Raw genomic sequence first — 57671 nt, 5'->3', positions numbered from 1 at the left:
ACAAATCGCATTCCCCTCTTAAAACGAGTGATGACCCACCATGCAATGGGCCTTTTAGGCGAAAAACCACGCCTCTTACAAGGCTTACCTCTCTAATTTTGAGGATTGATTTCTTGAGACATCATAATTTGAAGAATAGCATTCCGGGCTAAAACATCCGCCCGTTCATTTTCAGGATGTCCCGCATGCCCTTTCACCCAATGCCATTCAATTTCATAGTCAGCGGCTAAGACATCAAGCTTTTGCCAAAGATCGATATTTTTAACGTCCTCTTTTCCAGCTGTTTTCCAACCATTGCTTTTCCATTTAGAAAGCCAAAGCTTCATTCCATTCTGAAGATATTGACTATCTGTATAAAGTTTAACAAAAACTGGCTTTTCTAGAGCTTCAAGGCCTTTAATGGCCGCAATCAATTCCATCCGATTATTGGTTGTATTGATCTCACCTCCGGCGAATTCTTTCTCTTCTCCACTTTCTGCACGCAAAATGACTCCCCATCCTCCAGGGCCGGGATTCCCACTGCAAGCACCATCTGTAAAAATTTCAACAATGCTCTTTTGAACGGATGTTTGTTCCATATTTACCATCTTGTGTTAAAAGTTATGCTTCAGTAAGCTATGATCATTCCTAAAGTGGCGTAAAATGATGAGAATTTCCCCTATGATACAAACAAACCTCCCTAAAATAGAGGTCGAAAGAAGAAAATCCTCCTCTCGGTGTACTTGGGGTTCAACTTCAAATCAACCCCTTTATGATAATATAAACAACTAAATTTGAGTATAGACGATCATGCAATATTTTTGGCCAATTTTATTAATTCTTCTCTTTCCATTAGGCGGCTGCCAGAATTCTCAACCGTTAGAGAATCATTCTTGTTTTGCGCCCACCACCAATATCATCCATCAACTTTCACGTCAGAGTTTTTTCGATCCGACGTCAGCTCATGAAGTAGCCCGCCTCGAGATTGAATCTCTTAAAGAAGTTGCTGAGAAAGATAAAGAAGAAGCACTTCTAAGTTTTCAAATCGTTTTTGGGGCCTTAAGAAATACAACGATCTCAAAACTTAATGGAAATTATTTCATTGCCATCACGGACCAAGAAGGCATCCCTCTTTTTAAGAAAATCTTTCCTCTTGAAATCCTCTTCGAAGGCAAGAAGAAATATCAGCGAAAAGTAAAAGAAGTCACAATCCCTGTTTCCCTCAACATCATTGATCACTGTGAAAAATATCAAATCTTTATTGGATTTGACTTAAAAACTGATGACCTTGAGCACAGCTTGCGACGTTTAGAACAGAAAACTTCTTAAGCCGCCGCTGTTTCTTTATGGGGGATACCCTGCGTCGTTGAATGCTCAAAATGCCATACTTCTCCAGGATGAACTAAAGTTCTTGCCGTATGCGCAGCTTGAGCAGCCTCGGAAAATCCCGTTAAAATGAGCTTGAGTTTATGAGGATACGTTGCAATATCACCAATGGCGAGAATCCCAGGACGATTCGTTAAACAGGTCCCTGGCTCAACCTGAATGTGATGCTTTTCAAGATTTAGCCCCCAATCATTGATCGGACCTAGATTCATTGAAAGACCAAAAAATGGTAGCAAATAGTCTGTTTCAAGACGCCGCGTTTCACCTTCAAGTGTTTTTACAAGCACCGCATCAAGTTGACCATTATGCCCTTGCAATCCATCAAGCTGGTAAGGAACAACAAGTTCTATCTTTCCTTGCGCCACAAGTTGATGCAATTGTACTTCAGATTCAGGGGCAGCGCGGAATTTTGGACGCCTGTGAACAACCATGACTTTTTTTGCAATTTCTGAAAGGGATAAAGCCCAATCCACAGCAGAATCTCCCCCGCCGGCGATCACAACGCGCTGATCTGCAAATTGTTCACGTTTTTGAATATAATAGAGAACACTTTTTCCTTCATAGGCTTCAATACCTTCCAAAGGAGGGCGATTAGGACCAAAAGCACCAACACCTGCAGCAATAATAACGACCTTTGTATTAATTTGAGTTCCCGTGGAAGTTTGCACAAACCACCGATTATCCTCAAGCGGCTGGAGAATTTCCACCTGCTGATTCACATGGTAAACAGGATTAAAAGGCTGGGCTTGCGTCTCTAAATTCTTAATAAGCTCACTTGCTTCAATCCGTGGAAATCCTGGGATATCATAAATTGGCTTCTCAGGATAAAGAGCCGCACATTGCCCTCCGACCATTTCAAGGGCATCGACCACATGGCATTTAAGACGCATCATTCCACATTCAAAAATGGCAAATAAACCAACGGGTCCGGCCCCAATAATAACAACATCTGTTTTTATCGCTGTATTCATGAAATTAAGCTCTTTATTTAACGTTTTGCTTTTTGAGAAGATTCAATAAAGGGGAGAAGAATTAAAGCAATCCCAGCAGCACCTGCACTTAACCAAAAGGCAAGAGAAGGACTTTTATGCGTGAAAACCCATCCTGTAATCGTATTTGAAAGAAAAATGGTGAGTCCCACAATCAAATAATAAATTCCAAATCCTGTTCCCCGAATTTCCGTAAAAGTTGTATCCGCAACTTTTGTCAAAAGTAAACTCTGGGTCATTCCCATCTGTAATCCCCATAAGCTGGCGCCAATCAAAACAAAAGTTGGTCCGTCAGCCAAGGCAAAGAAAGCATTAGAAATAATTGTAATGAAAAAGCCAATTCCAATTAAGATGCGCCGATCAAAACGATCTGAAAGTCGCCCCATAGGATAGGCTGACGCAAATGCAAAAAGATTTTGCAAAACCATAAGAGCCGGCACTTGACTTGGCGAAAGTCCTTGGTTTGTCCCTTGTAAAATCATATAGGCACCACTGTAGTTTGAGAGCATAAAAATACCCGCAACAAAGACAACACGCCAATATTGCTTATTGAGGTGACGTGTATGTTTAAGATGAGCCCAAAAAGAAATTTTTGCATGATGACGGTCCGCGATAGGAGAATCTTGCACAAATAATATAAGGGCTAAGACTGCAAGAACAGGAGGAATAGCCGCAGCCCAAAAGATGATCTCATAATTCTCATTCGTATGATGCATCAAAAACATGACCACACCCGCCCCCGCAAAAGAACCAATCATGGATAATGTCTGACGCAACCCAAAACAAGTACCTTTCAAACTTTTAGGCGCCAAGTCTCCTACTAAAGCCTCTCGCGGCGTTGCTTGCAATCCATTGCTAATACGATCAATTAAGCGGGCTCCTGCAATCCATCCAAGGGAAGGAGCAAGTGCAAAAATAGGACGAGATAATGCCGAGAGAGCATACGCAAAAACGAGAATTGGCTTACGTCGATAAAGAAAATCGCTCAGTACCCCTGCGAAAATTCTTGTAAACCAAGAAGTTGCTTCCACAAACCCTTCTAAAATCCCCAGATCAAAAGTGGATACCCCCAAAACTGTCGTAAGATAAATGGGAGAGAGACTAAAGATAATCACAGAAGATAAATTAACCAATAAAGTGACGATTCCTATTCCCCAAATACTTTTAGGAAGAGAAAAAACTGAATATTTTTCAATAGATTGTTCCATGAAACCCACGTATTAAATAAGATAATTAAGAATTGTTGATGATCATTTAAATTTAAGAAACCAAGCTTACATTTGTTGAGGATACTACCAAAGCCCTTGCGACTCGGCTAGGAAAAAATATACTCGAAAGAAGGTTTTTTCTAAGCTACGCTGCATCTAATTGAAATTTAACAAAAGGAAATACTCTATGTCTCTCCCAAACCTTGATAAAATTGACCTCAAAAACAAAAAAGTTATTCTACGAGCAGATCTTAACGTTCCGACTAAAGAGGGAGAGATTCTTGATAATTCTAGAATCTTAAGTCTTTTGCCAACCATTGACTATCTTATTCAAAAGGGAGCAAGCATTGTTCTTATCTCACATTTTGGTCGCCCCAAAGGAAAAGTGGCCGCTGAGTTGTCACTTAAACAGATTTTACCTACCTTAGAAAAATGTTGGAAGAAATCTATTTTTTTTGCTGAAGACTGTATTGGTCCTCACGCACAACAAGCGACTCAAAATCTCAAGAGTGGCGAGATTGTTTTGTTAGAAAATCTCCGTTTCCACCCTGAGGAAGAAGAAAATGATCTTCATTTCGCTCAAGAACTTGCGAAATTAGGAGATCTTTATGTCAATGATGGCTTTGCCGTATCGCACAGAGCTCATGCCTCAGTGCATGCTATTACGCAGTATTTGCCTTCTTTCCCAGGACTTCTTATGACAAAAGAAATTAACGCTCTGTCTCAAGCTTTACAAGCGCCACAAAGACCTCTCGCCGCCATTGTTGCTGGCTCTAAGGTATCAACAAAATTAGACCTTCTAAAAAATCTTTTAAGCAAAGTTGATATACTGATGCTCAGTGGAGGAATTGCAAACACATTTTTAAAAGCACGCCATATTGAAATTGGAACCTCTCTTTATGAACCTTCCATGCTTGAAACAACGCGAGAGATTGAAAAATTAGCCCACGAAAAACAAGTTGAAATCGTCCTCCCTGTCGATGCAACAGGCACTTTCGAAACCGACAAAATTATGACTCTTAATCTTTCTCACATTCCTCAAGAATTTAAAATTTTAGATATTGGCCCAGAAACCATTTCTCTTTTTAAGTCTAAGCTCAATCAAGTTCGTACTTTAGTCTGGAACGGCCCTCTTGGGGTGTTTGAAATACCCCCCTTTGACCAAGGAACCACTGCACTTGCTCAAGCCGTGGCAGAATTAAGTCGCCATCAAAAGCTCTTCAGTATTGCAGGGGGGGGCGAAACTTTAGCAGCTCTCGCTCAGGCCAAATCCACGCATGATTTTAGCTATTTATCAACAGCAGGAGGTGCTTTTCTTGAATGGCTTGAAGGAAAAGACCTGCCTGGAATCAAAGCGTTGATAGAAAGCAATCCAAAGGCTTGTTAATAAAACAATGGCGATGGCTTGATGTGACGCAGCTAAGAAAAGAGGAACGTGCAATAAAAGTGTGGAAATTCCCAAAATTGCCTGCAGGGTTGCAATTGCAAAGACAACACTATAAAAGCCTCGCCTTTGTAGGGCAAGATAACCTAAAAATATGAAAGTTATCATCGCTAAAAGACGATGAATAAATTGGATACTGACAGGGTTATGAATAAGATCTTTCCACCAAGGCGTTTCAAAAAATAACTCCTCAGGAATCCACGTCTCACCCATCAAAGGGAATGTGTTATAAATAAGCCCTGCCTTATGGCCAGCGACAAGCCCCCCAAATAGAATCGTTAACAAAACAAAACTTACCGCTGTGATTTCTCTATAATTCCAGGTTCCTTTTCGCGCGTACCATAGCTTCAATCCTAAATTCAAAGCCCAGCCATACGTCAGAATAGCTAACATCAAATGCATAGAAAGACGATAAGGACTTACATAAGGATCTTCAACGAGTCCACTCTTAACCATATACCATCCAACCACACCTTGAATGCCCCCCAGCACCCATAAAGCCAAAAGAGACGCCACATAAGATCTTAAACTTTTTTTCCTTAGGGCATAAAAAATCAAGAAAAGAAAATAAAGACCTATTAAGCGTCCCCACAATCTATGGATATATTCAAGCCAGAAAATCTGCTTAAATTCTATTAATCCCATTCCGAAATTAATTTTTTGATACTCAGGTGAAGCTTGGTATTGAGAGAACAGCGCCATCCAATCATGCTGCGTTAACGGAGGGAATATTCCTTGAAAGAGTTGCCATTCAACGATTGAAAGGCCCGAGCCTGACAAACGTGTCACCCCTCCCAAGAGAACCATCACAAAAATAAGAGCACTTCCAATAAATAATAAAAGTGCAAAAAGACGATTATTTTCAAGCAGTTTCATGAAATTAAGAGACCATGGAGAAAAATTCTTTCTCCTTTAAATTAACCCCTGATACCAGAGAATCAGAAACTAAGCAGCCTGCAAGATCTCTTCAACCCGTGCAATCGCTTGATTTTCATCAATGGCTTCAATAGCGGCGATTTCAGAAGCCAAACGTTGGAGAGCTGATTGATAAATTTGACGTTCACTATAAGATTGGTCTGGCTGATCTACACTTCGATAAAGTTCACGAATAACTTCTGCAATCGAAGTTAATTCTCCTGAAGAAATTTTCATTTCATATTCCTGGGCGCGACGCGACCAAATGGCCTTCTTAGATTTTATTTTCTTTTTTAATGTTCCAAGGGCTTTTTCGACTTCATTTTCTGTACTTAAGGCACGTAATCCGGCATCGTGTGCTTTCTTCATTGGCAACCGCAGAGTCATCCGGTTTTTTGAAAAAGAGATTACAAAAACTTGAAGTTCATGACCTGCAACTTCCTGTGTTTCAATTGACATTACTTTTCCAACACCATGTGCTGGATATACGACAAGATCACCACTCGAAAAAGCACGGTTTTGAATCATTTTAAATCCCCAAGATTGATTAGGTAATGCGCCCACAATATATCCAAAACCACCCTCTTTGTCAAACAAAGAATCAGAAAGACGATTTATACAATAAAAACTACAATATTTTGTTAAATATGGCTATTTAAAAATATAATATTTGTTTGAAAATAGATTTTTGATAAAAAATACTATACTTTAAGTAGAGGTAATTTTATTTATTTATTATTTAACATCCCTAATTTTAAGAGATGTATATTTACCTTCATCATATCGATATAAGTAGAAGCAGGTTGCTTTTTCTCAGAAAGGGCATCTGAATACAACATTCCACCAATAGAGGCCCCTGTTTCTTCTGCAATATGTCGGATTAAACGCTCATTCGTAATATTTTCAATAAAAACCACCTTAATTCCGTGTTTTTTTATTTCTTTAATAAGATTAACAACTTCTTGAGCAGAAGGCTCACTTTCCGTACTGAGCCCTTGGGGCGCTAAAAATTTTATGTGATAGGCTTCACTGAAATAACCAAAAGCATCATGAGCCGTAATCACAATTCTTTGCTGAAGAGGTATACTTTCAAGCTCTTTATAAATCCATGCTTCCAAATCTGTGAGCTGTTGACGGTAATGAGCCGCATTTCTTCGAATAAGGTCTGCGGATTGCGGGATTAACTCTAAAAGAGCCTTCTCAATATTATCGATATAAATCATCACATTTTGAACATCATTCCAGGCATGTGGATCTGGAGAAGATTCAACTCCCTGCATAAAAGCACGAGGTTTAATATTTTGAGATACCATAACAATTTTGGCTTTTGTCTTTGTTGACTCCACAAGGCGAGGCATCCATCCTTCAAATCCTAGGCCATTCATCAGGATTAAGTCAGCTTCTGAAATCAGTTGAGCGCTTTCAGGGGTGGGCTCAAAAACATGCGCATCACTATTAGGACCAACCAGAGAGGTAACTGTGACGGCTTCTCCTCCGACATTTTCAACAAGATCCTTGAGAATACTAAAGCTTACGACAATCTTTGGGATTGAGTGAGCCCACCCCAAAGAACTTTGAACTAACAAGATGAGAAATACAAAACTCCATTTCTTCATGTGCGTCGACACCTTAAGCTACCATAAGGACCAAAAACAACGGTCACGAGATATAAAACCCCTGACGTTAAAATAATTGCTGGTCCAGAAGGCCATCCATAATGATAAGAAAACACCAGCCCCAAAAAACCAGATACAATGGCTACAAGAATCGCAACAAGATAAAGAGACCATATTTCTCTTGCCCAAAAGCGCGCTGTAATAGCTGGAAGCATCATCATCCCCAAGGCCATTAAAGTTCCTAAGGCCTGAAAAGCTGAAACCATATTTAAAACCACAAGCCCCATAAAAATAAGATGATATAAGCTTCCACGCCCCCCTATTGATCTCATAAAAATAGGATCAAAACACTCAAGTACCAAAGGTCGAAAAATTAATGCCATCACAAATAAACTGATCGTTGTAATCCCCGCAATCAAAAGAAGAGAGGCCTTATCAACAGCTAAAATAGATCCAAAAAGGATATGCATGAGGTCAATATTTTTTCCCTTAGTTGAGACGAGAATAGCACCTAGCGCTAAAGCAATTAAATAAAACCCCACAAAACTAGCATCTTCTTTCAGAACAGTTTTCCGAGAAATAAAACTTGCGAGAAGAGCAACTATAAGCCCAGAAAACATCCCTCCAATTCCCATGGCTGGGAGAGAAAGCCCCATAAATAAATAGCCTAGAGCAACTCCGGGTAAAACAGAATGAGAAAGGGCATCTCCCATCAAGCTCATTCGCCTTAAAACGAGAAGAACGCCTACAGGGGCGCACCCCATTGAAAGGGCAATACACGCAATCAATGCACGCCTTAAAAAGGGATATGTTCCAAAAGGTTCTATAAAAAACTCATACATCGTCTTTAAAAAACTGCATTGTTTTATCATTTTCTAAATTTGAAACTTCCCACTCGCCCGAACTTCTCTTCGCTTGACGCAAGTTCTCAAGAGTAAGAACCTGTTTTGTAGCACCATAAGCAATAACACTCCGCGCCAATAAAAGCGATTGGGGAAAATAACTTTGCACAATCTCTAAATCATGAGAGACAATAATGACAGTCCGCCCCTCTGTTGTCCAACCTTGAACAATCTTAATAAGGTCTTCCATTGTGTATCTATCCACAGCTGCAAATGGCTCATCAAGAAGAATAATCTTTGCATCCTGTAGCATAGTCCGAGCAAAAAGGATGCGCTGGAACTGCCCTCCCGAAAGCATGTGTAAAGATCGATGAGCAATGTCTTTTAGACCGACTTTTTCTAGCGCTTTTTGAATGGTTGCATCTGTTTTTTGATCTATTTCTTGGAAAAAACCTTTGGCTTGAGATAAACCAAGTGCAACAACATCATACACCGTTAGAGGAAATGTGCGATCGACCTCAGTTTGTTGCGCAAGGTAAGCGATATCAGTAAGTTTTGGATAAAAACGCTGAATTTCACCCTTTTGCAAGGGAACGAGGCCCAAAATAGCCTTCAAGAGAGTACTTTTTCCCCCTCCATTAGGTCCCAATACTGCCGTTAAAGATCCCTCAAAAAAGTCGATCGAAATATTATCCAGGGCAAGATGATTTTTATAAGAAACAGAAACATTTTTAAAACTTAGAACAGACTTTAGATCTTTCGTCATAAAGCCCACCATACGCCTATCCACAGAAGAATCACAGCAAAGAAAACTATTTTTATTCTTTTCTGGGCACTCCAAAGGAGAGGAGAGAACATAAGCCACCTTTTTTCATATTAATTTCTATTTTTCTACTATGTGAATTCGAAATCATATTGTCAATGTTAGTTCTCTTACTTTTTCGAACTTTCTCCTTGAGATTTAAACAACTTTCATCAAGTATAAGAAGATTAATGAGGGGAAAAAAGGTGCATAGCATTGTTCAATTTGAGAGAGTAAGCTTAAAATATGATCAAGGCCCCTCTGTTCTTGAAGATGTTTCTTTCAAACTTTCTCCGGGAACTTTTCATTACCTAACAGGCGCAAGCGGTGCCGGAAAATCCTCACTTCTGAAACTTATTTATAAGGGATTCAAGGAGTATCGCGGAACTATTCAAGTTTTCGGAAATGACTTAAGGTACATGAAAAATCAAGCCGTCTCCCTTTACAGACAGAAAATTGGCATTATTTTCCAAGATTTTCTCCTGCTTGAACACTTAACCACTCTAGATAATATTGCTCTTCCGTTGAGACTCCGAGGAGACGGATGGCTTCATAGTCAGAAGAAAGCACGCCAAATGATGGAATGGATTGGGTTGGGTGGCTTTGAAGAAGCAATGCCTTCAACCCTCTCTGGAGGACAAAAACAACGTGCGGTTATCGCCCGTTCCGTTATGAATAAACCTAAGCTCCTGCTGGCGGATGAGCCTACAGGTAATCTTGATGATGAAAATGCGGCCAAGCTTCTTTATTTGTTTGAAGAGCTTAATCGCGGAGGTATTACAATTATTATGGCCACTCATAATAAAGACCTCACAACAGAATTTCCGCATCCAATTATTCGGTTAGCTGAAGGCCAGATTTCAATTCATCCCTCTTTCAGATGTGAAAGCAGTGTTAATAATGTTTAAGAGAACCCGCCCTACTATTCATTCCGAAATTCCTTTCGACCGCCTCAAAGGATCCAAAATGGTTTTTGGCACTTTGGGGTTGATGGTCTTTTTAATTACTCTTTGCTTAAGTGGCACTATTCTTCTTGAACGCTTCCTCAAAACCTGGCGCCATGAAACAATACAGGGTTTTACAGCAACCCTTCCTTCAACTTCAGATCCTCAAGAGCAATTTCTTCAACAAATGGAATTTATGAAATTTCTTAAAAAAATTCCGGGCGTGCTTCATATAGAAATTATTACTCGAGAGAAGCGCACCTCTATTTTTGACCAATGGACATATTCCACCTCAAAACCTCCTTCTTCTCAAGCTATTGAAGCCACATTCTGTAACCGTGTAAAAATTAGTTTTTCCCAAATTTTTTCGACACTTGAAACTAATTTCCCAACTATTCATCTTGAAGTAGGTCGAAAATCTAAAGAAACCTTTTTAAAGATCGCTCAAGCGGCTCAATTTTCCATCATGATTCTTGCTGGCCTTATTGGAATTGCAGCAATATTCACAATTGCTTTTACAACTCATGCGGGACTTATTATTCATGATCAAGTTATTGAAATTTTACGCTTAATTGGCGCTGAAGACCGCTTTATTGCAAAGCAATTTCAACGATATGCTTTAAATCTCGCTGTTAAAGGAGGCCTTTTAGGCTGCAGCCTGTCAGCTCTCCTCTATTTCTTACTACTCTCAACGTTTGACTTCTCTCTCCTCTCGCTATCCTCCAGAACTTTTCCTTATGTTGAAATTTGGGGAATTATTGCTTTTTCACCCATTCTCGTGGCTATTATTATTATGATTTCCACACGCATCACCGTGATGCTTTCACTTTCTCAGGAGACTTAAATGTTGGATCTAGTCATGCTTGACCGAGATGGTGTGATCAATATAGATCGCCCTACATCTGTAAGATCCTGGGAAGAATTTACCTTTCTTCCCTCCGTAGAAAATGCTATCTATAGCTTAAATCAAGCTCATATCCCTGTTGCTATCATCACTAATCAGGCCGTCGTGGGACGACATGAGTTAAGCCTTGAAGACCTTCATCACATTCACCTTCAAATGCAAAAAAAACTTAGAGAAAAAGGGGCTCATATTGATCATATCTTCTTTTGCACCGATACAACAATTGAACCTCATTATCGTCGCAAACCAGCTCCAGGCATGCTCTTAGAAGCCTTAGAACACTTTAATGCACGCCCTGCTTACTCTTATATGATTGGAGATGCTCTTCGGGATCTTGAGGCCGCCTATCATGCAGGCTGTCAACGCATTCTCGTCCGAACAGGTAAAGGCGCTAAAACCGAGGAAGAAGGAATTCCAAATTTCTTAGACCCCGTATCAATTTATGATAATTTAGCGATTGCCGTAAAAACACTCTTAGAAAAGCTAGACGCGCCCTCTACGAGAGCTTATATTACCGAGCATCAATAAAGGATATTATGTTTCATGAAACGTTGGTTTCTTATCCCGATGCTTGTAAGCTTTCTCACCTGGGGCTTAGGGTTGATGTGGTTTGCAAATAGCATCCAAGAGAACATCCCCCCTTCTGAACAGTCAACTGATGCTATTATCGTGCTGACAGGTGGCGCAGAACGAGTCTCAACAGGATTAACTCTTTTATCTCGTGGATTAGCTCAACGGCTTTTTATTTCTGGTGTTCATGCTCATGTAAAAATAAAAGAGTTGCTATCGCAAGTTCCTTTAAATGAACAAAAAAAAATTAATCCTTCCACCATTGATTTAGGGTTCGCGGCCGCGAATACCACTCAAAATGCTCAAGAAACCGCCGAGTGGGTTCACAAAAACCATATTCAAACACTTCGCTTAGTAACTGCGAATTATCATATGCGTCGAAGCCTCTTAGAATTCTCCCAATATTTACCCGCCGTTCAAATTATCCCCCACCCCATCTCACCCAGAAATTTTCATGAGAAAATGTGGTGGCAATGGCCAGGAACGTTTGATTTAATAATTCGAGAATATCATAAATTTTTAGGTGCTTTAGCCCAATATTGTTTAAGGAAACTATCTTTTAAAGGGACTGAAATATTCAGATGATAATTTTTATCCGCTCAATCATTTTTAATATCTTATTTTATGTATGGACTTTTATCGTTGTCGTAAGCGCTTTACCAGCGCTCGTCATAGGACGTCAATGGACGCATCGTATCTCTCGATATTGGGGAAATGGTGTCACCGTGTTACTTCATCTCGTTGGGATTCAAGTTGAAATCAGAGGGCGTCATTATCTTCCTTCAGAACCCGCAATTATTGCTTCGAAACATCAATCTGCCTGGGAAACAACAATGATTGAAATTTTTGTTCCCGAAGCCGTCATTATTTTAAAAAAAGAACTGATTAAGATTCCCCTGTTTGGTCGCCTTCTTTTGAACACAGGCGTCATCAGCATCGATCGCTCTAAAGGACGTAGTGTCATTCCACAAATGGTTGAAGGCGCAAAACATGCAAAAGAACAAGGTCGTTCTCTTTTTATTTTTCCCGAAGGAACACGCACAACCGCAGGCGAGCGCGGAACTTATCGGTATGGAACCTATGCCTTATACCATCAGACAGGAATGAAAGTAGTACCAGCCGCGCATAATGCAGGTTTCTTTTGGCCTCGTCGAAAATTCTTAAAAAACCCGGGCAAAATTATTTTTGAATTCCTTCCTCCTATTGAACCTGGACTTTCTGAAAAAGATTTTATGAAAAAACTCGAAGAATCTATTGAAAGCGCCTGTGAAATACTTCATCCTTTTAAAAAAGGTCCTCAGTCTTCATGAAACTCTCTCAATTTTCAAAACGACGCCCCTTGTTAGCTCCAATAAGTATTATTATCCTCTTATTACTTTTTGGAGGGTATATTTATGTCTGGTTTAAACAAGCTCGTTTTCTTGAAGAAAGAGTTCATCACGAGATTAATCTTCTCAAAACAAACCAAGAGACAACCTTTGACCATGAAGGCGTAAAAGTTACAGGATTTCCGTGGAAATTAGAAATCAAAATCCACCAACCACGCCTTACCTCAACCCATCGAGGTTCGGGGATTCTTCAAATAGATGGCTTCCTTGAAGTCGAATCTGCCGTCTGGTCTCCAAGTACGATTACTGTTAATGCGCACGGAAAAACAAAATTTATTTATACGCCTAAACCTCAACAAGCTCCTCTCATGCTTGAATTCGAAGATTTTCAAGGAAGCTTTAAAATTCATCCTCAAGGTTACACTTTGAAAAATCTTCAGCTTTATGATTTGCACTTAAAAATGCTGGAAAATAGAGTCAATATTGAAGAATTTACTCTCACAGCTCTGCCACCAGAGAAAACCATCCTTCCAACTCTTAGCAAAACCATATTAACAGCTTCTCATGAACAAACCTTACCAAAAATTAATCGTTCAAGCTCTTTTGCCCTAAAAATTTATCGAATGAGGATAAATGACCATACAACGACCAAACTTCCTTCTCTGGTGAAATCACTTGACGCAATTGTTCATCTTGAAGAAACTTTTAACCTTCTCGCCGCTAATCCTTTTAAAGAATGGACAGATAGCGGAGGCGCCTTTGAAATTGAAAAATTTTCTTTTGACTGTGGCTCTCTCAAAGGCGAAGGAAATGGAACACTTGCTTTTGATCATGATTCACAACCTCTTGCCGCGTTTTCAGCAACATTTTCTGGATTAGAAACACTTCTTGATCAACTGACTCAAGCAAAAATGATTCGCAAAAATGTATCTTTGATTGCCAGGCTTTCCTTAGGATTATTACAGGATAAATCTACCTCTCGGGATGAAGCACCTCGCCACACGATTGCATTAAGTCTTCAAAAAGGTGATCTCTCTATGGGCCCCCTAACGCTCGCGAAACTTCCAAAATTAAAATGGCCTTCCCAATAAAATTAAAAAATAACTTTACTGATTAGATCTATCTTAAAAAAGACATAAGTACATCCATTACTTATAAAAAATTTTGTTCCTTTTCAATAAGCTATTTTAACTTACTTTTTCAGCACATAAAATATAGTTGACGCTTAAGTTTTTCGATAATTCCCATGTTTTATAGAGAGGCTTAAAACGCATTCCTTGAAGAACTTGGATAACAAACCCAACCTTGCGTAAGTAGGCATCAACTTCAGAAGGTTTTAGGAATTTATCCCACTGATGTGTTCCGCGCGGAAGAAGTTTGAGAATATATTCCGCCCCCAAAATGGCCGTTAAATAAGAAGGGGCCGTTCTGTTTAAGGTGCTTAAAAATAGAAGCCCTCCTGGCTGTAAAAGAGAGGCGCATGCCTCTATAAAACTCGGGATATCAGCCACATGCTCTATGATTTCAAGGGCCATGACCGCGTGATATTTTTGGTTTTTTTGGGCAAATTCTTCAACAGAACTATTAACATAGGTGATATCAAGACCTTGCTCATCAGCACGACGACGCGCAATGGAAAGACTGGGTTCTGCCAAATCTAACCCTGTCACAGAGGCCCCCAACCTGGCCAAAGGTTCAGTTAATAAACCAGCTCCACATCCTACGTCTAATAAAGATAAAGGCTTCAAAGGCATAAGATCTGACTTATTATCCTGAGGAAAATACGTCAGCAGATGATCGCAAATAAACTTTATACGAAGAGGATTCATTTGATGTAACGGTTTCATAGGCCCCTCAGGGTTCCACCATTGATCGGCAAGTCGTGCGAAGTTCTTTATTTCTTCATGATCAACAGAAGCTGAATGTGTCATTTCTTAAGGCCTTTCAGTTTACCCTTTATTAATGCTTATTATATCTTTTTGTGGTATAGGTAGAAAATCGTATAGTAAAGAATTCTTAGAATCAATTGCATATGGCGCTTATTGTTCAAAAATTTGGGGGAACTTCAGTTGCAGGGATTCCGCAGATTCAAAATGCCGCCCGTCGTATTGCTTATGAATGTAAGCGAGGGCACAAAGTTGTCGCTGTTGTCTCTGCAATGGCTGGCATGACGGACCAACTGCTTAGCTATATTCAAGCAACAACACCTCATCCAAATCCGCAAGAAATCGATGTTGTTCTCACGTCAGGCGAGCAAATAACCTGTGGGTTATTGGCTTTAGCCTTGCAAAATTTTAACATTTCAGCACGTTCTTTTTTAGCCTGGCAACTCCCGCTAGAAACAGATGCTACCCATACAAAGGCGCGCATTAGAGAAATTTCAACTCAAGTTCTTGAAAAAACACTAGATGCCAATGTCGTCCCGATTATCGCAGGATTTCAAGGCATTAGCCCTGAAGGGCGATTAACGACTTTTGGGCGGGGCGGGTCGGATGTAACAGCCGTTGCCTTAGCCGCTGTTCTAAAAGCAGATCGCTGTGATCTTTATAAGGATGTTTCAGGGATTTATACAGCAGATCCTAAGATCGTTGCGCAAGCACGAAAACTTGATCAAATTGGTTACAAATCGATGCTCGAATTGGCTTCTCTTGGCTCAAAAGTAATTCAACATCGAGCTGTCGAACTTGCAATGACTTACAAAATTCCTCTGCGCATCTTCTCTAGCTTTGAAGAAAGTATAGGAACCCAAATTATCGACGAGGAACAAATGATTGAACGTCCTTTAATAAGTGGAATAGTCGCCAACACCCAAGAGGTGAAGGTTAGTTTAGAAATAACGCATGAACCTGCCAAAACAATGGCACGTCTTTTTGAGTGTCTTGCTCAAGCGCACATTAGCGTAGATATGATTCAGCATGCCCAACTCTCAAAAGCACACCCTTTTTCTCTTTCCTTTACGATCCATCAAACAGATTTGCAAACATGTTTACACATTTTTGAGAAAGAAGGCATTTCAGCTTACACAATCGATGAAAAAATGACGAAAGTTTCAGTTGTGGGTGTTGGTTTACGCAGTCATGGCCATTTAACAAGCCTGTTATTTCAAACACTTTCTGCAAAAAATATTGATCTTTTTGGGATCTCAACGTCAGAGATTCGAACCAGTGTTCTCATCAACCAAGATTTTACAGAACTTGCGGTTAGAACGCTTCATCACGCTTATGATTTGGAACATTCACCTCACACCCCTCATTTATACGTCATTGCATAACAGTTGGCCTCTTCAACACATATAACCGTATCATTTAAAAGGGCTTTTGTTTATTTTAATATTTTGGTTATGTGTTTTATGGTAGCCTATAAATAAAGAAAAGCTTCATCCAGGAGAAATTCAGTGCAAAAATTACCCGTTCTTCAAATTACAAAAGCTGCTTACAGTTTCATTTGGATTGAGGCAAAAAAAATCTTCCCTCTAGTTGCTCAATGTAGCATAATTATAATCTTACTTCATGCCTTTCCGTCTTTAATAAATAAAACAATATTCAATACAAACTCTCTTTTTTATTTATCGATCTCTCAATTCTTATTTTTTCTTCTTACACTCCCCTTGAACATTAAGGTAACCCGAGCCATAGTAAAACAAGAAGAAATCGGAAAAGAATTTTTTAAGACCCTCTTTAGTCTCCGCACCCTTAAAATACTCCTAACTATACTTACGCTTACAACAGGAGTTTTCTTAGCATTAGCCGCACTAGTATCACTTTTCTTTATTATTCCTTCTAAAATTTTCCCGTTTATTTCTTCTCAAGATACGACGCGTTACTTTTTAAATCCCACTATGATTTTTATTTTATTTTTTACAGTACCTTATATTTGTATTCGTACTTCCCTAGTTATTGCTAATGCTGCTTTAGATTATAAAAAACCTATCCGACATACATGGCGTTTATCGAAAGGACACGTCCTAAGAATCGCAGGGATTTTTCTACTTACATCTCTTCCTGGAACAATATGTATCTTTCTTGTTGGATTTTTATTGGGTGTTTTATTACAAAACATCCCCCTTGTTTATGGCCTGCTGACGTTGCCACACCTCTATTTAAGATTAATCTCTGATGCGGCTGATGGATTCATTTGTAAGCACCTTAATAAATAAAAAGAATTTCTAAGTTACATTCAGCCTTAAAGCTAAATATCTTCTTACATCTAATTTTTTTGAGTTGTATGTAAAAATTGCAACATTCCTGTGCAGTTTAAGCTCTTGTTATTGTCAAAATGTCACCTATATTAAGAAGAAAGAAGCTTATTTATCAAGGAACCATAATGTCTTTAAGGTTTTTAACACAACTCATTGTCGCACTCACCTTTTCATACCTTAATACAACGTATGCAAGCCCTCCGCGTGATCTTAAAGATATCCATGAAATGGGAGGTTTAACTTTTCTTAAAGTTAGAGGCTATGCACCAGATACTCTCCCGCTCTCTTTCTTTGAGGAACTCGCGGAACACGGAAAAACTGTACGTGATAATATTACCTATTCAACTACAGATCGATTTGCTATCAAAAATACTCTTCCAAAAAATCTTCTCATAAGTGACGGTATCTTTGGGGAAAGAGCAAAACTTGAAATTAAATGTTCAACAACAATACCTCGCATAGATTCAACAGATCCAAGCAAATTAATCTTAAAATATACTTATAAAGGAAGATGGGGCTCCGGAGAGCAACCCTTCTCTTTCCACGCTCATTTGAAAGATTCAGATGATGAAATATTTGTCCAACAATGGGCTAAGACTTTACAAGGTCTTGAGATCTATTATCAAGAAGATGAGACTCTGATTGCCACCTTCTCCATTGAAGAAGAGAATGGTGAAGAAGTTGATTCTCCTTCTTTCCTAGAAAAAGTTACAAAAGCCGTTAAGTTTGTTGCACCTTATGTCATTAATGATGTTACTCAAAGCCTAGCCCCATGCATTTTACCACCTGAAGTTCTTGTCGGTGTCAACACACTTTCTGCTAAATCGGGCTTTGATACGCCTCTCCATGCTTTACTCCCTCAAGATTCCTCTCAAGAAGCTGAAGTTGATCCTCTTGATCAAAAGCGAAAAGAACTCACAAAAACGTCTGAAGCAATTGGCGCAGCCCTTGCTCTTGTCCCCGGTGCCACAAAAATCAGAACAGCTGTTAATCTTGTCTATCAGTACCTAGGGTATGATAGTGCAACACATTGGTGGCATGGTGTTCCTTCCAAAATGGAAGAAGATACCCCTGAAAAAACCTCTTACCAACAAAAGATAAATCTTGCAAAAGGTGCTGCACGCCTTGCTATTGTCATCTTTGTCCCAGGGGGGAAATTTGTCGTCATCGGCAGCAAAATCTATGAGTTCATTGCTGGAAAATCTCTCACTCAAACAATTGTCGACAAAGTTACAAATGCCTCGCCACAAGAAGAGAAAAATTAAGCTTGTAAGACTTGTTTATCTGTATGCCTAAGTGTTCCTTGCTGAGCTCGATAAGAACGAGGGAAATAAGAACTTGATTGAGACGATGTCGCCGCTTGTATATCGTGACTTTGTTGAGATTCAAATAAATAGCGCTCAGCTCTTGCCATGATCTTTGCGGGTGTAAAACCTTCTCGCGGAAAGACAACCCCTCCCATCGAAACAAGAATTTCAATGCGCTGATCTTGCACAGAAATTTCTAAGTCTTGAATGGCGTAAGCGATGCGCTGATACGCCCGAATAAGGCCCCAATGATCGCAATCTTTTAAAATAATCCCAAAGCCACATCCATTCGATCTTCCAATAAAATCATCGAAACGGATGGTTCCCCGTAAGGCTTCTCCAACTTTTTGAATAACGTTTTTTGTTGCCTGCACTCCAAAATGACATGTGATATATTCTAAATGATCAATAGTAAGAGCAATATAGGCTCCCCCTTGATGATTAATAATTGCCTGATCAATAAAACAAGAGAGGGTCTCTAACATGAGTTCTTTTTCAGGTAAGCCTGTTAAAGCATCATATCCGGAATGATTTTGATCAATGTTCCCGAGAAGATTATCTTCTAAAAAGGTAAGCGTCCCTTGTAATTTGTAAGGTTGTCCATTCCTATCAAAAAATACCTCACCTTCGTCTAGAACCGGACACAATTTATAGTCAGGTAACGTCAGCATATAGGCACATTGATATTCATTCGTAATAGGCTTTAAAGTTGTGAGAGCTTGTTCACGCTTATAAAAATTATGAGGAGATAAAGAATTATGATAACTACTTCCAGATTTAAAAGGAGCTTCAGGACTTAAAAGAAGGTTTAAAGGACCTCGCCAATCTATGAAATCACGCTCTAGATCCCATGTATAGCCAATCGTTCCAGTTGCCTTAATGATATCCAGAATTTCAAGTGTTTCTAAGCGAAACCCATCCATTTTTTGCCCCCTTTTATTATTTTTCTTATCTTTATCTTACCGCTATAAGCTTACTGACTTATTAATAGAAAAATAATTTTTTTAAGAAGAGGACAAACACCACTCATTAATAAGGAAGCTTTCACTTGGAAAACTTCCTTATAATTTATTCTTTTAAACGAGTTAAATTAACCCAAGAGCTTTACGTTGCAACACAACAAGCTTATCAACGCCAGAACGTGCTAACTCCATCAAAGCTTCAAAATCATGCTGGTCAAAAGGTGTTTTCTCAGCCGTGGCTTGGACTTCAATGATCTGTCCTTTTCCCGTGAGCACAAAATTAGCATCAGCTTCTGCTTGTGAGTCTTCATCATAATCTAAATCAAGTACGGGGTGACCTTGATAAATTCCACAAGAGATTGCTGCAACTTGATCGACTAAAGGGTTTTGTTTCAGAGTTCCCCCCTTTAATAGTTTATCAATGGCTTGATGAAGAGCCACATAAGCTCCTGTAATTGAGGCAGTGCGCGTGCCACCATCAGCTTGAATGACATCACAATCTATCTTTATTTGTCTTTCACCAAGGGCCGTCAAATTAAGAACAGAGCGAAGAGAGCGCCCTATTAAACGTTGAATTTCTTGCGTGCGACCTGTTTGCTTTCCTCGAGCGGCTTCTCGATCTGTGCGAACTTGAGTTGCCCGAGGCAACATCCCATATTCAGCTGTAATCCATCCACTTCCCGTTCCTTTTACAAAAGGAGGGACTTTGTCTTCAATCGTCGCTGTACAAAGGACGTGTGTATTGCCGAATCGGACCAGACAGGACCCTTCCGCATATTTCGCATAATTCGGCTCTAACCTTATATCTCTTAATTGTGATGTTGATCTACCAGAAGGACGCATTTTTTCTCCCCACGTAAATATTGACTCTATGCTTCTGGGTTACTACATTTCTAGGTGAAATGGAAAGTATTATTCGTCATGCTTGAGAGATTGAACTTACGTTCACGAGAAATTTTTCGCCTCCTAGTTGAGTCTTATTGTCAAACAGGCGAAGCTATTGGCTCACGTACGCTTTCTGAACGCCTTTCTTCTTCTCTGTCCCCAGCTACAATTCGAAATGTCCTTGCGCAACTCGAATCTTTAGGGCTTCTCTATTCGCCCCACCATTCAGCAGGCCGCCTCCCCACAACGGAAGGATTAAAGCTTTTTGTTGAAGGCCTCCTCGAAGTTGGAAGCTTAAATGAAACAGAAAGAGCAAGCCTTGAAAGTCAATGCCAAACAAAAGGGTTAAATCTAGCACAACTACTTGAAAAAGTTAGTTCTTCCCTGTCAGGTCTTGCCCGATGCGCAAGTTTAGTGATTGCCCCTAAGCAAGATTCGAAATTAAAGCACATTGAATTTATACCTTTAAATCCGGGAAGAGCTCTTGTTGTCCTTGTCACAGAAGATGGCGACGTTGAAAATCGTCTGATTCAAGTTCCCTTGGGTCTCCCAAATTCTGTTTTCATGGAAGCCACCAATTACCTCAATGCAAGACTTTGTGATACAGGTCTTTCAGATGTCAAAATAAGTATTCTTTCAGAAATTGAAGCTCATGAAGCTGAACTTAATAGCCTTGCTAAACAAGTTGTCGAAGCTGGCTTAGGCGTCTGGAGTGGCCCACCCATTCTCGGAACGCTTATCGTCCGAGGCCAAGCTCATCTTTTAGAAGATGTTGAAGGTTTAGATGATTTGGAACGATTACGTCATCTCTTTTATGAGCTTGAAACACGAGAAAACTTTATTAATCTTCTGGATGCCGCTATAAACGCAGAAGGTATCCAAATTTTTATTGGCTCTAACAATAGTCTTTTTAAAATGGCAGGTTGCTCGATGATTGTTGCTCCTTACCACAATCGCCATCAACAAATTGTTGGAGCTATTGGCGTCATAGGCCCTACTCGTTTGAACTATGGCCGGATTATACCAATGGTTGATTATACGGCTCAATTAATTAGCCGTTCATTAAGTTAAAGAGGATAAAATGAACCAAGAAGATAAGAAAATTAACTCTATAGACCTTCCACAAGATGAAGCTTCTCCCTCTCTAGAAGAAGCTCTCTCTTCACAAGATGAAGAACTTGTGACTGAAAACATACCCGAAACGTCTGCCCAAGCTTCTTTAGAAGAAGAGAGAAATCTGCTTAAAGATCAGCTTTTGAGAACTTTGGCTGAAAGCGAAAATATTCGAAAGAGAGCGCAACGTGAAAAAGAAGATGCTTCTCGTTTCGCGATTACTAATTTTGCCCGAGATCTGCTAAGCGTCGCCGACAACTTAAGCCGCGCCCTTGAGAATATTCCTGCAGAAAAATTAGAAGGTGATGAAACTCTTAGATCTCTCCTTGAAGGAATTCAAATTACCGAGCGTGAACTTACGAATGCTCTTGAACGTAATGGCATAAAAAAACTTTCTCCTTTAGGTGAGATTTTTGATCATAATTATCATCAAGCCATGCTTGAAGAAGAAGATACTGATTATCAACCTGGACATGTCACGCGCGTTTTACAAACAGGCTATGTTCTGAATGAAAGACTCTTACGTCCCGCTCTTGTGGGTGTTGCTAAGGCAAAATCATCTACGTAAGTTTGATAGTGTTTTAGGGTTCTCGTTATAGGCTCATAACTGGGGGTTACTCAAAAGTAATGCAGAGCCTCTCAAGCCTATAACGGGAAGCCGATCCCTTTACCTGCCTCGTGAATTTAATGATTTTAAATATGAATGGCGTGCCCCTGAACATTCAAGGCAGCTTCTTTGATGGCTTCGCTGGTCGTTGGATGGGCGTGACAAATCCGCGCAATATCTTCTGCAGATGCTTTATACTCTAAAGCAACAACGGCTTCTGCAATCATGGTCCCTGCTTCACTATGAACGATATGGACACCTAAAATTTCATCTGTTTTTTCATGGGCAAGAATTTTTACGAAACCTTCTGTATCATTATTTGCACGAGCACGACTGTTCGCTTGAAAAGGAAACTTCCCTGCCTTAAAAGGAATCTTTGCTTCTTTAAGTTCTTGCTCCGTTTTACCTACACTAGCAACTTCAGGAGTGGTATAAATAACTGCGGGAACTGCATTGTAATTGAGTTGTGGCTTTTGTCCTACCATAAATTCGACGGCAGAAATGCCCTCTTCTTCTGCTTTATGAGCAAGCATAGGGCCACCAATAACATCTCCAATAGCATAAACTCCTGGGATATTTGTCTCAAAACGATTATTCACAGAAACGAAACCTCGTTCTGTTGTTCTGATACCTAAACGCTCAAGTCCCAACCCTTGAACAAAAGGTTTCCTACCTACTGAAACTAAGACTCTCTCACTTTCTAAAATTTCTTCTTTAGACTCACTAACAGATCTTATAAGTGTCCGAACATTTGTTGTATTAGAGTCCACAGATTTAACTTGCGTTGCGAGCTTGAAGTGCATTCCTTGCTTTTCAAGGGTCTTTTTTAAAGCGCTTCCGGCTTCTTGATCCATAGTGGGGACAATACGATCTAAAGACTCAACAACCGTAATTTCACACCCTAAACGTCGCCATATTGATCCTATTTCGAGCCCGATATATCCCCCTCCAATGATAACCATAGAATGAGGAATAGAGGTAAGAGATAAAGCACCTGTCGAACTCAAAATCCTCTGTTCATCAATGAGGATCCCGGGGAGAGGCGTTGGTATAGAACCTGTCGCAATCAGGATTTTACTCGCTTCTAAAAGTATGAGCTCCCCTGTTTCTAAAGTGAGCTGAACCTGGTGAGACGAGTGTAAAGAAGCTTCACCTTTAAAAAATTCAATTTTATTCTTTTTAAAGAGATAAGAAACCCCCTGAACAAGCCCTTGGACTATTTTTTCTTTTTGTTGCATCATCACGGAGAGATCAGCTCGTAAGTAATCAAATAAAATTCCCTGTTGATGGAAATTATCTCGTGCTTCTGCAAACTTGTGAGTCAATTGTAATAAAGCCTTAGAAGGAATACAGCCTATATTTAAACAAGTTCCTCCCGGCATTTCACGTTTATCAATGCAAGCAACTTTCATCCCCAATTGAGCAGCTCTAATAGCCGCGACATAGCCTCCAGGGCCTGTCCCAATCACAATAAGATCAAAGGAAGTGTTGCTCACGGTTAAATCCCAATTAAAAGTCGTTGTAAATCTTCAATATATTCTTTGACTCGTACTAAGAAAGTGACGGCTTCACGCCCATCAATAATCCGATGATCATATGTCAAGGCAATATACATCATGGGTCGAATGACAATTTGATCATTGATAACAACAGGCCTTTTCTCAATCTTATGCATTCCTAAAATGCCTGTTTGAGGAGGATTGATAATAGGTGTTGACATAAGAGAGCCAAAAACACCCCCATTTGTAATGGTAAAAGTTCCCCCTGTAAGCTCATCCAGAGTCAGCTTACCTATTTGAGCACGTTGCCCCATGTCTGCGATCATGAGCTCAATTTCAGAAAAATTAAGAAGATCTGCATTTCGTACCACGGGCACAACTAAACCATTTGGTGTTGAAACAGCCACCCCTATGTCATAATGATTTTTGTAAACAATCTCATCTCTTTGGATTTCTGCATTTAAGGCCGGAATTTCTTGAAGAGCGGCAATAGTTGCTTTTGCAAAAAAAGACATCATTCCCAACCGGATACCATATCTCTTCTCGAATTTGTCTCGATATAAGTCCCGCGCCATCATGACTTGAGTCATATCAACTTCGTTAAAAGTTGTAAGCATCGCTGCTGTATTTTGGGCTTCTTTAAGTCTCTCCGCAATTCTCAGACGAAGACGACTCATCTTAACGCGTTTTTCTGGCTCTACATGACTCAATTCACGACGGTATACAGTTTGAGAGATTGATGTAGATGCTTGAGTTTCTGGTGTTGGTATCGAGTGAGAAGATGTCCTTGCTTCATGATCGTCAAGATGATGTTGAATATCTTCTTTTATAAGGCGCCCTGCTTTACCAGTTCCCTGAATATCCAAAGGATTTATATTATTTTCTGCAACCATCTTTCTGACTGCAGGAGAAAACTGATTTGGTTGAGAAACGCTCTGATCACTGGAAGAAGATTGCGGTGATTCTTGTATATCTTCTTTAATCTGTGTTTCTTTTTGGGACTTTTCAGGAATTTCAGAATCGACGAAACCAATAACAGATCCTACTTTAACTTGTTGCCCTTGTAAAAATCGAGTTTCACTTAAGACACCTGTTTGAGGTGAATTGATTTCGATTGTAACTTTATCAGTCTCAAGTTCAACAAGAGGCTCGTCTAATTTAATGCTATCCCCTACATGCTTGAGCCAACGACTAATTGTGGCTTCAGTTACTGATTCCCCTAAAGGCGGAACGATTATCTCTTTAATCATAAGACTTTCCCACTAGTTATTAATTGTTAAAGCTTGCTCAATAAATAAAGTTTGTTCATATTCATGTCGTTCATAAAAACCTGTTGCTGGCGAAGCACTTTCTGGACGACCAACATAATGAGGACGTAAATATGCTCCTTTTATTTCCCTTAATACTTTTTCGATACGCCGATCAATAAAGGTCCAAGCTCCCATATTTTCTGGCTCTTCTTGACACCAAATAATTTCAGCTTGAGAATATCTCTTCAGTTCTTGAACCAATTTTTCATGCGGGAACGGATATAACTGCTCAATCCGAATTAAAGCAATATCTTGTATATTTTTGGCCTGACGAGCCTGGTACAAATCATAGTAAATCTTTCCTGTGCATAGGATAACGCGCTTAATATTGAGATCATCAACAAGATCATCCGTTTCTGAATAAATCACATTAAAATAGGATTCTTGAGTGAATTCTTCTTGGGCAGAAATTGTTAACGAGTGCCTCAAGAGAGATTTAGGCGTCATGATAATAAGTGGTTTTCGAGTCTTCCACTTTAATTGGCGCCTTAAAATATGAAAATAATTAGCCGGTGTCGTACAATTCGCAACAATCATATTATCTTCAGCACATAATTGTAGGTAACGCTCAAGACGCGCTGACGAATGCTCAGGTCCTTGCCCTTCAAAACCATGAGGCAATAGCATCACAAGCCCCGAAAGTCGAAGCCATTTGGCCTCTCCTGATGAAATGAACTGATCGATGATCACTTGGGCTCCGTTTGCAAAATCTCCAAACTGGGCTTCCCACAAAACCAGCGTATAAGGATCTGCTAAACTATATCCGAGCTCAAACCCAAGAACTGAAGCTTCAGCTAAGGGGCTATCAACAATTTCTATTTCTTCTTGAACGACTCGAACATTATTTAAAGGGATATAAGGAACTCCGTTCTCTTGATCATAAAGGACTGCATGGCGTTGGGAAAATGTCCCTCGTCCACTGTCTTGACCACTTAAACGGACGGGCGTCCCTTCGCATAACAAGGAACCTAAAGCGAGCGCTTCAGCTGTTGCCCAGTCAAATCCTTGCCCTGTCTCAAACATCGCGCGTCTTGCTGAAAAGAAACGCTGTAAACGTGGATGGAGGGAGAAATTTTCTGGCATCCTCAATAGAGCCTTACCTATTTCCTCGATCACTTCTTGTGAAATTCCTGTTTTAGCAACTGCAAGATTATCTTGGGCATTGAAGCCGCTCCAAATCCCTTCTAACCACTCACCTTTCTCACCTTCAAAAGTTTGTGCTGCCAAAAACTCTTGCTGCCACTGAGCCTCAAGCTCTTGTAAAATAAGGCTCTTATAGTTTTCTTCTATAATTCCTTCAGTGATGAGTTTATCAGCATAAGACAGATGAACTGAAGGACGTTTAGCGATCGCTTTATACATAAGAGGTTGCGTAAAACTAGGTTCATCAATCTCATTATGCCCGTGACGACGATAGCAAAACATATCGATGACAACATCACGTTTAAATTTTTCGCGGTATTGAGCGGCAAGCGTGGCCACAAACATCACAGCATCAGGATCATCCCCATTGACGTGGAAAATAGGCGCTTGGATCATCTTTGCGACGTCTGAACAATAAGGAGAAGAACGTGAAAAAGCAGGTGAAGTTGTAAATCCTATTTGGTTGTTAATAATAACATGGATTGTTCCCCCCGTTCGATACCCTCTGAGATCTGATAGCATCAATGTTTCAGCAACCAGACCTTGTCCTGCAAAAGCAGCATCTCCATGGATAAGAACTCCTATAACGGCCGATTTTGCTGCATCTCCACGACGCTTTTGTTTAGCTCGCACCTTTCCGACAACAATTGGATTCACGGCCTCAAGGTGAGAAGGGTTTGCAGCAAGAGAAAGATGAAATATTTTTTCTTCAAAGGCTCGATCAGCTGAAGCTCCTAAGTGATATTTAACATCTCCTGAACCATGAGCGAGCTCTTGGGTTTTTCCTTGAAATTTACTAAAAATAGAGCGAGCAGCTTTTCCTAAAATATTAACTAAAATATTTAAACGCCCCCGATGAGCCACTCCTAAAACAACTTCGCGGCTTCCCAAATGGCCAGATTCTCCTAAAATGACTTCTAGCAATGGGATAAGACTCTCACTTCCCTCTAAACCAAATCGTTTCGCCCCTGGGTGCTTTGTTTGTAAAAATTTTTCAAAGGTTGCAGCAGCTGTCAAGGCGTGCAAACAACGCTTTCTGCGTTCTGTCGAAATGGCCCCTCTAAATTTTTCTATTTGTTCTTGAATCCACGCTTTTTCATCAGGAGCTTGAATATGCATAAATTCCACCCCGATAGGTCCACAATAAGTCCGGTGTAAAATTTTTATGATTTCTCGTAAGGTTGCTTTTTCTCGCCCTAAAACGCCATCTATAAAAATTTCTCGATCAAAATCACTTGAACTAAAACCGTAAGTTGATGGATCAAGCTCAGGATGAGTCTTAGGGCTCTCAAGTTCTAAAGGATCAAGTTTTGCAAATAAATGCCCACGCACCCTATAGGCTCTAATAAGCATCAAAACTCTAATTGAATCGATCGTCGTTTGAGGAATAACTCCGGAAGCTGAAGGAACTACCTGTTCTTGTTCCTCTTCAGACACCTTGAAAGAGCTATCTTCTTGAATATTTAGAGGTTTTTGAGACTCCGCTTTTGCCGCAGAAAAAGAGGAAGGATTGCGAGCAAATTCAGCAAAAACAGATTGCCAACTAACGTCAACAGAAGCAGGATCTTTAAGATAACGCTCAAAAAGCTCTTCGATAAAAATGGCGTTTGAGCCTGTTAGAAAAGTGGCTAGAGTTTGTGAAGGCTCCATTTGTATCTCTTTATCTTATTTCTTACTTTGTACCAATTAGATTTCCAATCATACAGTGAATGTATTGATGATCCGTAAAATTTTAAATAGTTTTGAGTCTAGCGCGTTTTTTTAATTTTACAATTCTTTTAAAGGATAAATAGCCAAGATGGCTCTTCAAAGATTTCATTCCAAAAAACTAGCTTTGCCTTAAAAGAAATTCTTAAAAAATGAAACAAGATTAGAAGATAAATTTAATCTTAATTTTGTACAAAACTTATATGAAAAGATTATAAAGATACTATCGATGAAAAATTAACGGGGGTTGATCCTTAGATCTTTAGCGCACCTTGTTCAATTAAAAGCTCTCCCCAAAACTTGACATGGAACTTTCGTGGCGATTTGGTAACCCCCGGTTACCGTTTCTGATTTTAGATTAACAAACCAAAAATAAATTTCAAGCAAAAAGTTATTGATTTTTAAATATTTTTTAAAATTATTGCGACAAAAAATTAATATCTCATTTTTTGATACTCTTAATATTTCTTTAATCAAATGTTAATGTTTTGTTAATATTATCGTAATTTTTTATTAACTTTTGTGTTTTGCCCTATGCCTTAATCACAAAAAAACCTCCTCTTCGCAAGTCCAATATTTCATAATTTTTCCCTTAAAATCTAAACCATAAAATTAAAGATAAATTTCCCATTTGTACATAAAATATATGCAAAAAAGATAAAATGATAAAAAAATTATTTAAAATTAAAACAAACAATTAACATCACTTCAAAAACATAAAAAGCGCCCATAAAAATAAAATATTTGACTAAAAGCTAAGATTAATTATAACTTTATGACAGTTGGGGGAAATTGATATAATAAGTGAAAGGCCCTCAATGAAAAAAAGTATCCTCCCCGCTCTCCTTTTAACATTCATGACAACTATTTATGGTGCTTATGGTTCATCAGTAAGTGAAAGTGAAGAGTTTCAAAATGAAAACTTTCCTTCGAAATTAAAGAGCAACTTTTTAGCTTCAATGAAATCAGATAGTGAAAATGCACAAGAATACCTTCAAGAAGGTAGACTTTTCTTGTCTTCAGGAAATATATCCTCTGCATACCAAAGCTTTTTAAATGCCATAGAATATGGGGCTGGCTCTCCGCTTGGCTATCTATACGCAGGTGCCTTAACTGGTCATGTTCCTACTTCTGAGAGATACCTTCGTATTGCTCAGTTAGCAGTACAACAGGGAGCTTTATCTGAGGAAACTTTTGATGAACATGTAAACTATCTTACACAAACAGGCTTCTTAATGGCATCTTAAAGAAAATTACCAAGGGTTATTAAATAACTAATAACTCTTGGTTTTTTGCCTAATGAAGTTACCCCTTTTGTGCCTAGCTACGTGTTTTATTAGGAAACATAAATAACCAGACTTTATACTGTATTACTTCAAAATTTTAAGAAGCATCTTCCCATCTCCGCAGGCGAATCTACGACCATCACGCCTGCTTGCCGTAGACGAGATTTTTTGCTTTCAGCTGTTTCATCTCCCCCTGATACAATAGCCCCAGCATGCCCCATCCGCTTACCTTCTGGGGCTGTTGCACCTGCGATGAAACCTATGATTGGCTTTTTGATCAAGGAGTTCTGGATATAACGCGCAGCTTCATCTTCAGCTGTGCCACCAATTTCACCAATCATAATGATACTCTCAGTTTGAGGATCTTGAAAAAACATCTCAAGACAATCCACAAATGAAAGACCATGAATAGGATCTCCGCCAATTCCCACACACGTTGATTGCCCGAGCCCAGCTTGAGTCACTTGCCAAACAGCTTCATAAGTTAATGTGCCTGAACGGGACACAATCCCAACTTTACCGGGTCGATGAATATGCCCAGGCATAATCCCAATTTTACAAGCTCCCGGGGTGATAATTCCAGGACAATTCGGGCCAATCAGACGTGTTTTAGATCCCACAAGCGCTCTCTTGACCTTCAGCATATCTAAGACGGGAATTCCTTCAGTAATACAAACAACAAGAGGCACTTGAGCCTCGATGGATTCAAAAATAGCATCAGCTGCATACGCGGGTGGCACATAAATCACACTTGCAGTCGCTCCCGTCTCTTTAACAGCTCTTTCAACCGTATTAAAGACAGGCAGATTAAGGTGCGTTGTATTCCCTTTTCCAGGGGTTACGCCGCCCACCATTTTTGTGCCATACGCTAACGCTTGTTCCGAGTGAAAAGTTCCCTGAGCCCCTGTAAATCCTTGACAGATAACACGCGTATTTGAATCAACGAGAATTGCCATCTTAAACAACTCCTCTAACCGCCGCGACGCTCTTCTGAGCCGCATCTGCTAAATCTTCTGCTGCAATGATAGAAAGACCCGACTGCGCTAAAATCACTTTACCTTTATCAACATTTGTTCCTTCCAAACGCACAACTAAGGGCACATGAATTTGCACATCTCGAGCTGCCGCCACAATTCCTTCTGCAATGATGTCACAGCGCATAATACCACCAAAAATATTGACTAAAATGGCCTTAACATTGGGATCCGACAGAATAAGTTTGAACGCTGTAATAACGCGTTCACGAGGCGCTCCGCCCCCCACATCTAAGAAATTAGCTGGCTCTCCGCCGTAAAGTTTAATCACATCCATCGTGGCCATGGCAAGCCCGGCCCCATTGACCATACACCCTATATTTCCTTCAAGTTTTATATAACTCAATCCATTTTTAGCAGCTTCCGTTTCAGTCGGTTCTTCTTCTGCAAGGTCTCTCAATTGCTCTATCTCTGGATGTCGGAACAAGCTATTATCGTCAAACATCATTTTGGCATCTAATGCTAAAGGTTCTCCATCAGTCGTAATAATGAGAGGATTAATTTCAATAAGCGTCGCATCCAAGGCAACGAATGCCTTGTAACAAGCTTCCATCATAGAAATGATCTTCGGAACTATTTTCCCTTCTATTCCTGCGGCAAACGCCAATTTTCTTCCATTAAACGCTTGGAAACCAACTAAAGGATCAATAATTTCAGTAAAAATTTTTGTAGGATCGTGAGCAGCGGCTTCTTCAATCGAAGTGCCTCCCGCTTCGGAAAATACCAACATAATCTTTGAAGATGCTCTGTCTAACAAGATGCTAAAATAAAATTCTTTCGCGATAGGCGTGCCCTGCTCAACATAGATACGTCTTATCAGTTGCCCCGCGGGGCCCGTCTGAGGCGTTACCAAACAGGAACCTAAAAGAGTTTGAGCATACTCTTTTACTTGGTCCTTTGTCTTGGCAAGCTTAACGCCACCCGCCTTTCCTCGCCCGCCTGCATGAATTTGCGCTTTAACTGCCCATAGTTGACCACCTAATTGATCAGCCGCTATTTCTGCTTCTTCAGCTGTACAAGCCACTCGCCCTTGCGGGATTAATACGCCGAAACGACTCAATAATTCTTTTGCCTGATATTCATGAATTTTCATCTACAAACTCAATTGCTTAATAAGAGCTTGAACTGATTCAATAGAATGATCAAACATTCCTCTTTCTTCAGAAGACAACTCAAGCTCAATAATCCGTTCAACTCCACCAGCCCCAATAATTGCTGGCACACCAACATATAATCCCTTTACGCCATATTGACCTTCAAGCCAAGCTGCACAAGGGACAATTCGTTTCTGATCTTTTAAATAAGCCTCCGCCATGAGAATTGCAGAAGCAGCAGGCGCATAAAAAGCAGAGCCAGCCTTTAACAAATTAACTATTTCTGCCCCCCCATTTCTTGTTCGATCAACGATTTTGTCAATATCTGACTGGGTTGCCCATCCCATTTTGATAAGTTCTGGCAAAGGGATACCTGCCACCGATGAAAAACGCACTAAAGGAACCATCGTGTCACCATGGCCGCCCATGACTAATGCTGAAATATCTTTTACGGAAACACCAAATTGTTGACTTAGAAAATAACGAAAACGAGCTGCATCCAATTCCCCGGCCATTCCTACAATTTTATGCGGAGGAAGTTGGCTTTCATGCTGCATGACCCAAACCATTGCATCAAGAGGATTTGTAATAACAATGACAAAGGCTTCTGGGCAATAGAGTCGAATATTACGCGCCACCTCACGAATAACACCCGCATTTATCTCAAGTAAATCATCTCGACTCATGCCAGGCTTACGAGGAACACCCGCCGTTACGATCACAACATCAGAATCTTTAAGCTCAGAGTAATCGTTTCCCCCTTTAATGGTCGCATCGAATCCCATAATTGGTGACATTTCTGCAAGGTCCAAAGCTTTTCCTTCAGGAATACCTTCAACAACATCAAATAAGAAGATATCTCCTAGCTCTTTTAACCCGCTTAAAAGCGCTAAAGTTCCACCTATATTACCTGAACCAACTAAGGATATTTTTTTACGTGCCATTGTCTTTACTATATGCCTCTCTTAAAATTTATCTTCTTGTTTTAAAGACGCTCTTTTAAAAAGAGCCCTCCCACTTCAATACCTTTTTGACTGATGCCGTGCCCAAAAGCAGGGCATGTATAAGTTCGCACAGGAACTTTCATCGAAGTTAAACGTTCTTGAGCTTCCTTCATGGCTTCATAGGGAACAACTTCATCAGCCTCACCATGAACCAAAAAGACAGAAGGTTGTCTTTCTTGTCCTGTAGGTTCTCCATACACTAAAGCCCCTGAATACCCTATAACACCAGCACATGTTGAAGGACGCGTCAGAGCTGTATAAAGTGCCATCATGGCTCCTTGAGAAAAACCAACGATCATTAAATCTTCATCTGTAAGGCCGCGCTTTTCAAGGTTTTCATCGATAAACTTATTCAACCTAGGAACAGCTATCTGTATTTGCTCTAAAAGAAATTGAGGGTGCCAATTTTCAAGACTAAACCATTGATATCCGAATGCAGTCATTTCACAAGAGAATGGCGCATGAGGCGCCAAAAATTCAGCATCAGGTAGAGATGAGGACCAACAATCACCCAACTCTATAAGGTCATCGCCATTAGCCCCATACCCATGCAACAGAATGATCAACTTTTTTGCCCGACCATTCTGGGGCGCCAAAGAAGGCCCACTCAACATCATCGTCCCACTTACCATTAAAGCTTCCTATAAAATTATTAAGAATGAGTTTAATCTAGAATCATTCTAACGTCCAGTAACCGCAATTGACCTCTTATCATTTTTCTTAAATTTAAGATTGAAGCATGAAATGGTTCGGTTATGGTAGGGAGAAGGAGTTCAAACATGTCAGAAAATTTACCTTCCCATCACAATCGCCAAGGTATCTTATATATGCTATCGGCTGTGTTCATTTTTTGCTTAGTGAATGCTATTGCAAAAGATACAATTGCCCAATATCCTCCTGTAGAAGTTTTATTTTTTCGCTTCCTTGGCGCTCTCCTTCCTTCTTGGTTTCTTTTATCTCGTGAAGGAGGCTTTCGTAATTTCACTCATCATCCCTACGGAACAAGTCTCATTGCCGCGATGATCTTAGTCCTAGACCTATTTTGTCTTTTTATGTCTTTCAAATTTTTACCTCTAGCTGATGCAACAACTCTCTCATTTTCTTCTATTTTTTTTGTAACCATCCTCGCTGCCATTTTTCTAAAAGAACACCTTTCTCTTACAAGAATAAGCGTAATTATATGTGGATTTATTGGCGTTATTATTATCGCAAAGCCGAGTGGAAACGTCTCTATTTTAGGCGCTATATTTTCTCTCATCTATGCTTTAACAGATGCTATTGTTTTACTTTTTATCCGCATTATGACACGCACACATAAAAGTAGCATTCTCGTTTTCTCCTTCACTTTCTTTGCAACTTTAATAACAGCCGTCTTCCTTCCTTTTGTATGGAAGACACCTACCATGATTGATTTAAGCAAATTTATGTTACTAGGAATTGGCGGAGGATTAGGACAATTTTTTATCACTCAGGCTTACCGATATGCCCCTGTAACAATTGTTGCCCCTATGGCTTATTCTGCGATTTTATGGAGCACATTCTTAGGGTTTCTCTTTTGGGCGGAGGTTCCCAATGTGCAATTTTGGATCGGAGGCACTCTTGTGATCCTATCTGGACTTTATATTATATGGCATGAACGTAGATAACCTTGTTTTTCAAGCTTTCTCCTAAAGTAAAAATATCGTACTATCTCTTTGCATTAGAAAATATAAGATCGTAGAATCGACTAAAATAAAGGGAGACCTAATGCCTAGCTTATTAAATAATTATCTACCCATTTTTGTTTTTATTGGGGTAGCTCTTGCGTTTTCGCTTGTTATTGTGGGGTTGACTTTCCTCAGAGCCCCTTATCAACCTACAGCAGCGAAACAATCTCCCTATGAGTGCGGCTTTGAACCTTTTTCTTCTTCTCGCATACGTTTTGATGTCCGTTTTTATCTTGTCGCCATCTTATTTATTATTTTTGACCTTGAAGTTGTTTTTCTTTTTCCTTGGGCGATTAGCCTCGGTGAAATTGGTTTATTGGGCTTTTGGTCAATGATGTTTTTCTTGAGTATCCTGACAATTGGTTTTATTTATGAGTGGAAAAAAGGAGCGTTAGAATGGGAGTAATCTCTCCTTCTGGAGAACAACATGCCAGCGAACTTCTGACCACGATTCATAATGAGGTTCAAGATCGAGGTTTTGTATTAACTTCTCTCGATGAATTGGTTGCATGGGCGCGATCAAGCTCACTCTGGCCTGTCACTTTTGGACTTGCTTGCTGTGCAGTTGAAATGATGCAAACGGCTTCAAGTCGTTACGATCTTGACCGCTTCGGGCTCTTTTTTCGACCCAGCCCCCGTCAATCCGATATCATGATTGTTGCCGGCACCCTTACAAATAAGATGGCTCCTGTCCTCCGTAAAGTCTATGATCAAATGCCAGATCCCAAATGGGTTATATCTATGGGTTCCTGTGCAAATGGGGGCGGGTATTATCATTATTCATATTCAGTTGTAAGAGGATGTGATCGCATTATCCCTGTGGATATTTATGTCCCAGGATGCCCCCCCACAGCTGAAGCCCTATTATATGGAATTCTACAACTTCGGAATAAAATCCGCGGTCATAAAACAATTATGAGAGCTTAGTATAGATGGATGATAAATTAGCTCATCTCAGCGAGAAAATAAAAAAGGCGTTAAAAGAAGACTTACTCTCTTTTACCATTAACAAAGGTGAACTCACACTCCAAGTTAAGCGCCACGCTATAGTGAAAATCCTCATCTATCTTCGTGATCATAAAGACTTCTTATTTAAACAATTAATTGATCTTTGTGGTGTTGATTACCCTGATCATCCAGAACGTTTTGAAGTCGTTTATCACTTGTTGAGCCTCAAACATAATTCTCGACTACGACTAAAACTTACAACAGATGAAACAACTGCTATTCCTTCTATCACAAGTGTTTATAGCGCTGCAAATTGGTTTGAACGTGAAGCTTGGGATATGTATGGAATTAAATTTGAAAATCATCCAGACTTAAGAAGACTTTTAACAGATTATAATTTCGAAGGTCATCCTCTTCGCAAAGACTTTCCTTTAACTGGATTCGTGGAAGTCAGATATGATGATGATCAAGAAAGAGTTGTGTATGAATCGCTTGATCTTCCTCAAGCCTATCGCCAATTTGATTTCTTAAGCCCTTGGGAAGGAAACCCTTCACTTCTTCCCGGAGATGAAAAAGCGCTGACAAAGAAAATATGACCATGACAAATCCTCATAATTCCCAAACTTATACCCTAAATTTCGGACCTCAGCATCCTGCAGCTCATGGTGTTTTACGTCTAATTCTTGAATTGGATGGCGAAATTGTTGAGCGCGCAGATCCACACATTGGTTTTCTGCATCGTGGAACTGAAAAACTTATTGAACATAAGACTTATCTTCAAGCCCTTCCCTATTTTGATCGTCTTGATTACGTAGCCCCTCTTAATCAGGAACATGCTTTTGCTCTTTCTATAGAAGCGCTTTTAGATATTGATGTTCCCTTACGTGGACAATACATCCGTGTCCTATTTTGTGAACTAGGACGTCTTTTGAACCATCTCCTTAACATTACAACTTTTGCGATGGATGTAGGAGCCGTAACTCCCTTCTTAATTGGTTTTGAGGAACGTGAAAAATTAATGGAATTTTATGAGCGCGCGAGTGGGGCTCGTTTACATGCGAATTATTTTCGTCCAGGCGGCGTTCATCAAGATCTTCCTGAGGGGCTTCTAGAAGATATCTTTCTCTTTATAGAAAATTTTCCAAAAGTTATGGATAATATGGAAGGCTTATTGACAGAGAATCGCATTTTTAAGCAACGAACTGTTGATATTGGCATCGTTTCAGCCGACCAAGCTCTTGATTGGGGATTTACAGGTCCAATGTTGCGCGCTTCAAATGTTGCTTGGGATCTGAGACGAGCACAGCCTTATGATGTTTATGATCGAATGGACTTTCATATTCCCGTCGGGAAACATGGTGATTGTTATGATCGCTATTTAGTCCGCATGTATGAAATGCGCGAAAGTTTAAAAATTATCGCCCAATGTTTGGAACAAATGCCGGAAGGCCCTGTCATGACAAGCGATCGGAAAGTTGCTCCTCCCTCACGTGCTGAGATGAAAACTTCTATGGAAGCAATGATTCATCATTTCAAATTGTATACTGAAGGATATCACGTTCCCAAAGGAGAAATTTATAAAGCGGTTGAAGCACCTAAAGGAGAATTCGGCGTCTATTTAGTCGCAGATGGAACCAATAAACCTTATCGTTGTAAAATTAGGCCCCCAAGTTATCTTTTCTTACAAGGCACTGATTTCATGACGCGTGGCCATATGATTGCCGATGTTGCCGCCATTGTGGGCTCTATGGATATTGTTTTTGGAGAAATCGACCGGTGAAACGTACTTTAACGCCTCAAGGTAAACCTTTTATTTTTTCCTCCAAAAATCAAAAGAAAGTTGTTGAAATTATTTCACAATATCCTGTGACACGACAAGCAAGTGCCATTCTTCCCCTTCTAGATTTAGCTCAGCGCCAAGCTGAAGGATGGCTTCCACAAGAAGCCATTGAACATGTGGCTGAGCTTTTAAAAATATCGTCTATTCGCGCTTATGAGATTGCAACTTTTTATACGATGTTTAATTTGTCTCCTCGAGGTAAATATCTTCTCCAAGTTTGTACAACCACACCTTGTCAGCTTGTTGGAAGCGATGAAATTTTGAAAGTGTGTAATAAGATCGCCGACGTTAAACAAGGGGAAATTTCCCAAGATAATCTGTTTACAGTTGTTGAAGTTGAGTGCTTAGGCGCTTGCGTGAATGCTCCTGTTGTGCAAATTAATGATGATTATTTTGAAGATCTAAATGCTGAACGCATGCTTAATATTTTAAATGAGTTAAAGCTTGGAAATAAAGTTGCATCAGGGTCCACAATAGGTCGCCACGGTTCGGCGCCTTATGAAGATTCTCCTCAAGAAAAAGAAGGCGCGTAATGCTATCGACGAAAGATCGTATTTTCCAAAATCTTTATGGCCAAAAAGAATGGCATCTTGAACCTGCGCGCGTGCGAGGAGACTGGCAACAAACCCGTGAATTTATAGAAAAAGGACCAGAATGGATTATTTCTGAAATAACTCTTTCAGGATTAAGAGGACGAGGAGGAGCAGGCTTCCCCACAGGCCAAAAATGGTCTTTTATGCCCAAAGTAGATAAACTTCCCCATTATCTCGTTATCAATGCCGATGAAAGTGAACCCGGAACCTGTAAAGATCGAGACATTATAAGAAATGAACCTCACAAACTTATTGAGGGGGCCTTACTCGCTGGTTTTGCCATCCAAGCTCACACCGCCTATATCTATATACGTGGTGAATTTTATCGCGAAGCGGAACGACTTCAAATAGCCATTGATGAGGCCTATAAAGCAGGCCTTTTAGGGAAAAATGCCGCTAATTCAGGATGGGATTTCGACCTCTATCTTCATCGCGGCGCGGGAGCTTACATTTGTGGCGAAGAAACAGCTCTGCTTGAAAGTTTAGAAGGCCGAAAAGGAATGCCGCGACTAAAGCCGCCCTTTCCCGCTTTAATGGGTCTTTATGGCTGTCCAACTATTATTAATAATGTTGAAACAATTGCTGTTGTTCCTGAGATTTTACGACGAGGTGGTCAATGGTTTGCCTCTCTTGGGAAACCAGGAAATACAGGCACAAAAATTTTCTGTATCTCAGGCCATGTTAATAAAGCTTGCAACGTTGAAGAAGCCTTAGGCATTCCTCTAAAAACCCTCATTGAAACGTATGCTGGAGGGGTACGAGGAGGATGGGACAATCTTCTTGCAATTATTCCTGGTGGCTCTTCTGTACCTTTACTCCCTAAACAAATCTGTGATGAAATAACCATGGATTATGATGCTTTGAAAGAAGTAAAAAGCGGCCTAGGGACAGCTGGAATTATTGTCATGGACAAATCAACTGACATTGTTGTTGCAATTGCAAGACTTGCAAAGTTTTATATGCATGAGAGCTGTGGACAATGTACCCCTTGCCGAGAAGGGACAGGATGGATGTGGCGTATTCTCACAAAATTAGCCCGTGGTGAAGGAACAATAAGAGATATTGATCTCTTAGAAGAAGTCACTTACCAAATTGAAGGAAAAACAATTTGTGCTCTTGGAGATGCTGCCGCTTGGCCAGTCCAAGGATTAATCCGCCATTTCCGCCCTGAATTAGAGCGTCGTGTAAATAAAATGATTTCTACAGACGTTTAGAATAAGAGATATATCGTTTTTGAGGGATAAACTAAGTCAATGCCAAAGTTAACAATTAACAATCAACCTATTGAAGTTCCTGAAGATACTACTGTTCTTCAAGCAGCTCAGCTCCTTGGGATTGAAATCCCTGTTTTTTGTTACCATTCTCGGCTTCCTATCGCGGGCAATTGTCGGATGTGTCTAGTACAAGTAGGAGACAGCACAAAACCGATCGCAAGCTGTGCCATGCCTGCAACTGAGGGCATGGTTATTCATACAAATACCCCTTTTATTCAAAAGACCCGTAAGTCAATTCTAGAATTTTTGCTTATCAATCATCCTCTTGATTGTCCCATCTGTGACCAAGGAGGGGAGTGTGATCTCCAAGACATCACTGTAGCGTATGGCCCGTCAACAACGCGCTTCGAAGAAAATAAACGGGCAATTCAAGATAAATACATGGGCCCCCTTATCCAAACGGCTATGACACGGTGCATTCATTGCACTCGCTGTGTTCGATTTGCGACAGAAATTGCTGGTGTTCCGCAATTAGGCGCAATTGGACGAGGTGAAAATATGGAAATCACAAGTTATCTTGATCAAGCAATCACCTCCGAGCTTTCTGGCAACATGATTGATCTATGTCCTGTTGGCGCTCTCACATCTAAGCCTTATGCTTTCAAAGGACGTCCTTGGGAACTTATGACGACTGAATCTATTGATGTTTTAGATGCTGTTGGTAGCAATATTCGGATTGATGTCTACAAAACTCGTGTTATGCGCATTCTTCCTCGATTGCATGAAGATATTAATGAAGAATGGATTTCTGACAAAACACGCTTTGCATGCGATGGTTTAAGTCGTCAACGTCTTGACCAACCGTACATTCGAAAAAATGGAAAACTTGTTCCTGCAAGCTGGGTTGAAGCTTTAAAGACGATAAAATTGCGCCTTCAAAATGTTCCAGGGCAAAAAATAGCTGCTCTTGCAGGAGACCTGATCGATTGTGAAGCCATGCTTGCCTTAAAAGATCTTTTCCATGCGCTCGGATCACCTCACCTTGATTGTCGTCAAGATGGCGCACAATTAGAAGGAAAAGTTAGAGCAGAATATTTATTTAATACAACAATTGCAGGGATTGAACAAAGTGACTTCTGCTTGATCATTCAGTCTCAATTACGTGCTGAAGCCCCTCTCATTCATGCCCGCCTAAGAAAACGCTATCTTCAAGGGAATTTTAAGATTGCTTACATTGGAGGAGCTTTATCCTCTCATTATAATTTTAGCTTTGACTATGATCATTACGGACAAGATCCGAATTTGCTTGAGGCGATTCTACAAGATCGTCATCCTCTCAGCCAAGCTCTCAAAAAAGCAAAATTTCCGATGATCATCGTGGGGCAAGATGCTTTGATACGCCAAGATGGGGCTCATCTTCTTGCCAGAGTGAGATCCCTCGCTGAGGAATTTAACATGGTTCGCCCAGATTGGAACGGATTTAATGTCTTACATAAGGCTGCAGCGCGTGTGGGCGGGTTAGATGTTGGATTCATACCTGGTGAACAGGGGCTTGATAAAAATAATATTTTAGTGGCAGCAGCTAAGGGAGACATCGAAGTTATTTATCTGCTAGGAGCCGACGAAATTGAGATGAATCATCTTGGTCAAGCTTTTGTTATTTACCAAGGTCATCATGGAGATGCTGGCGCTCATCGTGCGGATGTCATTCTTCCAGGAGCCGCTTATACAGAAAAACAAGCAACCTATGTGAATACTGAAGGTCGTGTTCAACAGACTTACCCTTCTCTTCTCCCACCTGGAGAAGCGAAAGAAGACTGGAAAATTATCCGAGCACTTTCTCAAGTTTTAGATAAAAATCTTCCCTATAATACTTTAGAAGAAATCAGAGATCGTCTTATCCAAATAAATCCGATTTTTAATTCCATGGATGAAATTCAACCTGCGATTTGGGGAAGTTTTGGCAAAGAAGGAAGCCTTTCCAAGTTTCATTTTGAACCTTTTAAAGGTGAGTTTTACATGACTGATGCTATCAGTCGTCACTCTCCTACTATGGCAACGTGCCTCGAAATGCTTGAAAAAGAAGTTACATAAAATGAGCGAATTTTGGTTTCAATATATTTTTCCCCTCTTAAAGATAGTCGGACAAATTATCTTAATTGTTTTGCCCCTAATTGTGTGTGTTGCCTATCTTACCTATGCTGAGCGCCGTGTTATGGCAGCAATGCAAATGCGAATCGGACCTAATACTGTTGGCCCTTTTGGGCTTCTCCAGCCCATTGCGGATGCGATAAAACTTCTGCATAAAGAACCAATTATTCCTGCAAAAGCCAATTCATTTCTTTTTCTTTTTGCACCTGTTCTGACGTTCAGCCTCTCTATGCTTGCCTGGGCTGTGATTCCTTTTAATGAACAGTGGGTATTAGCAGATATTAATGTCGGTGTTCTTTACTTATTCGCCATATCTTCTTTAGGCGTATACGGCATTATTATTGCTGGATGGGCGAGTAATTCACGGTATCCTTTTCTTGGTGCTCTGAGGTCGGCAGCTCAAATGATTTCCTATGAAGTTTCAATCGGGTTTGTGATTGTCACTGTCCTTCTTTGCGCTGGTTCCCTTAACCTGAGAGACATCGTAGAAGCTCAAAAACAACATTGGTTTTCCCTTACTTTATTCCCCATGTTTGTTATCTTTTTTATTTCATCCTTAGCAGAAACAAATCGGGCACCTTTTGATCTTCCGGAGGCGGAAGCTGAATTAGTTTCTGGTTTCAATGTTGAATATTCATCTATCTTTTTTGCTTTATTCTTTTTGGGAGAATATGCAAACATGATTTTAATGAGCGCTATGGCCTCCCTCTTATTTCTAGGTGGTTGGCTTCCCCCCTTCAATATTCCACCTTTCACATACATTCCTGGATTTATGTGGTTTGCGATTAAGATCTCTTTTATGCTATTTTTATTTTTGTGGATACGTGCAACACTTCCCCGGTATCGTTATGATCAACTCATGCGACTTGGCTGGAAGGTTTTCCTCCCCATTAGTCTAGGAATGGTGGTAGTTGTTTCTAGTGTTTTGGTTTATTTTGATAAACTCCCAAAAAGTGGAAGTTAAATGTTGGCTGGATTGATCAGATTTCTTAAAACTTTTGTTCTTTATGATATTCTATCAGGGCTTTTCATTACGCTTCGTTATTTTTTTAAACCCAAAGTTACCATTCATTATCCTCATGAAAAAAGTCTTGTGAGTCCCCGCATGCGGGGCGAACATGCCCTTCGCAGATATCCTCATGGTGAAGAACGATGCATTGCTTGTAAACTTTGTGAAGCTGTATGTCCTGCTCAAGCAATTACAATTGATGCAGAACCTCGGCAGGACGGGTCTCGTCGAACTTATCGTTATGATATTGATATGACAAAATGTATTTATTGTGGGCTTTGTCAAGAAGCCTGCCCTGTTGATGCTATCGTGGAAGGGCCGAATTTTGAGTTTGCAGCCTTCAATCGTGAAGAACTTTTCTATAATAAAGAGAAACTTCTAGAGAACGGTGATCAATGGGAAACTCTTCTTGCAGAAAATATCAAACTGGATTCTCCTTATCGGTAATTACGTTTGTTTCTGACACCTAAAAAACATAACTCTCAATTGACTCCTCTAAAAATTTTCGTCATTTTAAATGAAATCTTTATTCATCATGGAATTCTCAATGCGGTCTTTTAGCCTTTCCCCTAAAGAAAATATGTAGTGCATGCTTCTCACCATCGGGATGCTTGTTTTTCTATTAAACATCGATTATACCGCTGTTAATCTTGCACTCCTTCCCATTTCAACAGTAATCAATTGGGATCTTAATAGCTTGCAATGGCTTCTCAGTGGGTACGTCTTGACCTGGGGAGCCGTTGTTGTTCCTGCTGGCCGACTTGCAGATCTTTATGGAAGAAGAAATGTGCTCATAGCGGGACTAAGTATCTTTATGTTGGGATCTATTTTAACCGGTGCTTTTACTCACATCAATCTCTTAATTGGAGGACGTGTGTTGCAAGGTGTTGGGGCCGCTATCTTCACAGCTCCAGGAATGAGCCTTATTTTTACCTCTGCTCCTCCTTCTCAACAAGGTTTAGCAATGGGCATCATTAGTAGTTTAGCTGGCTTCGGTTTAGCAACGGGACCAACGTTTGCAGGATAGATTATCGAATCTTTCGGCTGGCGGTGGATTTTTTATATCAATATCCCGCTTAGCCTTCTTGTTATTGCCGTGATTTTTTACTTTGCCCCTAAAGATGAAATTCTTCCATCTTCTCCTAAAATTGATAAATATAGTACCTTACTCCTATCTTGCGGACTCGGAAGCTTCGTATTTGCTTTAAATCAGGTTGAAATGTGGGGCATACAAGATCTGTGGTTTTGGGGGATATTGTGGTTAGGATGTGTCCTTCTTCTCATTTTTGCACTAAGAGATAAAAATGCACCATTTCAGATTTTTCCCTCTACTCTTTTGAAAAATAAATCCTTTATGGGAATTGGAGGAGCCATTTTTGGAACCTCCTATTGTTTTTCTCTCATCCTCATTATGGTTTCTCTATATCTCCAAAACACTCTCAACTTGATAGCTCATCGTAACTAGCTTTCTCATCATTCAACTCTTCGTGGCGAGATTCTTGTAATCTCTTAACCATGAGGAAAGACGACATTTTTAAATAGCTAAATACGACGCTACTATTTAGCGCTAACATTCTGTGTGTGCATATATAAAGGTTATGGAAAGAGGGTTGCAGAAAAATGGAAATTAAATCAAATAATTAACACTATGTGAAATGGGCCTCAAAAGGACTACCAGGTTAGATGCTATAGCCCTTTGAAACCATGTGCAGCATGATAGGCTTAGGCTTTGATAAGAAGGTATAGGAAAGCGTGGTGCGGAAAATCTGCACGCTACGTTTGACGTAGCGGGTGATGAAAACGGAGCTAACAAGCTACTGCGCTCGACTCTACCTGTGAGCAGCTGCGGAGAAACGCTACCAGCCTACTCGCCCCGCTAGCTAGTCGTTTATTGCAGCTATATTACTAAATTGAAGAAACCGATAGTTGCTCATGATATATTGCAAATAGAATAAATATTCCTCCTGCGATAGTAGTCATACTGGGATGCTCTCCAAAAATAATGAAAGCAAAAAGTGATGCAAAAATCGGTTCAGCAAGTTCATAAATCTGTATTTTACTTACTTTAGTATAGGTTAGTGCCTTTGTAGTACAGTAAAATCCTAAGATAGTTGGAAAGACACTTAAAGGGGAAATGAATATAAGACTTCGTAATGAAGGTATAGAAGGGTTGTTGAGTAAAAAAGGAAAAGCTAAAAATAAAGTGCCAAAGCCAAGAAGCCACCATAAGTAAGCAAAAATTGAGCAAGATATTGCATATTTTTTAGTCAGGACTAAAAAAAGTCCATAGCCTATACCTGCAATAGTCGCCAGTATTCCTCCCATATTGGCCAGTGATATATTGGGATTATTAAAGAGTAGCCAAAGCCCTATTAGACAAAAAGCGCTACTGAAAACATTACACATTCCAATTTTTTCGGACAATAACGTACAGCTAAAAATAATTGTCGTAATAGTGCATGTACTTAAAAGTATAAAAGTTACTGTTGATATATATTCATATGCATATGCAAGTGTTTCAAAATTATAAAGTATAAATATTCCAAAAAAAGCACAAAGAGAAATGCGCATAGCATTTTTTGCCATGGATAATACATCATTTCTAAAGTTAGAGCTTAATAAGACAAAGATGGAGACAATGATAAATGCAAGAAGAGTCTTATAAAAGGCGACATGCATTGGTTCAAGCCCAGAATTAAAAGCTCCTTTGCTAAAAATACCTACAGAAGCACTACAAGCAGCTGCAATAAATGAGAAAATTTTTGCATTTCTCATCGATTGTAAATTTTGAGGCATATCATGCATGAGTCCATACCAATCTTGGGGGATGAGTGGTTTCTAGCCACCACATCCCGTCTTTATTATTTAAAAGAAGTTCTAATTTTTGATACTCCCTATGTTGGCGAGCTACTTTTGGTTGTAAATGGATAGGATAAGATTGAATTAATCCTAGCTCAGAAATCACAGATGCAATAGCGGTTGCTCCAGTACTGCAAGCTAGAGTTTCTTTATATAATCCACGTTCAAAAGAGTTGTATTGTACAGTATTTTCATTAACAATTTTTGCTAGATTTACATTGACACCTTGGAGAAACCATCTTTGTTTATTTAATTCGATCCCTATCTGATAAAGTAGAGAAGGATTCCCTATAAGGGCCTCATAAAAAGCATTATCACTAATTTTTTTATTAATTATATTCATCAACATAGACTCAAAAATTACTAGATGAGGTTCGCCAGCTAGTAAGTAGAAAGCAGGTACAGTAAAAGAATAAGCTGTAACACCTATATTAATGTTAATTGGTAACTCCTTAATAGCTCCATAGCATATCTTATTTTCAATCTTTATTTCATCTCTCATATAATTTAAGGAAGGTAAAAAAGTTCTTCCCATATTTATGTATATTTTGTGAGCCTTTTTAATTTCAAAAGAAAAGACTGACGATGAAGAAGTGATATAATTTGCTGCCCTAACTTTATACTTGGAAAACAAATAAGAGGAGGTACACAAGACCCCATTTCCACAAAAAAGGAACTCTATGCCATCAGATTCAAAAAAAAGAATTTGAGTGATAATGCTATGCCCATTTTCTACAACTTTAATATAGATTATATTTTCAACCTTATATCTATTTGCTAGGTTTGCAGAGTTATGCTTGAGTATCTTTTTCAGAGTATTAGACATGAAAATATCATCATATCCTTCTATGATTAAATACCTAATGCCGTGCACTTTATAAATGCATAAATTTTTAATTATTAACCCAATATTTTGATGGAAGTATGTTATCATTTGATACGGTATAATTTTTTATACGTTGATATCATGGTTTCTGCGCATTCAAACACTTCTTCTTCTGTTGTAGGCCTTCCGAGGCTTATGCGAAAGCTTGATTGAATTAGGTTAGGAGGCACTCCAATAGCTTCTAATACATAAGAAGGCTTTTGTGAGCCGCTATTACAAGCAGAGCCATTAGAAATAGCAAGACGATCGCTGATCATTTCCATAAACTTCTGCCCATCTATTCCTTTTAGAGAAACATTAATATTATTAGGTAGTCTGCATTGAAGAGAACCATTTAAAATACAATCAGTTTCAGCCATAATTTTTTCTAATAAAATATGACGTAAATTTAGGGTATTGATTCGATTGTCATCTCTATTATTTTTCACTAACTCAATAGCTTTACTAAAACCAACAATACTTGGAACATTATAAGTCCCACTTCGCATATTGCGCTGCTGGTTTCCTCCTTGAATTTCACTAGAAATGAATTTTTTATCTATAAGTTTATTGTTTATGAATATGATTCCGATCCCTTTAGGGCCATATATTTTATGAGAAGAAAAAGTTAAAATGTCTATTCCACAATCAGTTACATCAATTTTTTCATAGCCAATTCCTTGTGTGGCATCACAATGAAAGATGACATTATTTTCTCGAGCAATTTTTCCAATTTCTTTAATATCTTGTATGGTTCCAATTTCGTTATTTCCATACATTACTGAGATAATAATAGTATTTTTATTGATGGCTTTTCTCATATCTTCTAAGGCGATCAAACCTTGAGGATTTGGCTTTAAATACGTTACTGAGTGACCTTCAGTCTCAAGTTGCTTACAAACATCTAAAATACTCTTATGCTCTGTAGAAACAGTAATAATATGACTAGCTTCTTTCTTACGCACTACCCCCTTTAAAGCCAGATTATTTCCTTCTGTTGAACCACTCGTGAAAAAGATTTCATAAGGTTTTGCTTCTAGAAAATTTGCAACATAAGATTTCGCTTCTTCAACAACTTGCAGAGCCTCAATCCCATAAAAATGGCTACTTGAAGGGTTGCCATATGATTGAGAAAAATAGGGCAACATTGCATGTAAAACCTCTTGATCAACTGGTGTTGTTGCTTGATAATCTAAATAAGTAATTTTACTCATTTGAGCCTCTTAATTTTAGGATATTGTTAATGGAATCATATTGGTGCACTTTGTATCACAAAGAATAGGAATAATTATCTTTCGTACTTTTGGGGTTATATCTGCGTTAAGTAGATCAAGAGCGACTTCGGCTCCTTTCATAACTTTATCTTTGTCAGTAAACGAGCAAAAATCTATAATAACCATATTCTTAATATGTTCTTGATTTTCAAGATATCTCTGAGTAAACAAATCTGAGTAATAAGTGCCCATTATTAAGGGACATTTTGCAATATAATTATCATTAATTCTTGAAAAAAGGTGAATATCACTGCCATATTTTGAGCTTAAATACCATTTATCTAGCTGATTTTCTGTTGAAAAATATAAAGAACTATATAACTCCTCTTGCGCTTCCTTTTTTTTTATTATTTTGCGCATCTTACGAAGGCCACGATTTTTTAATGTTTTTTCTGTAAAAATAGAAATCTTATCTTTTTCTTGATTGAATCGATTGAATAGATTTTCAGTTGCTAACCACTTCACATCAACATTATCAGTTTTATCTATAGAACAACCTTGAGTAGAACATGTTTGACCCAAATCATTAATAAGTATGCTGTGAAAAATATTAGACTGGTCGAAAGTTTTTTCAATTAACTTTCCTAAGTTAATTGCAGTCTCAAATGTATAAGTTGAAAAATTATCAATTCCTGTATTGGACTCAAAATAGCCCCCTTGGATAATAAAAATGGTTGAAGATGGAAAAACTAATGTTTCAATTTTATTGTAGATATCTTGAACAGTATTCATCTAACACTCCGAGTATTAATTTGTTTTATGAGCATCTCTTTTCCAAGGCTGAATAAGTTTCTATTCTTATCAGTTATTTTTGAGATAAATGGTTCTTGATTATTCGAGGAGTAGAATATTCCCCCCATTTTTGAATTCAGGTTTTTATATTCCTTGTCTTTTAACAGTATTCTATGGGCATTTTTAAGGTTCCAAAAAGGGATTCCAGGACGCAAATGATGAACCAAATGCAAATTTTCACAATGTATACTAAAAATCATTGCTTCTAAAAATGAGCTGAATCTATTCCTTGTCATATAAAGATCCACATCATGTTCAGCTACCAAAGGATAATGCTCTGATAATTCAATGAACCATCCAATTATAGGAAAAATAGTAAACAAAGGTATAAGCCACAGGATTATAAGGTGTTTTATAAAACCTAGATATCCTGCAAGTAGTACAATTGAGAGAAGATAACTAAGCATTATAAATGCTTGCTTTTTATGTTTAAATACCTCTGACGCACGATTAATAAATATATATTTCAAATAACTAAAAACAGTGCCAAGAAGAAATGGTTTAATAATATATTTAGAGATAAAATCTTTTCTAGATTGAAAGTCATATAAACCTGTTTCTTGATGGTAAACATAGTCGGGGTCATTTAAGCGATCGCCTAAGTATAAATGATGATCCTTAACGTGAGATCTAGTAAAAGTATAATATTCCCAAAGAATTAAATATCCTGACAAGAATGTGCCAATGAAATAATTTAAGGTTTTACTTTTAGCTAGTCGTGAATGAGCTGCTTCGTGTAATAGCGTTGATAGCGCTCTCTGTCTAGAACCAATTATAATAATACTCAGAGGATAAAAATAAGGATCAAAAATATAGAATAAAATTCCTAGTCCTATGAAGCTATAATCATAGACTACAGCTATTAACGCATGCCAATTATCTAGTGACAAAAGTTGATTAAGCTCTAAGCTTATTTCTTTGCTAAATTTATATCGCTTTCTGAGTCTTATTTCTTTATCCATGTATTTTACTCAATATTGGTATTTAAAATAAGATGATTGTGAGTATTAAGCCTAACAATTATCTTAAATACATTATTTAACTATTAGATATTTTATAATTTTTGAAGGAGAATGAAACCCGTAGGAAATACAGTATTATAATCCTAAATTAATTTCCGTTTTTACGCCTTTTATTTTGCTGTAATTAAAACTTTCTAACCCTAAAGAGAGACGACATTTATTGCATATTAAAAATCTACTATAGGAAGGGAAAAAGCGAACCTTTTGGCATTCCTATCGCTAGTTAGATTTGGACTCTTCTTTTGCACATTGTCTGACTGACAGCATCTGGATACCTCTAAAAACTCCTTTACTTTAAGATGAACACTATAAGAGATTGATATAATTAATAAATGTCAGATAAAGTAGCCAGAATTTTTTGATATATCTGAAAGGTATGAGAGCTTATCGCAGTCTCAAGATCCGCTTGAGAAGTTAAGCTCTGTTATGGACTTTGAACTTTTTCGTTCTCAGCTAGCATCAGCTCTTTGTTATTCGGATAATCCCAAACAAATTATTTCGTGATCCACAGTTTTTTATAAAAATTAACTCTTAGTAGGTTTTAATTTTCTTTAAGAGAGAGTTTAGAAAACAGAAATTAATCTAAGTCATATCCCTGTAAGTTGCACATAACTTTCTTCGAATCTTTTCAATCTAAAATTGTCAACCCTTCACTCATCTCATTACTTTGGTGAGCAGAGAGATTTGTGGTGGAATAATGTTTTTTTAACGTTGATGTCTCAAAGGTGGAACTTAAAGAATGTAAGAAAAGTTCTTGATGTTGGCTGCGGCATTGGTCATTGGGGACATGCGATAGCACCGTTTTTAGGAAATAATTTTCCCTTATATGGATTAGATGCTGAAAAAGAATGGATAATGAAAGCTAATGAACGCGCAAAATCATTAACAAAATTGAGGGGTAGTTTTAATTACTTATTTGGCAAGGCCGAAAGCATACCCTTTGAAGATAACTTTTTTGATATGGTCACATGTCAAACACTTCCAATTCATGTTAGCAATCCCATGGATGTTATACATGAGATGACCAGAGTACTAAAACCCAAAGGTATTATTATTGCAGCGGAACCTAATAACGTAACTAATAGTTTAATTTTTAATAGCACCTATTATAAATTACCTGTCCATGATATTTTGGATCTAACTATAGGCGAGGGAAATAATTCATTAAGAGATCTCGTTCCGGGGTTATTTGCAAGTGCTAAGTTAAGCGACATTGAGGTTTATTTATCCGACAAAACTCTACCATTATTTCCTCCATATCAAGATTCTGAACAAAGAATAATGAAAAAACAATTGGAGGAGGAGGCTAAGAGTAATTTTTGGAATGGTAAGAAAGAAGAATTAAGACGTTATTTTATGGCCTTTGATCCTGATGCACATGAATTTGATCGCTTATGGACTAAAGTTGTTAAGTACCATCATTATATACTTCAAGATATTGAGCTTGCTGAATTTCACGCCGGGGGAAGTAGCATTATGTATCTAGTATCTGGGAGGAAACCAGCCAAAAATGACGAAGCCTAAGTTATTAAAAAGCTTAGGAATTAGAAACTGTCAATTCTTAGTCTATCAAAAGACTCAATCTGTATTAGTTCATTTAATATTACTTCTTCTTATCATGGCAATGTCGATAATGCATTTCTGAGTTTGACAAAACACCGTATCTGGCACGGTATTTTTATTAGAATAATTTCAGATATATTCTTTTTATAGAGTAAGACACGTTATCAGAACAATGATACAATTAATGGTAAATAAGATGTACATAAAAATATATTTATTCTTAATATTTATTTTAAATTCAATAAGTTGTTCATATCCTAGTGATATGTTTGAGCAGAGCTTAGAAGCTGAACCATTACCTTTACAGGTTGTAAACGAAGAAGTTCTTGAAAGAGGACCCGCAGCACAGAGACCAGTAATATCGATTGAATTTGATTCCGTTGACCTGATACTGCCTGTGAGGAGCATGGATAAAGAACATAGAAATACAACAATAGAAGGCCTTCAGAATAGTGAGTATGAAAAAGGATTGGGTCTAAGTTGTTGTCACCACCCTTTTTATTATTTAACTTCCTTATTAGGACTGTTTACTCAGGAAAAAGAGGAATATCCTCATGCAAGCCTTGAAGATTCTCTAAGAGTTTTACCTAATGAAATTATTGGTATAATCATTGCTTACTTAGATCCTTTATCTATGGTGAGATTTTCACATGTAAATAAAAAGGTTAGAGAATTTCTTAATAACGACTATTGGATACGATATAATTTAATTCATGGATATCAAGAAATTGAGGAAGAAAATCCCTGGCTTAATATATGGAGCATTCCTACAATCGTGTCTCCTATTAAAGTAATGCTCGCTAATTATTACTATGAAATAGGGATAAAGAAACGCGATAAAAATCTAATAAAAAAATCTTCTACTCTTGGCTTATTGAAAGCAAAAAAATATCTATCAGAAACACAAGCCTCTTCAACACAAGTTTACCCAGTTAATAGCTATCGTTATGGTATTTATACTAGTGGATTCTATCCTCGTTACAAAATAGAAAACTAACCTCAAAATGACTATAAATATATTTCAAGAAATAGATAAAACAAAGCAAGATATTAATAAAGAATTGCGATTGATAGTATCAGAAAATTATGCCTCTCCAGCAGTAATTAAGGCAATTAGTGCGGAAGCAACCAATATATTTGTATAGGCCGCACAAGATACCCAGAGTGTGATTGAAAATCTCCAACAAGGGGGATATCTTGTTAGTTTCCTAACAATTCCCATGATATTAATACTTTGGAATTTACCTTACCTTTTTTCCGCTTTGAATCAACCTTACAAGTTGGTGGAGTTAACTAGGCAATTCTTACATGGGATCGCTTGGGGTTCATTAGGTATGCTTGGGTTTACGATGTTACGGGAGGTTTCTGCTAATTTAGAAAAACCTATTATTTCTATGTATATTTGCATCATTGCATTACCATTAAACATATTTTTAAACCACATGTTTATTCACGGCTTATTTGGGTTTCCTTCATGGGGAGTATTTGGGATTGGCATTGCCAATTCTATTGTACAATTATTTATGTCTATTAGCATTTTTACATATTTTATTTTTAATAGAAACCTCCGCATCTATATTTTCCAACCGATTAAAAAAATTCATTGGCAAAAAATCCTCTATTTCCTTAAATTAGGAGTTCCAATGAGTTTGACTTATTTCTTTGAAGCTGGATTATTCAATGTGTCTGCCATTATCATGGGGTGGATTAGCATAGAGGCCCTAGCGGCGCATCAAATTTTACTACAGTGCACAGAAGTTGCTTTTATGTGTTTTTGCTGTTGCTCAAACAGCCTCCATCCGCATTGCTCATGCGATTGGAAAGAGAAATTACGTTGAAATAATACCGTATTTATAAATATTGGGATCGGTATAGTTCTAGCATGTATAGTTGGATTAATTTATTTTACTAACCATCAGAAACTAACGCACATTTTTATTAATGCAGAGAAAGATCAAGATCTGATTATATATAATTTAACGAAAGACTTCTTTCGTATTGCTATAATTTTTATATTTTTTGATGCCTTACAAATTATCGGCAATAATGTGTTACGGAGTATGAATGATGCTTATATTTCTATGATCTTAAGTTTGGGATCATATTGGATTATTGGGGTAGGTGCCGCTTACTTTTTTGGCTTTATTTTGCAGTGGAACGGTAATGGAATTTGGTTTGGCCTCACCTTGGGAATAGCTGTTTCAGCAGTAACTTTATGGGCATGCTTTTATTATTTGCTTTTTAAGTCAGGTACGCAACTCTCGTTGCTAAAGGTCACACCTAAAAATTAGAAAAATAAGCCTTACCATTCAAAAAAGTTAACAACTTAATAGAGTCGCGTGCGCACTTCTATTCTTTTTAAGGTTACTTTATTGTTGTAAGAAGATTAATATATTCAGTCAAATACCCTGATCATCAAATATATGAGTGTCGCTTTTAAGCACAAAATCAATTATTTCACGGCGATTTTGGCAATGAAATTTTTCTCTCAAAATATCGAAGTAATACTCAACAGTTCTATAAGATATGGATAAATCTTTTCCAATTTCTTTTGATGTTTTCCCGCGCATGAGCAGTTGTAAGCATTGAGTTTGTCTTTTAGATAAAGTGATCTTTTTATTATGAGAAACGTTAACTACAGCATTCTTGGTTTCTAAGACATCTGTGTATAATAACATTTTATCCCTCTTTATAGTTGAGAATAAGCTCTTTATTTTTCGAACTTATATTCATACCCTAGCGATAAGAGGTTTTTCCTGGTATCAAGCATATTTACTTAAAACTAGCTATTTAAGGGAAAATTACTTAGATTTTAATTTATGAAAAAATAGATATGCATTTCCAAGCTGCAGGAATAGAAACGGTAACTTGCTCATCCATGAAAGAATATGTTCCAGAAATTTTTAAAGATTTTGAACTAAATTACGTTGAGACGATAAAGGATATATATTTTACCCCTCGCGAAATAGATGTAATTTCATGTCTTATCCATGGTAGAGTAGTTAAAACCATAGCTTCTTATTTATCAATTTCAGCAAAGACAGTAGAGACCCATATATGGAATATTATGGGTAAATTAAAATGTAACTCTCAGGAATCAATAAGAGACTTCATTGAAAAAACTAATGAAATATCCTTTATAAGAAACCATTACGCTAGAATTCGACTGCAAACAGATTTTGAAAAATGCTTGGCTGAGATTAAAAATTATGATCCCAAAGTAGATAGAAAATGCATAATTTTCTTTGATGATAATTCAAAAAACATCACCTCTTTCATCCACAAGCTAAAAAAGCATTTAAGTATTTGTAGTCTAGATATTTCAGTTAAATACCGAAATCTAAATAAGGTTTTTAACAATACTAAAAGTACGTTACCTTTTAGTAACTATGATCATATTATTTATATAATAACTCATAAGGAGAAGTTACCTGAGATAACGCAATATCCTAGTAATCTTTTTTTTCTTATTAATGAAGGAAACGATAGCAATAATATCAGCTGGGAAAATCCTAGCTTTAATCACTTAAATATAGCCTCTTATAAAAGTTATTTTTTTCTACTATTCGACATTTTAAAACAGATATTTCCTACTGCTCATCTGGATTCAACGATACATCAGTTTCAACAACATTATGACAAGTTTTTAGGTGCACAATTGGTTATCTCTGAACCAATAACCTACACCAAAAATGAATTAAAAAATAAACAAGCTTATTGGAACAAAAATACTATTAAAGTAGCTAAATGGGTTAGACGACACATTTGGTTATCTCTAACTTTATTGGGTATCTTTGTGATCAGTGTTGTCTCATATATGCAAACAAATACACAAGAATATAAAAATATCACGACCCCCATTCATACTTGGAATTTACCTTTTCCAAATCTTTATTTTACGGGAAGAGAAAAAGAATTAAGAGAAATCGCAATAAAATTCGAAGAGGCAGACAAAAAAGATGAGTCTGTTTCAGTCGTTGTGTGCGCTGGGTTAGGAGGTATCGGAAAAACTGAGATTGCAAAATATTTCTGTCATAATTGGAAGAATTATTCCACTAGAAATTATTCCTTAAGGGTTTGGTTCCATGCAGAGAAGTTAGATCAGCTATTAGATAGTTACTCAGCTCTTGGTCAAAAACTTGGGATTACGACAGTTGATACCTCTTCAGAAATCATTATTGAAAAAGTAAAAGAATGGTTTGAAGCTCACCCAAACTGGCTAATTATATATGATAATGCTGAGAATTTTGATGCGCTGATTAACTTTTTCCCTCAAAAGGGGGGACATATTTTAATTACTTCACGGCATTTAAGCTGGCCGAATGTTTTGGAAGTTAATTCTTTGAAAGAAGAAGATGCCATTAATCTTGTTGGTAAAATCATAAATAGAAACGAGAATGCATCAGATATTCAAATTTTGGTTCAGACTCTTGAGAAAATGCCTTTGGCAATATCACAAGCAGCAGCTTATATCCGCGAAAATGGTAAGACAATTAAGGATTATTTGCAAGAATACTCCCAAGAGCGATATAAATTATTAGCAGATAGCACTAAGCTACCTGGATTACATCACTCTCCTATAGCCATAACTTGGAATATTAGCCTTAGTAGAATAAGAGAAGAGTCTATTATAGCCTATAAATTAATTAATGCATTTGTTTATTTATATTCTGATAATATCCCTAGAGATCATATAATTGATTTAGTGCCAGAAGTTAAAGAACATCCGACTCAGATAGACAAGGCTGTTCAGGCTCTAATAAGTCATTCCATGGTAAAATTTAACGCGATTAATAATAACTTATCCTTGCATAGGCTTGTCCAAGAAGTTATGTGGCATCAACAACTGAAAGATGGTTCACAAAAAGAGTGTTTAGGAAGAGTTCTAGACGTCCTTATTCAAGATCGCGATGATCATCTAATACTTGGTGGACTTGCTACGCGTAAAGAAACAATGGAAAGCATTATTCAACATTATGAAAGTTTGCCAGGTTCTAGAAAAACAGCCCTACTTTACCATAGTCTAGGTTGTTGTTATCTGGTAAAAGGTAATTTTACAAAAGCAGAAGCATGCTTTCAAAAGGGCATTAAGAAAGAAGAAAACTCTTCTATTTATTTGGAGTATGGGCAAGCGCTTTATCTAAGAAAACAATTTGATAAGGCTATTAAATACTTAAAGCTATCTATTGAAATGTCTCATGATAATTTTTATTCATACTTTAGTGAAATGGAAAAAAACTCCATTGTCCCTATCTTACAAAGCGAAATTGAGAGAATAGGTGTTGTTAGATCTAAATCATCCCATTTAGCTTATTATTTATTATTGAGAATTTTTATAGACTTAAAAAATAAAAAAGAATTTAATTTTTATTATAACAAATTCAAAGTTATCGCTAAAAGTTACAATAATGCGATTGTTACTAAATTATTTAATGATATATTATTAAGAAGTGATAGGCCCAAAAATTCTTAAAACTAAGATATTGGAAAAATTAAAAACAAAGTAGTAATATCCTCTTTATTAGTTTAACGTTCCTTATGTAGTGATCATTTTTAAAAACAATCACTATATTTTCAAACAGTGAATGAGCATCAAAAAGCATGATAACAAGATTAATTGGCATGATTTTTCTAGAGATCATCTTACAGACAAATGCTTATTCTGAGTCATCTAAGAATATTCCAAAAGAAATTGTGATCATTGGTGCTGGACTAGCAGGTTTAACAACAGCATATCGCCTTCATCAAAAAGGATATCACGTAAATGTATATGAAGCGCGCCCTCGTATAGGTGGGCGTGTGCATAGCGTGCTACTAAAAAATTATGATGGAACTTATTCCGTGGCGGAATTAGGTGGGCAAAACATTAGTGATGGGGGTGAGGCTCACCATTTTCTTGCTCTTTCAAGAGAATTTGGCCTAGAAATAATAGAAGACGAGCATGAATTTTCACGTCTTTTCTATGATGGAAGTCATTATCATGAACCTCGAATTTTGATGGAAGAGCAAAAGGGACGCTTTAAAGAAATTAAGCATAAGCTAGATTCTAATAAAATAAGTTCTAAATCCATTCAACATATTATAGATAACATTTTTCCTCGTTCTTCCATACTTAATAGGATCTTTACTTTCCAGATGACATCTTATGAGGGATCTCCTCCTTCAAAACTCTGTCTTTACCATAATTTAGAAACACTTACATCTATGATTCTTAGCGAATTGGCACCCATCCATAGAACGTCAGGCTATAAACCTACCATGCATCTGATTAGGCTAAAAGGAGGTAATGCTAATTTGCCTCTTAAAATTTCTGAGCAATTGCAAGGGAAAATTTATTTAAACCATACTCTTATAAAAGTCAGTTTAACAGACTCAAACAAGCTTATGCTTACATTTAAAAACGGTAAAACCGTTTTCTGTGATAAGCTAATACTCTCTATTCCTTGTCCAGTTTATGAGGATATCAAATTTGAAAATGATACAATACCTGAGAATCGGCTATTGAAAATTCGAGATGTCCAGTATGGAACCAACGGAAAAATATTAGTTCCACTAAAATATGATAAAATAACACACAACGTTATTTTCAATGATAAAATGGCTACTTTCTTTAATGATGATCGAAAATTATTGAATATATACTATACAGGAAAATATGCAGCTCATCTTCTTCTTAATCTTAAAGCTTTATATAATGAGGCCACCATTGTTATAAGGGGAGGTGTAGAAAATTCTAAACTTCCAACAGAGTTGCCGGTTCTTCCTAGAGAGGAACAGTTAACCCTATATTCAAAACCTATTGTAAAGTCCTGGTATGAAGATCCATTTTCTAAAGGTTCTTATTCTAATTTTGGCTTAAATTCTCCTTTAATTGAAGAAAAAGTGTATCACGGTATAAAAGTGAAAGCGCTTTTTGAACCTATTAGTGACAAGATCTATTTTGCTGGAGAACATACAACAATTTTAGATGAAATAGGAACAATGGAAGCAGCAGTTGAATCTGGTGAGCGTATTGCTCATTTAATTTCTACCTCTTCTAGCAAAAACTCATGAGATTATAAAAATTCTGTTCTAATCTTATTAAACGGCAATCAACTTTCAGCTATCAAAATGCTACTATAAGATTTACTAGTAGGCGTATAAAAATACTAATTGCATACATTCTCAGCACGATTAGAATAATGTTTAGCTGATAAGACGTTACCTTTTTATATATATGATGTTGATTTTCAATTTAAGTAAAAACAGAGGAAGACATTGGTGCAGAATTATTACGTTTTCCCGATATCATAAAATTTGAGGAAACTACGCATAAGCTTAAATCTTCTTAATAACCTTAACTGGCTTTGTGAAAAATATATACCGTATTCTCTACGGATATATTTAAAGCAACTTTTTTACTAGCCTTACAACTACCGCATTAACTGAATTGTAAATTCTGTAATGCATGGAATAATAGTGATAAATTTTTTGAGGCATTTCCAAATGAAGTTGTATAAATCTAAGCGTAGAATCTCCTATTAAATGAGTACATTTTTTCATGAATTATAATTCATTTACTAAGGGAGCTCTCATGAACAAATTTACTCTTTCTGTTATTTCTTCGTTATTTTTAACCCGAACTATGTTTAAGGAATATCAATTAACATATTGAAAGTATTGAGGTAATCTCGATTTGAAGAATAGGGAGATACCTCAATGCTGATAGATTACGATAGATTATTTTATTTTGTCGATAACTTTTGTAAAGGCTTTGAGC

The 57671-nt window shown here is 38.1% G+C and carries 57 protein-coding genes (1 of these 57 running past the window's edge); 33 read left to right on the top strand and 24 right to left on the bottom strand.

Annotation, left to right across the window (positions count from 1 at the left end; translation table 11 throughout):
- A protein-coding gene (gene ubiH, locus J0H12_04510) for a 2-octaprenyl-6-methoxyphenyl hydroxylase (protein MBN9413168.1) crosses the window boundary here: on the top strand, positions 1 to 96 show its 3' portion. Its footprint begins 1122 nt before the window's first position; the window shows 96 of its 1218 coding nt (coding positions 1123-1218); its start codon lies off the left edge, out of view; it ends in the stop codon at positions 94 to 96.
- On the opposite strand, the gene rnhA is transcribed toward ubiH, so the two are convergent.
- Positions 93 to 578 carry a ribonuclease HI gene (gene rnhA / locus J0H12_04505; GenBank protein MBN9413167.1) on the bottom strand — a complete coding sequence of 162 codons (486 nt, stop codon included), beginning with the start codon at positions 576 to 578 and terminating at the stop codon, positions 93 to 95. The two genes, ubiH and rnhA, sit on opposite strands and share 4 nt — an antisense overlap.
- A 211-nt stretch (positions 579 to 789) precedes the next feature.
- On the opposite strand from rnhA, the gene J0H12_04500 reads away from it, so the two are divergent.
- A complete protein-coding gene (locus tag J0H12_04500; protein ID MBN9413166.1) occupies positions 790 to 1308 on the top strand; it encodes a hypothetical protein in 519 nt (172 codons plus the stop codon).
- Here J0H12_04500 and J0H12_04495 read toward each other — a convergent pair.
- Both J0H12_04495 and J0H12_04490 read right to left on the bottom strand, forming a co-directional pair.
- Positions 1305 to 2336 carry an NAD(P)/FAD-dependent oxidoreductase gene (locus tag J0H12_04495; GenBank protein MBN9413165.1) on the bottom strand — a complete coding sequence of 344 codons (1032 nt, stop codon included), beginning with the start codon at positions 2334 to 2336 and terminating at the stop codon, positions 1305 to 1307. The genes J0H12_04500 and J0H12_04495 overlap by 4 nt on opposite strands.
- A gap of 17 nt (positions 2337 to 2353) precedes the next feature.
- Positions 2354 to 3562 carry an MFS transporter gene (locus J0H12_04490; GenBank protein ID MBN9413164.1) on the bottom strand — a complete coding sequence of 403 codons (1209 nt, stop codon included), beginning with the start codon at positions 3560 to 3562 and terminating at the stop codon, positions 2354 to 2356.
- Between the two features lie 187 nt (positions 3563 to 3749).
- On the opposite strand from J0H12_04490, the gene J0H12_04485 reads away from it, so the two are divergent.
- Complete coding sequence (locus J0H12_04485) at positions 3750 to 4949, top strand: phosphoglycerate kinase (protein ID MBN9413163.1); 1200 nt, start codon at positions 3750 to 3752, stop codon at positions 4947 to 4949.
- Here J0H12_04485 and J0H12_04480 read toward each other — a convergent pair.
- The 5 genes from J0H12_04480 to J0H12_04460 all read right to left on the bottom strand — a co-directional run bounded on the left by J0H12_04480 (position 4857) and on the right by J0H12_04460 (position 9145).
- Positions 4857 to 5882 (bottom strand): COX15/CtaA family protein, encoded by a 1026-nt coding sequence (locus tag J0H12_04480; protein MBN9413162.1) that lies wholly within the window; start codon positions 5880 to 5882, stop codon positions 4857 to 4859. The genes J0H12_04485 and J0H12_04480 overlap by 93 nt on opposite strands.
- 69 nt (positions 5883 to 5951) lie before the next feature.
- Entirely contained in the window at positions 5952 to 6446 is a 495-nt protein-coding gene (locus J0H12_04475) for a CarD family transcriptional regulator (protein MBN9413161.1), read from the bottom strand.
- 203 nt (positions 6447 to 6649) lie between these two features.
- A complete protein-coding gene (locus J0H12_04470; protein ID MBN9413160.1) occupies positions 6650 to 7537 on the bottom strand; it encodes a zinc ABC transporter substrate-binding protein in 888 nt (295 codons plus the stop codon).
- The gene (locus J0H12_04465; protein ID MBN9413159.1) at positions 7534 to 8379 is read right to left on the bottom strand and encodes a metal ABC transporter permease; all 846 of its coding nucleotides are present in this window, start codon (positions 8377 to 8379) and stop codon (positions 7534 to 7536) included. Before J0H12_04465 ends, J0H12_04470 begins: the two co-directional genes overlap by 4 nt.
- The gene (locus tag J0H12_04460) at positions 8372 to 9145 is read right to left on the bottom strand and encodes an ABC transporter ATP-binding protein (protein MBN9413158.1); all 774 of its coding nucleotides are present in this window, start codon (positions 9143 to 9145) and stop codon (positions 8372 to 8374) included. Before J0H12_04460 ends, J0H12_04465 begins: the two co-directional genes overlap by 8 nt.
- Positions 9146 to 9372: 227 nt before the next feature.
- Here J0H12_04460 and J0H12_04455 point away from each other — a divergent pair, with 227 nt between their 5' ends.
- The 6 genes from J0H12_04455 to J0H12_04430 are packed head-to-tail and all read left to right on the top strand — an operon-like array spanning position 9373 to position 14018.
- Positions 9373 to 10089 (top strand): ATP-binding cassette domain-containing protein, encoded by a 717-nt coding sequence (locus J0H12_04455; protein MBN9413157.1) that lies wholly within the window; start codon positions 9373 to 9375, stop codon positions 10087 to 10089.
- Complete coding sequence (locus tag J0H12_04450; GenBank protein MBN9413156.1) at positions 10082 to 10969, top strand: hypothetical protein; 888 nt, start codon at positions 10082 to 10084, stop codon at positions 10967 to 10969. The genes J0H12_04455 and J0H12_04450 overlap by 8 nt, the downstream gene beginning before the upstream one ends.
- Positions 10970 to 11557, top strand: a complete 588-nt coding sequence (locus tag J0H12_04445; protein MBN9413155.1) for an HAD-IIIA family hydrolase — start codon at positions 10970 to 10972, stop codon at positions 11555 to 11557.
- A 15-nt stretch (positions 11558 to 11572) separates the two neighbouring features.
- Positions 11573 to 12184: a YdcF family protein gene (locus tag J0H12_04440; GenBank protein ID MBN9413154.1), complete on the top strand. Its 612-nt coding sequence runs from the start codon at positions 11573 to 11575 to the stop codon at positions 12182 to 12184.
- The gene (locus J0H12_04435) at positions 12181 to 12909 is read left to right on the top strand and encodes a 1-acyl-sn-glycerol-3-phosphate acyltransferase (protein ID MBN9413153.1); all 729 of its coding nucleotides are present in this window, start codon (positions 12181 to 12183) and stop codon (positions 12907 to 12909) included. The genes J0H12_04440 and J0H12_04435 overlap by 4 nt, the downstream gene beginning before the upstream one ends.
- The gene (locus J0H12_04430) at positions 12906 to 14018 is read left to right on the top strand and encodes a DUF2125 domain-containing protein (protein ID MBN9413152.1); all 1113 of its coding nucleotides are present in this window, start codon (positions 12906 to 12908) and stop codon (positions 14016 to 14018) included. The genes J0H12_04435 and J0H12_04430 overlap by 4 nt, the downstream gene beginning before the upstream one ends.
- Before the next feature lie 96 nt (positions 14019 to 14114).
- On the opposite strand, the gene ubiG is transcribed toward J0H12_04430, so the two are convergent.
- Positions 14115 to 14858 carry a bifunctional 2-polyprenyl-6-hydroxyphenol methylase/3-demethylubiquinol 3-O-methyltransferase UbiG gene (gene ubiG / locus J0H12_04425; GenBank protein MBN9413151.1) on the bottom strand — a complete coding sequence of 248 codons (744 nt, stop codon included), beginning with the start codon at positions 14856 to 14858 and terminating at the stop codon, positions 14115 to 14117.
- A gap of 101 nt (positions 14859 to 14959) precedes the next feature.
- On the opposite strand from ubiG, the gene J0H12_04420 reads away from it, so the two are divergent.
- From J0H12_04420 to J0H12_04410, 3 genes are all read left to right on the top strand, one after another.
- Positions 14960 to 16198, top strand: a complete 1239-nt coding sequence (locus J0H12_04420) for an aspartate kinase (protein MBN9413150.1) — start codon at positions 14960 to 14962, stop codon at positions 16196 to 16198.
- 123 nt (positions 16199 to 16321) lie between these two features.
- Positions 16322 to 17083, top strand: coding sequence for a hypothetical protein (locus tag J0H12_04415; GenBank protein MBN9413149.1), 762 nt, complete (start codon positions 16322 to 16324; stop codon positions 17081 to 17083).
- A gap of 167 nt (positions 17084 to 17250) precedes the next feature.
- Positions 17251 to 18390, top strand: a complete 1140-nt coding sequence (locus J0H12_04410; protein MBN9413148.1) for a hypothetical protein — start codon at positions 17251 to 17253, stop codon at positions 18388 to 18390.
- Here the strand turns inward: J0H12_04410 and J0H12_04405 are convergent.
- Both J0H12_04405 and rph read right to left on the bottom strand, forming a co-directional pair.
- The gene (locus tag J0H12_04405) at positions 18387 to 19355 is read right to left on the bottom strand and encodes a diguanylate cyclase (GenBank protein MBN9413147.1); all 969 of its coding nucleotides are present in this window, start codon (positions 19353 to 19355) and stop codon (positions 18387 to 18389) included. The genes J0H12_04410 and J0H12_04405 overlap by 4 nt on opposite strands.
- A 162-nt stretch (positions 19356 to 19517) precedes the next feature.
- Complete coding sequence (gene rph, locus J0H12_04400) at positions 19518 to 20237, bottom strand: ribonuclease PH (GenBank protein MBN9413146.1); 720 nt, start codon at positions 20235 to 20237, stop codon at positions 19518 to 19520.
- 78 nt (positions 20238 to 20315) lie between these two features.
- On the opposite strand from rph, the gene hrcA reads away from it, so the two are divergent.
- Together hrcA and grpE are read left to right on the top strand one after the other, a co-directional pair.
- Entirely contained in the window at positions 20316 to 21350 is a 1035-nt protein-coding gene (hrcA, locus tag J0H12_04395; protein ID MBN9413145.1) for a heat-inducible transcriptional repressor HrcA, read from the top strand.
- A 10-nt stretch (positions 21351 to 21360) separates the two neighbouring features.
- On the top strand, positions 21361 to 21960 hold the full coding sequence (grpE, locus tag J0H12_04390) for a nucleotide exchange factor GrpE (GenBank protein MBN9413144.1): 600 nt from the start codon (positions 21361 to 21363) through the stop codon (positions 21958 to 21960).
- A gap of 125 nt (positions 21961 to 22085) precedes the next feature.
- On the opposite strand, the gene lpdA is transcribed toward grpE, so the two are convergent.
- The 3 genes from lpdA to J0H12_04375 are packed head-to-tail and all read right to left on the bottom strand — an operon-like array spanning position 22086 to position 27601.
- On the bottom strand, positions 22086 to 23495 hold the full coding sequence (lpdA, locus tag J0H12_04385) for a dihydrolipoyl dehydrogenase (GenBank protein ID MBN9413143.1): 1410 nt from the start codon (positions 23493 to 23495) through the stop codon (positions 22086 to 22088).
- Positions 23496 to 23497: 2 nt separating this feature from the next.
- On the bottom strand, positions 23498 to 24748 hold the full coding sequence (odhB, locus tag J0H12_04380) for a 2-oxoglutarate dehydrogenase complex dihydrolipoyllysine-residue succinyltransferase (GenBank protein ID MBN9413142.1): 1251 nt from the start codon (positions 24746 to 24748) through the stop codon (positions 23498 to 23500).
- Positions 24749 to 24760: 12 nt separating this feature from the next.
- A complete protein-coding gene (locus J0H12_04375; protein MBN9413141.1) occupies positions 24761 to 27601 on the bottom strand; it encodes a 2-oxoglutarate dehydrogenase E1 component in 2841 nt (946 codons plus the stop codon).
- Positions 27602 to 28476: 875 nt separating this feature from the next.
- Between J0H12_04375 and J0H12_04370 the strand changes: the two genes are divergently transcribed.
- Positions 28477 to 28905, top strand: coding sequence for a hypothetical protein (locus tag J0H12_04370; protein ID MBN9413140.1), 429 nt, complete (start codon positions 28477 to 28479; stop codon positions 28903 to 28905).
- Between the two features lie 128 nt (positions 28906 to 29033).
- On the opposite strand, the gene sucD is transcribed toward J0H12_04370, so the two are convergent.
- Genes sucD through J0H12_04350 form a run of 4 tightly spaced genes read right to left on the bottom strand, consistent with a single transcriptional unit; the run spans position 29034 to position 32708 of the window.
- Entirely contained in the window at positions 29034 to 29900 is an 867-nt protein-coding gene (gene sucD, locus J0H12_04365; protein MBN9413139.1) for a succinate--CoA ligase subunit alpha, read from the bottom strand.
- A gap of 1 nt (position 29901) precedes the next feature.
- Entirely contained in the window at positions 29902 to 31071 is a 1170-nt protein-coding gene (sucC, locus tag J0H12_04360; GenBank protein ID MBN9413138.1) for an ADP-forming succinate--CoA ligase subunit beta, read from the bottom strand.
- Positions 31072 to 32016, bottom strand: a complete 945-nt coding sequence (gene mdh, locus J0H12_04355) for a malate dehydrogenase (protein ID MBN9413137.1) — start codon at positions 32014 to 32016, stop codon at positions 31072 to 31074.
- A gap of 41 nt (positions 32017 to 32057) precedes the next feature.
- Positions 32058 to 32708 (bottom strand): dienelactone hydrolase family protein, encoded by a 651-nt coding sequence (locus J0H12_04350; GenBank protein ID MBN9413136.1) that lies wholly within the window; start codon positions 32706 to 32708, stop codon positions 32058 to 32060.
- A gap of 147 nt (positions 32709 to 32855) precedes the next feature.
- Between J0H12_04350 and J0H12_04345 the strand changes: the two genes are divergently transcribed.
- The 12 genes from J0H12_04345 to J0H12_04290 all read left to right on the top strand — a co-directional run bounded on the left by J0H12_04345 (position 32856) and on the right by J0H12_04290 (position 43002).
- A complete protein-coding gene (locus J0H12_04345) occupies positions 32856 to 33722 on the top strand; it encodes a DMT family transporter (protein MBN9413135.1) in 867 nt (288 codons plus the stop codon).
- Between the two features lie 100 nt (positions 33723 to 33822).
- Entirely contained in the window at positions 33823 to 34188 is a 366-nt protein-coding gene (locus J0H12_04340; protein MBN9413134.1) for an NADH-quinone oxidoreductase subunit A, read from the top strand.
- Positions 34179 to 34709 carry an NADH-quinone oxidoreductase subunit B gene (locus tag J0H12_04335; GenBank protein ID MBN9413133.1) on the top strand — a complete coding sequence of 177 codons (531 nt, stop codon included), beginning with the start codon at positions 34179 to 34181 and terminating at the stop codon, positions 34707 to 34709. The genes J0H12_04340 and J0H12_04335 overlap by 10 nt, the downstream gene beginning before the upstream one ends.
- A 5-nt stretch (positions 34710 to 34714) precedes the next feature.
- Positions 34715 to 35326, top strand: a complete 612-nt coding sequence (locus tag J0H12_04330) for an NADH-quinone oxidoreductase subunit C (GenBank protein ID MBN9413132.1) — start codon at positions 34715 to 34717, stop codon at positions 35324 to 35326.
- A 2-nt stretch (positions 35327 to 35328) separates the two neighbouring features.
- Entirely contained in the window at positions 35329 to 36510 is a 1182-nt protein-coding gene (locus J0H12_04325) for an NADH-quinone oxidoreductase subunit D (GenBank protein MBN9413131.1), read from the top strand.
- Entirely contained in the window at positions 36507 to 37103 is a 597-nt protein-coding gene (nuoE, locus tag J0H12_04320; GenBank protein MBN9413130.1) for an NADH-quinone oxidoreductase subunit NuoE, read from the top strand. Before J0H12_04325 ends, nuoE begins: the two co-directional genes overlap by 4 nt.
- Positions 37103 to 38377, top strand: a complete 1275-nt coding sequence (gene nuoF / locus J0H12_04315; protein MBN9413129.1) for an NADH-quinone oxidoreductase subunit NuoF — start codon at positions 37103 to 37105, stop codon at positions 38375 to 38377. The genes nuoE and nuoF overlap by 1 nt, the downstream gene beginning before the upstream one ends.
- Before the next feature lie 39 nt (positions 38378 to 38416).
- On the top strand, positions 38417 to 40471 hold the full coding sequence (locus J0H12_04310; GenBank protein MBN9413128.1) for an NADH-quinone oxidoreductase subunit G: 2055 nt from the start codon (positions 38417 to 38419) through the stop codon (positions 40469 to 40471).
- 1 nt (position 40472) lies between these two features.
- Entirely contained in the window at positions 40473 to 41492 is a 1020-nt protein-coding gene (nuoH, locus tag J0H12_04305; protein ID MBN9413127.1) for an NADH-quinone oxidoreductase subunit NuoH, read from the top strand.
- Positions 41493 to 41984 (top strand): NADH-quinone oxidoreductase subunit NuoI, encoded by a 492-nt coding sequence (nuoI, locus tag J0H12_04300; GenBank protein MBN9413126.1) that lies wholly within the window; start codon positions 41493 to 41495, stop codon positions 41982 to 41984.
- A 142-nt stretch (positions 41985 to 42126) separates the two neighbouring features.
- On the top strand, positions 42127 to 42564 hold the full coding sequence (locus tag J0H12_04295) for an MFS transporter (GenBank protein ID MBN9413125.1): 438 nt from the start codon (positions 42127 to 42129) through the stop codon (positions 42562 to 42564).
- The gene (locus J0H12_04290) at positions 42565 to 43002 is read left to right on the top strand and encodes an MFS transporter (GenBank protein MBN9413124.1); all 438 of its coding nucleotides are present in this window, start codon (positions 42565 to 42567) and stop codon (positions 43000 to 43002) included.
- A 440-nt stretch (positions 43003 to 43442) separates the two neighbouring features.
- On the opposite strand, the gene J0H12_04285 is transcribed toward J0H12_04290, so the two are convergent.
- The 5 genes from J0H12_04285 to J0H12_04265 form a co-directional block, all read right to left on the bottom strand.
- Entirely contained in the window at positions 43443 to 44342 is a 900-nt protein-coding gene (locus J0H12_04285) for an EamA family transporter (GenBank protein MBN9413123.1), read from the bottom strand.
- Positions 44335 to 45222, bottom strand: a complete 888-nt coding sequence (locus J0H12_04280; protein ID MBN9413122.1) for a hypothetical protein — start codon at positions 45220 to 45222, stop codon at positions 44335 to 44337. The genes J0H12_04285 and J0H12_04280 overlap by 8 nt, the downstream gene beginning before the upstream one ends.
- Before the next feature lie 104 nt (positions 45223 to 45326).
- Positions 45327 to 46475 (bottom strand): cysteine desulfurase, encoded by a 1149-nt coding sequence (locus J0H12_04275; protein ID MBN9413121.1) that lies wholly within the window; start codon positions 46473 to 46475, stop codon positions 45327 to 45329.
- A 15-nt stretch (positions 46476 to 46490) separates the two neighbouring features.
- On the bottom strand, positions 46491 to 47267 hold the full coding sequence (locus J0H12_04270; protein ID MBN9413120.1) for a hypothetical protein: 777 nt from the start codon (positions 47265 to 47267) through the stop codon (positions 46491 to 46493).
- A complete protein-coding gene (locus J0H12_04265) occupies positions 47264 to 48289 on the bottom strand; it encodes a fatty acid desaturase family protein (GenBank protein MBN9413119.1) in 1026 nt (341 codons plus the stop codon). Before J0H12_04265 ends, J0H12_04270 begins: the two co-directional genes overlap by 4 nt.
- A 744-nt stretch (positions 48290 to 49033) precedes the next feature.
- On the opposite strand from J0H12_04265, the gene J0H12_04260 reads away from it, so the two are divergent.
- From J0H12_04260 to J0H12_04245, 4 genes are all read left to right on the top strand, one after another.
- Positions 49034 to 49873 (top strand): methyltransferase domain-containing protein, encoded by an 840-nt coding sequence (locus tag J0H12_04260; protein MBN9413118.1) that lies wholly within the window; start codon positions 49034 to 49036, stop codon positions 49871 to 49873.
- Between the two features lie 223 nt (positions 49874 to 50096).
- A complete protein-coding gene (locus J0H12_04255) occupies positions 50097 to 50909 on the top strand; it encodes an F-box protein (GenBank protein MBN9413117.1) in 813 nt (270 codons plus the stop codon).
- A gap of 169 nt (positions 50910 to 51078) precedes the next feature.
- A complete protein-coding gene (locus J0H12_04250; GenBank protein ID MBN9413116.1) occupies positions 51079 to 51750 on the top strand; it encodes a hypothetical protein in 672 nt (223 codons plus the stop codon).
- Positions 51751 to 51765: 15 nt separating this feature from the next.
- Complete coding sequence (locus J0H12_04245) at positions 51766 to 52203, top strand: hypothetical protein (protein MBN9413115.1); 438 nt, start codon at positions 51766 to 51768, stop codon at positions 52201 to 52203.
- A gap of 108 nt (positions 52204 to 52311) precedes the next feature.
- On the opposite strand, the gene J0H12_04240 is transcribed toward J0H12_04245, so the two are convergent.
- Positions 52312 to 52590, bottom strand: a complete 279-nt coding sequence (locus tag J0H12_04240) for a helix-turn-helix transcriptional regulator (GenBank protein MBN9413114.1) — start codon at positions 52588 to 52590, stop codon at positions 52312 to 52314.
- 155 nt (positions 52591 to 52745) lie between these two features.
- Between J0H12_04240 and J0H12_04235 the strand changes: the two genes are divergently transcribed.
- Both J0H12_04235 and J0H12_04230 read left to right on the top strand, forming a co-directional pair.
- The gene (locus J0H12_04235; GenBank protein ID MBN9413113.1) at positions 52746 to 55385 is read left to right on the top strand and encodes a hypothetical protein; all 2640 of its coding nucleotides are present in this window, start codon (positions 52746 to 52748) and stop codon (positions 55383 to 55385) included.
- A gap of 128 nt (positions 55386 to 55513) precedes the next feature.
- On the top strand, positions 55514 to 56965 hold the full coding sequence (locus tag J0H12_04230; GenBank protein ID MBN9413112.1) for an FAD-dependent oxidoreductase: 1452 nt from the start codon (positions 55514 to 55516) through the stop codon (positions 56963 to 56965).
- Positions 56966 to 57671: the final 706 nt, after the last annotated feature.

The organism is Candidatus Paracaedimonas acanthamoebae (genome assembly GCA_017307065.1).
GTDB classification, from domain to species: domain Bacteria; phylum Pseudomonadota; class Alphaproteobacteria; order Caedimonadales; family Caedimonadaceae; genus Paracaedimonas; species Paracaedimonas acanthamoebae_A.
Note: the sequence above shows the minus strand (reverse complement) of the source record. Positions and strands in the feature narration are given on the sequence as shown.

Excerpts from the sequence above, each read along its gene's own strand:
- rnhA (MBN9413167.1), bottom strand. The coding sequence starts at position 578 with ATGGAACAAACATCCGTTCAAAAGAGCATTGTTGAAATTTTTACAGAT.
- J0H12_04500 (MBN9413166.1), top strand. The coding sequence starts at position 790 with ATGCAATATTTTTGGCCAATTTTATTAATTCTTCTCTTTCCATTAGGC.
- J0H12_04495 (MBN9413165.1), bottom strand. The coding sequence starts at position 2,336 with ATGAATACAGCGATAAAAACAGATGTTGTTATTATTGGGGCCGGACCC.
- J0H12_04490 (MBN9413164.1), bottom strand. The coding sequence starts at position 3,562 with ATGGAACAATCTATTGAAAAATATTCAGTTTTTTCTCTTCCTAAAAGT.
- J0H12_04485 (MBN9413163.1), top strand. The coding sequence starts at position 3,750 with ATGTCTCTCCCAAACCTTGATAAAATTGACCTCAAAAACAAAAAAGTT.
- J0H12_04480 (MBN9413162.1), bottom strand. The coding sequence starts at position 5,882 with ATGAAACTGCTTGAAAATAATCGTCTTTTTGCACTTTTATTATTTATT.
- J0H12_04470 (MBN9413160.1), bottom strand. The coding sequence starts at position 7,537 with ATGAAGAAATGGAGTTTTGTATTTCTCATCTTGTTAGTTCAAAGTTCT.
- J0H12_04465 (MBN9413159.1), bottom strand. The coding sequence starts at position 8,379 with ATGTATGAGTTTTTTATAGAACCTTTTGGAACATATCCCTTTTTAAGG.
- J0H12_04460 (MBN9413158.1), bottom strand. The coding sequence starts at position 9,145 with ATGACGAAAGATCTAAAGTCTGTTCTAAGTTTTAAAAATGTTTCTGTT.
- J0H12_04455 (MBN9413157.1), top strand. The coding sequence starts at position 9,373 with ATGAGGGGAAAAAAGGTGCATAGCATTGTTCAATTTGAGAGAGTAAGC.
- J0H12_04450 (MBN9413156.1), top strand. The coding sequence starts at position 10,082 with ATGTTTAAGAGAACCCGCCCTACTATTCATTCCGAAATTCCTTTCGAC.
- J0H12_04445 (MBN9413155.1), top strand. The coding sequence starts at position 10,970 with ATGTTGGATCTAGTCATGCTTGACCGAGATGGTGTGATCAATATAGAT.
- J0H12_04440 (MBN9413154.1), top strand. The coding sequence starts at position 11,573 with ATGAAACGTTGGTTTCTTATCCCGATGCTTGTAAGCTTTCTCACCTGG.
- J0H12_04435 (MBN9413153.1), top strand. The coding sequence starts at position 12,181 with ATGATAATTTTTATCCGCTCAATCATTTTTAATATCTTATTTTATGTA.
- J0H12_04430 (MBN9413152.1), top strand. The coding sequence starts at position 12,906 with ATGAAACTCTCTCAATTTTCAAAACGACGCCCCTTGTTAGCTCCAATA.
- ubiG (MBN9413151.1), bottom strand. The coding sequence starts at position 14,858 with ATGACACATTCAGCTTCTGTTGATCATGAAGAAATAAAGAACTTCGCA.
- J0H12_04420 (MBN9413150.1), top strand. The coding sequence starts at position 14,960 with ATGGCGCTTATTGTTCAAAAATTTGGGGGAACTTCAGTTGCAGGGATT.
- J0H12_04410 (MBN9413148.1), top strand. The coding sequence starts at position 17,251 with ATGTCTTTAAGGTTTTTAACACAACTCATTGTCGCACTCACCTTTTCA.
- J0H12_04405 (MBN9413147.1), bottom strand. The coding sequence starts at position 19,355 with ATGGATGGGTTTCGCTTAGAAACACTTGAAATTCTGGATATCATTAAG.
- rph (MBN9413146.1), bottom strand. The coding sequence starts at position 20,237 with ATGCGTCCTTCTGGTAGATCAACATCACAATTAAGAGATATAAGGTTA.
- hrcA (MBN9413145.1), top strand. The coding sequence starts at position 20,316 with ATGCTTGAGAGATTGAACTTACGTTCACGAGAAATTTTTCGCCTCCTA.
- grpE (MBN9413144.1), top strand. The coding sequence starts at position 21,361 with ATGAACCAAGAAGATAAGAAAATTAACTCTATAGACCTTCCACAAGAT.
- odhB (MBN9413142.1), bottom strand. The coding sequence starts at position 24,748 with ATGATTAAAGAGATAATCGTTCCGCCTTTAGGGGAATCAGTAACTGAA.
- J0H12_04375 (MBN9413141.1), bottom strand. The coding sequence starts at position 27,601 with ATGGAGCCTTCACAAACTCTAGCCACTTTTCTAACAGGCTCAAACGCC.
- J0H12_04370 (MBN9413140.1), top strand. The coding sequence starts at position 28,477 with ATGAAAAAAAGTATCCTCCCCGCTCTCCTTTTAACATTCATGACAACT.
- sucD (MBN9413139.1), bottom strand. The coding sequence starts at position 29,900 with ATGGCAATTCTCGTTGATTCAAATACGCGTGTTATCTGTCAAGGATTT.
- sucC (MBN9413138.1), bottom strand. The coding sequence starts at position 31,071 with ATGAAAATTCATGAATATCAGGCAAAAGAATTATTGAGTCGTTTCGGC.
- mdh (MBN9413137.1), bottom strand. The coding sequence starts at position 32,016 with ATGGCACGTAAAAAAATATCCTTAGTTGGTTCAGGTAATATAGGTGGA.
- J0H12_04350 (MBN9413136.1), bottom strand. The coding sequence starts at position 32,708 with ATGGTAAGTGGGACGATGATGTTGAGTGGGCCTTCTTTGGCGCCCCAG.
- J0H12_04345 (MBN9413135.1), top strand. The coding sequence starts at position 32,856 with ATGTCAGAAAATTTACCTTCCCATCACAATCGCCAAGGTATCTTATAT.
- J0H12_04340 (MBN9413134.1), top strand. The coding sequence starts at position 33,823 with ATGCCTAGCTTATTAAATAATTATCTACCCATTTTTGTTTTTATTGGG.
- J0H12_04335 (MBN9413133.1), top strand. The coding sequence starts at position 34,179 with ATGGGAGTAATCTCTCCTTCTGGAGAACAACATGCCAGCGAACTTCTG.
- J0H12_04330 (MBN9413132.1), top strand. The coding sequence starts at position 34,715 with ATGGATGATAAATTAGCTCATCTCAGCGAGAAAATAAAAAAGGCGTTA.
- J0H12_04325 (MBN9413131.1), top strand. The coding sequence starts at position 35,329 with ATGACAAATCCTCATAATTCCCAAACTTATACCCTAAATTTCGGACCT.
- nuoF (MBN9413129.1), top strand. The coding sequence starts at position 37,103 with ATGCTATCGACGAAAGATCGTATTTTCCAAAATCTTTATGGCCAAAAA.
- J0H12_04310 (MBN9413128.1), top strand. The coding sequence starts at position 38,417 with ATGCCAAAGTTAACAATTAACAATCAACCTATTGAAGTTCCTGAAGAT.
- nuoH (MBN9413127.1), top strand. The coding sequence starts at position 40,473 with ATGAGCGAATTTTGGTTTCAATATATTTTTCCCCTCTTAAAGATAGTC.
- nuoI (MBN9413126.1), top strand. The coding sequence starts at position 41,493 with ATGTTGGCTGGATTGATCAGATTTCTTAAAACTTTTGTTCTTTATGAT.
- J0H12_04295 (MBN9413125.1), top strand. The coding sequence starts at position 42,127 with ATGCTTCTCACCATCGGGATGCTTGTTTTTCTATTAAACATCGATTAT.
- J0H12_04285 (MBN9413123.1), bottom strand. The coding sequence starts at position 44,342 with ATGCATGATATGCCTCAAAATTTACAATCGATGAGAAATGCAAAAATT.
- J0H12_04280 (MBN9413122.1), bottom strand. The coding sequence starts at position 45,222 with ATGTCTAATACTCTGAAAAAGATACTCAAGCATAACTCTGCAAACCTA.
- J0H12_04275 (MBN9413121.1), bottom strand. The coding sequence starts at position 46,475 with ATGAGTAAAATTACTTATTTAGATTATCAAGCAACAACACCAGTTGAT.
- J0H12_04270 (MBN9413120.1), bottom strand. The coding sequence starts at position 47,267 with ATGAATACTGTTCAAGATATCTACAATAAAATTGAAACATTAGTTTTT.
- J0H12_04265 (MBN9413119.1), bottom strand. The coding sequence starts at position 48,289 with ATGGATAAAGAAATAAGACTCAGAAAGCGATATAAATTTAGCAAAGAA.
- J0H12_04255 (MBN9413117.1), top strand. The coding sequence starts at position 50,097 with ATGGTAAATAAGATGTACATAAAAATATATTTATTCTTAATATTTATT.
- J0H12_04240 (MBN9413114.1), bottom strand. The coding sequence starts at position 52,590 with ATGTTATTATACACAGATGTCTTAGAAACCAAGAATGCTGTAGTTAAC.
- J0H12_04235 (MBN9413113.1), top strand. The coding sequence starts at position 52,746 with ATGCATTTCCAAGCTGCAGGAATAGAAACGGTAACTTGCTCATCCATG.
- J0H12_04230 (MBN9413112.1), top strand. The coding sequence starts at position 55,514 with ATGATAACAAGATTAATTGGCATGATTTTTCTAGAGATCATCTTACAG.